This window comes from Acidobacteriota bacterium (assembly GCA_016713675.1).
Lineage (GTDB): Bacteria > Acidobacteriota > Blastocatellia > Pyrinomonadales > Pyrinomonadaceae > OLB17.
The window spans coordinates 980,414-1,036,926 of sequence record JADJOS010000001.1 but is presented as its reverse complement, the minus strand read 5'-3'; the positions used below and the strand labels follow the sequence as shown (position 1 = coordinate 1,036,926).

The following is a 56,513-nucleotide window of genomic DNA, read 5'->3' as shown; positions in this document are numbered from 1 at the left end:
CAGTTCCCGGAACATTGATCTTTTCACCATCTCGTACGATGCCGAGCACGGTCAGGTCGAGTCTTGTGTTGAGGTTGGCCTCGCTGAGCGTTTGTCCGACCAGCGGCGAGTCGGGCAGGACGATCAATTCGGAAACGTATTCGCGAATCTGATATTGCTCGGTGAACGATTCTTCGCCGCCGCGGCTCGGCAGCAGTTTCCGGCCGACGAGCAGCATGTAGACCATTCCGACCGCAAATGTGATGATGCCGACCGGTGCCAACTCGAACATCGAATACGGCTCCATCCCGTATCGAACGATTGCGCCGCTGACAGCAAGGTTGGTCGACGTTCCGATCAATGTGCAGCTGCCGCCAAGAATGGCTCCGAAAGCGAGCGGCATCAGCAGTTTTGACGGCGGGATCTTGGCCCTGGCGGCGAGACCCATCACGACGGGCAGGAACATTGCCGTCGTGGTCGTATTCTTTAAAACAGAAGCACCGAGAGCGGCGGCGAACATTATCAGTGCAGTTAGGACAAACTCGCTATCCCCGGCGATCTTATGCATCCGACGGCCGATAAGGTCGACCATTCCGGTCTTAATGAGGCCTCCGACGAGCAGGAAAAGGCCCGCGATCGTGATGATTATGTCATTGCCAAATCCGGCGACAGCGTCCTGCACGCTGAGTACGCGTGTCAGGACCAAGCCCATTACAAGCAAAATGCCGATCACATCTACCGGCAGCTTTTCGCTGGCAAAAAGCAATATCGCCGCTACAAGCAGCAAAAGTGTGATCACGATCTCAGGTGTCATCGTGCGCAAAGGATAGCAGGGAAAGGAGATAAGTGACAAGAGAAAAGACACCTGCAATAAAAAAGAACCGGGAATATTACTTTCTATTCCCGGCTCCGTTCTCCTGACACTCGTACAACGAATCCTTACTGAGCTCCGCCCTGAACAGGAATGTCGCCATTCACACCGAATGGATATCCGAAGAAGGTTGTGAAATCGGTACTGCTTCGCAACACGAAGAAGTTGCCATTCGAGGGCCGCCAGAGTGCGATGTCGCTCTTTCCGTCCTTATCGTAATCGCCAACCACAGGTTTGTCGCCGTTCTGGCCGAATTGTGCTCCGTATACAGAACTGTTCGAACTGCGTCTGAAATACCATTCGCCGTTCGAGGGACGAAAGATCGCGACGTCCGCACGCGAATCGCCATCGAAATCCCCGTCCAGCGGTATATCGCCCGGCAGGCCAAAGTTTTCTTGGGAAACCGTATTGGAACCGCTGTTTATGCGAAACCATGTGCCGCTACTTGGACGAAAGATGGCTGAGTCGGAAATACCGTCGCCATCAAAATCACCGCTGTGGAATTGAGATGCACGAGGTTCGCCGTAGATGAAATCATCCATTGCGACCACGTCGACACCACTCACACCGTCGTTATTGGTGGAGGAAAGTGCGGCGTTTCCGCTTTCTATGACCACGCGGGCTATGCGTTCGCCCGCATTGAACGAAATACCGACGAACGAAAGGCCATTGTCCAGAACCCCGGCGGAAGCAGCTGAAAGCTGTCTGCCGTCGGTTCCATAAACGCGGATCAGAGATCGGTTTCCACCCGTCGCCGAATCGACATCGGCAAAGATAACGCCAAAACCGCTGACGGTCGCCGGAGTGTTCGTTCCCGGGATCACAAAATTGACTTCCATAATATTCGTGTTGCGGACCGTGAACAGGCGTTGAGCGCTAAATGTCGTAAAGATCGACGAGTAGGTCGCGTTGATGTTGGCAAACCGGACGGGCACGCCCGAGGCGGTGGTTGCGCTGACGGCAAATTGATTGAGCGCGGCTCCGGTGGCATCCTCAATGGCGTTAAAAATTACGCCCCGAGGGCTGTTCACGTTAAAAAAATCTAACGGCAGATTGTTTGGTTCCGAAAAACTGTCGGGCACGCCGTCCCAGTTGATCTCTCGCCGGCCGGATGTGAACAATCCGCCAACGCCGTTGTTGGCACCGCCAAGATCGGCTCGAAACTGATCGACGATCGCTTGAAGAGCGGCCGTATTTGCACCGGTCCCTTGCCGCACGACGGGAGCTGCCCATGCCCCGCCCGTCATGACAAATAGCAAAAGACCACTAAGTATTGTTCTAAAAGATCGAAAGTTCATTTTTACTCCTCTAAATTTATTGCTCCGCATTTACGGTGCGATGAAAGTCCCCCAAAGATCTGTTTTAATAAATTCGACCGATCTCATCTAAGCCATGTGAGGCCGAGTCTAGGATGAGCTTCGTCCCTTTGTCGTGTCTTTGCTGCATTTCTGCTAACAGCGAAGGGACACAGATCGCCGTGCCGGTAGGTCCATGTTCGTGATGAACCCCAAATCGTGTAACAAAACCAAGAAATTCACCCAACTCAATATCGAAAAGCTCCGCAGCCAAGGACGCGGTTACGCAATCGACGTCCGAATTACACTTACTGCAGTTGACGATCGTCGTGTGTGCCCGCTTTCTTATGAGCTGCACTCTTTCGAATTCGATAACGATCTCCCGCTGCCGTTTTGTTGTCATAAGATCATGCATCTTCGTGTTAAAATCGCGGTTAGCCGGAATACTTTCCTGACCAATTTCAGTTTGCCGCAGCGGGCATGATCTATTCTTTAGGTTTTTATGAAAGATTTCTGAAGAATTTATGAAGAGGACAGATGGCGGATAACGCACGAGCAATTTACAGCTTTTCGAGGTTTCGCCTTGATGCCGCCGAACGCCTTTTTTTCGATGGCGAGGCGGCACTGCAGATGCCGCCGAAGCTGTTTGACACTCTTCAAATGCTGGTTGCGAATGCGGGCAAGGTGCTGAGCAAAGAGCGGATGCTCGAAGAGGTTTGGGAAGGCAGCTTTGTTGAGGAGAACAATCTCGCTCAGAATATCTCGCAGCTCCGTCGAATTTTGGGCGCTGAGATGATCGAGACCGTGCCGAAATTCGGCTATCGGTTCATTGGCGAGGTTTCGACCGACCAAAGGCTGACGTCCGAACCCGAAGTTGTCGAGACAGTGCGTGCCCGAGTTTACATTGATGACGGGACACACAGTTTCGAAAGAGGCGCGTCCCCAATTCATACTTCGTCGTCACCCCTTCTTATAAGGCAAACGCCCGAGACGCGGTATGTCCAAAACGGCGAAGTAAATATTGCGTACCAGGTTCTAGGCGACGGCCCAGTTGATATTGTTTTTGTCATGGGCTGGGTGTCGCATCTTGAGTATTTTTGGAAGCATCACCTCTTAGCATCGTTTCTCGAACGCCTCGCTTCATTCTCTCGGCTGATTCTGTTTGACAAACGCGGAACAGGCCTTTCGGATCGCGTTCCATTGAGCGAACTGCCGACGCTCGAACAGCGAATGGAAGATGTGCATGCTGTAATGGACGCAGTCGGTTCGCAGCGGGCTATCCTCGTTGGCGTCAGCGAAGGCGGGCCGATGTGTTCGCTTTTCGCCGCGACATATCCCGAGAGAACTGCGGGCCTCGTAATGATCGGCACTTATGCTAAACGCATCCGTGACGACGAATATCCGTGGGCTCCGACCGAAAAGCAGCGTGAGGCCTTTTTCGAGCTGATGCGAAATGAATGGGGCGGGCCCGTGGGTATCGACGAGCGTGCACCGTCGATGGCGAATGATCCCGAATTTCGCGAATGGTGGGCGACGTATCTACGAATGGGAGCGAGCCCGGGTGCCGCAGTTGCTTTGACAAAGATGAATGCCGAGATCGACGTTCGCGGCGTGCTGCCGTCGGTGCGCGTGCCGACGCTTGTTATTCACCGCTCAGGCGATATGTGTCTCAAGGTCGAAGAAGGGCGTTTTGTCGCGACACAAATTCCTGATGCAAAATACGTCGAACTTGGCGGCATAGATCACCTGCCGTTTGTCGGTGATCAGGCTGAGATACTCGACGAGATCGAACAGTTTGTCACTAGTGTCCGTTCGGCCGGCGAATACGACCGTGTCCTCGCAACCGTGATGAGCGTCTCATTTGCCGATCCGGATGCCGAGTCGTCAAGACGCGGCACGGATGGATGGGAGGAATTCATCGCTCGTTCAAAGGCGTTCGTTCGCCGTCAGCTGCCAATGTACAAGGGCCGTGAGGTCTCGGTCGGCGACGAAGAGACGCTGGCCGCTTTCGACGGCCCGGCGCGAGCCATCCGCTGTGCAGCGGCAATAAACCAGGCCGCGGAAGCACAGGGTATCGCACTCAAGATCGGCCTCCATACCGGCGAATGTGACGTACTTGGCGATTCGTACAGCGGCTTTGCCGTCGATCTCGCCCGACAGATCGCTGATCTCTCGGGGGACGGCAACATTCTTGTCTCGCGGACCGTAAAAGACCTCGTTGCCGGTTCCGGACTGGAGTTCCGCGAATTGGGCGTTCGTTCGTTCGACGGCATCGATGGCGATTGGCGACTTTTCGAAGTACTAATGGCGTAAACGCGAGTTTGAACGAGCGTGCCAAAACAACGATTTGGAGTAATATGAAAAACCTGAAGTTACTTGTCTTAATTCTTTTCGTCTTCCCGCTCTTCGTCCACGCACAAACTCTCGACGAAAAGCTTAAAGAGATAGACGATTACGCAAACACCGTGATCTCAACCTGGAAAGATTCCGGCGCCGGAATGTCCATTGCGATAGTTAAGGACGACAAGGTCGTGATGCAAAAGGGCTACGGTATTCGGGAATTCGGAAAGCCGGACAAGCCGGACGAGAACACGGTCTTCGCCATCGCATCGAATTCAAAGGCATTCACAACGGCGAGCCTTGCGATACTTGTTGATGAGAAAAAGCTCAATTGGGACGACAAGGTTTCGAAATATCTGCCTGACTTTCAAATGTACGATCCGTGGGTAACGAGCGAATTGACCATTCGCGACCTGGTGACGCACCGTGTCGGGCTCGACACGTTCAGCGGCGATCTGCTCTGGTACGAGACGACCTATTCGCCCGACGAGATTCTTCGTCGTTTGCGCTATCTCAAGCCCGTCTCGAGCTTTCGTACGCGTTATGGTTATCAGAATCTGATGTTCATCGCCGCCGGAAAAGTGGTCGAAAAGGCCTCGGGTACATCGTGGTGCGATTTTGTCACGACGCGTATCCTCAAACCGCTCGACATGAACCGCACTACTTGCAGCATCAAGAATCTCCCCGACAACGCTGCCTGGCCGCATAACGAATCAGGCGGCAGACTGCGCGCCTTGCCGCGCGGAAATGTCGATGGTTCGTATTCGGCTGCGGCTCTGAATTCGTCGGTTGTAGATCTATCAAAATGGGTTCGAACGCAGTTAGGCAAAGGCAAATTCGAGGGCAAACAGATCTTTAGCGAGCAGCAAAGCTGGCAGATGCACCAGCAATGGCTGGCACAGCAAGTCGGGCCGGCAGCGACGCCGGGAATCCAACCGCGACATTTTTCGGGTGTCGGAATGGGATGGTTCGTTTATGATTACTACGGCCGCAAGATCATCAACCACAGCGGCGGACTCGACGGTATGCTCTCGTACACCGTGCTGATCCCTGAGGAGAATGCGGGCTTTGTAGTGTTAACCAACAGTGAGTCGCCGGCGTTTGCGGTCATGATGAACAAGATACGTGATGTGCTGGTCGGTGCTCCGAAACGCGATTACATAGCAGAAGGCGTCAAGCGAATCGCCGACGGCAAGACACACGATGCGGAAGAAAAGGCAAAGGTTGACGCCGCCCGCGTTAAAGACACCAAACCGTCGCTCGCCATCGCTCAATATGCCGGAACCTACGGCGACAAACTTTATGGCGACGTGACGATCGCCGCGGAGAACGGCAGGCTCGTGATGCGTTTCGGCCCGTCGCCAAATTTCGTCGCTGACCTCGAACACTGGCACTATGACACCTTCGAGATCAAATGGCGCCCGTCCGTCTCGTACAATTTTCCGCGAGGCTTTGTAACATTCACTATCGACAAAAACGGGAAGACCGACCAGCTAAAGGTCGACCAGCCGAACAACGATTTTTGGTTTTATGAGCTTGATCTGAGGCGTCGCGACGGTATTGGATCAGGAAGGTGACCTTTTACTTTGGGGAAGGTCATTAAAAGAGACTCGACAAAATCGCGCTAAATGTGTCAGAATTCCTATTCAATTAATAAACTATTATTGAAGCAGCAGTATAAGGAGACTTGTAATTTAGATGTCAGAAGAAGCAGTACAGGCCGCTGAGGCACCCGTAGAAGAGGTTGCCGCAGCGACAACGGAAAAAACAGAAGCGGTTGCGGCAGCACCTGTCGTTGAAGAAACACCGGCAGAACCCGAAGACGTTTCTTATCAGGCTGTCGAAAAAGACGGCTCGGTAACGGCGATCTGGGAAATGCAGGGGCAAAAACACCTCCGCACCATCGACCCTCGTTCAAACGAAGGTAAACAGATCCTCGCCCTGTTCGAAACCGCCGCGTAAGATCGTTTCGCTTCGAATTTCGCGAACAGACACGAACACCGCTTCGCGCTGTTCGTGTTTTTTAGCGCCTTCCACGCAACTAGTAACTCCTAACTAACAACTACTAACTGAACCGATTGGATTCCTTCTTGTTAAGTTAATAGTTGTTAGTTCAAAGTTAGTAGCTTTGTGATCTGATGAGGCGGATTTGGGAGTTTGCACCTTTCAAATTCGTCGACCGCGACGATACCGAGGCCGGCGGATGTCAGATATATCGCATCGGCGAGATCCAATTCTTCAATTCCCGCTTCGACCTCGCTGCAATCGAGATTTTCGAGTATAAATTCCCGCGTAGTTCCTGCGAGGCAGCCGGTCGCAAGGCTCGGCGTATACAAAACTCCATCTTTTAGCCAAAACACATTCGCCATCGCTGCGGATGTGACCTCGGCGCGTTCGTTAATGCGAACTGCTTCGTGAAAACCGCGATTCTTTGCCTCCTCAGCAGCCATCAAATTCTCAAGATAATTACACGATTTGATGCCCGCGAGCGGCGAAAATGTGTTGAGACGATACGGCGACGCCGTAATTCTGAACTTCGACGGCAGCGGACGCCTCTCCCCAACCAATATCCACATCGTCGTGTTCTGTTCGGTTTCGGTGGGCCAAATATTTCCGGATCGCTGATCTACAAGCGTGATCCGAGCCCGGCCATCTGAAACGCCGCTCGAGGCAATTTCTTGCTTTAATGCCTCGAAAACTCTCGTCTCTGAGAATTCAGAAAGATCGATACCGACCTTTCCCGAATCTCGCCCAAGCCTAGTCCAATGCTTGTCCCAAAACAACGGTTCTTCGCGAGCGATGCGAATCGTGGTGAACACGCCCTTGCCGTAAAGTAAAATGTTGCTCGGTGGTGGTAATAACACTAGCTGAGGTTAAGGCTGACCGCTTCGTCGTTGTCTGACAAAGACGAACCAAACACAATTGATCTAATGAGTAAGAAAAGAAAGATGATCGTCGGCAAAAAGTGAGCGAATGCCGCAAAGACTACCCAACCGGCACCCATCTGCCACATCTTCTGAAAGTCAGTAGGCCGAGCGCCGCCGGATTCAGTCATCCGGCCTATGATCATGATCGAACTAACGATCAAGTTGAAACAGATCAGCGAAGAAAAGAGTATTTTTGCAAGAAACGACCTAAGGTCAACAGCTAGAATGGCCATTAGCGGAAAATAGATTCCAACGAACTCAACAAAAAGGAAAAGTAGGAACCAGATGAAGTTTCCGTGTCCGCCTCCCGTGATCATCATCGTCCACATACCATACACCACAGCGAAAAGCAGACCAATAGCTCCAGCGATAATCCTTTTTACGGTTAATGAAGGCATTTTTAGACTATGGTGCCATTTGGATACCTTCGTGATCTTCCCGTGAGATTCGTCCTTTTTTGTCGTGACAAAACTCGCTCACGAGTTCGGTAAATATCTCGCTCTTTTCTTCCTGCGGGACGTGGCCGCAGTCTTTTAGGATCACAAAGCGGGAATTTAGAATCTCTTTGTGGAGTTTGTAGCCGTTTTTGATCGGGATGACGGTGTCCGAGTCGCCCCAAATGATCAATGTCGGTTGGTTGATGAGATGAGCGTCCTGTTCGAGACGGTCGGCGCTCCAGTTGCGCGAAGTGGCGAGGACCGAGCGGTGGCCGTCAGCGGCACGAAGCGGCCGGCGGATCGATTCGATACGGTCGTTGGTGATCATCGCGTGATTGGCCTTAGCGAGCGTGCCTCGCATACGCATTCGCAGGAAAGCTTTGGAATCAAGCAGAAATGGAGTCAGGGTCTCGCCAACGCCGGGCAGGGATGCGAGTTTTAACAGCGGGTGATCTTTCGGTTCGTCATTACAGACGGCGTCGACGAGGACGAGTTTTTCGACCGACTCGGCATTATCAAGCGTAAGGTTCAACGCCACCGCACCGCCATAAGAACTGCCGACAATCGTTGCTTTGCCGATACCAAGGCGGTTCATAAACCGCGACACCATCCTTGCCTGCGACTGGATCGAGTAATCAAACCACGACGGCTTCTCAGAATATCCAAACCCGAGCAGATCGACCGCGATGACATGAAAACCCTCTCCAGCGAGCATCGGAGCCACAGTTTTCCATACGTAAACCGACGCCGTGTAGCCGTGGATCAGGACCATCGCCGGTTTTGCAGCGTCGCCAAATTCCTGATAATGTACGCGGGTTCCGTCGACATTTATAAAGTGCGAATGCTCGGAATGCATGACCTTGTCCGAGACATCGTCCCAGTTTACCGTCGCGTCGCGCGTCAGCAATTTGACCGCAACCGCCGCTCCGACCGCACCGCCAAACGCTAATGCCAGATTTCGTTTTTTCATATTCAAATCTCTGCCGACAGTTTATACCAAAACGACCTTTGGCTGTATAACATTTTCCGCCGCGTCAAAAAATCCGATCGCGATGAGTTGGCCCGCCGCATCGACCATCTGGATCGGCTGGTCGTTGTTGAATTCTGTATCGAATACTCGCGTCGAGAGCCCGTTTTGCGTTTTGTTGATTCGATCATCGGGAATCATGAATTTCGCGAGATGCGAAACGGCGTCGTTCATCGGTATCAGAGCCACAGCCGGATCTTCGAGACCGGCGAGTTCTTCGAGCGAAATGCTCTGAGGAAGCGAGAATTTTCCGGCTGCGGTCCGCCGAAGTTCGGCGAGATGTGCGCCCACGCCGAGCTTTCTTCCAATGTCTTCGGCGAGCGTGCGGATGTAGGTTCCCGCGCTACATCGAACGCGCATACAGATCGTGTCTGCTTCGCCAACTGATCCGCCCGCTACCGCAGGTGCTTCTGACATGGAGAGTTCGTGAATCGTGACCGCAACAGGTTTGCGTTCGACCGTCTCGCCCTTTCGGGCAAGCTCGTACAGCTTTTTGCCGTCTATCTTTTTTGCCGAATACATCGGCGGCGTTTGCACTATCTCGCCACTAAATCTCGGCAACACAGCTGCTATCTCTTCAACTCTTAGTTCTCCGCTTCTCCGCTTCTCCCCTTCTCCCTTTCTTTCCCCAGTCCGGTCGCCGGTTTCGGTCTCAAACCCGAACCTCACGACCGCCTCATAATCCTTCGTGTCCTTATCCAGAAACTGAGCAAGCCGTGTCGCCTGGCCGACAAGGATGACCATTACGCCGGTCGCAAACGGATCGAGCGTTCCGGTGTGACCGACTCGTTTTGTGTGCAAGATGCGTCGAACGCGCGACACTACATCATGCGAAGTGATGCCTGCCGGTTTGTCGATGATGAGAATGCCGTTCACACTATTGATTCTAGTTCAGCGGCAAGGCAATGCGCGACCTCGATTGCATTTCACGTACTAACCAACGGAAAATAGGTTCTTCATGCGACGACGATACACAAAGATCGAGGAAGGCGACCGAAAGGTCTCTGACGTTGAGCGTTCGCGTGAGCGGACGATGAATCGCGCAGTAAAGCTGCTTGCCGCCAAACCGCGTTCGGTCCGTGAGCTTCGGGAACGGTTGTTAGAAAAACTGTGGACCAACGAAGAGATCGTCGATTGCGTGATCGAAAAGCTCAAAGAGTATAAATACCTCGACGACGAACAATTTGCCCGCGACACAGCACTCTCAAAGCTTCGCCAAAAACCGCAAGGCAAACGCCGTTTGCAGCAGTCGATGTCGCAGAAAAAGCTCGATAAAGATGTTGTCCGGAGCGCGATCGTCGAAGCGTTTGAGAAAATGCCTGAGGAAGATCTGATAGATGTCGCGATCGCGAAACGTCTTCGTTTAAAGGGCAAACCGGGAACGCGCGAGGACACAAAGAAATTCTACGACCATCTGCTGCGGCAAGGATTCGGTTTTGATCTGATCAGCGAGAAAATGGCATCGATAGCGAAGCGAGGGAGCGAGGACGATGAGCAAGATCAATTATGACGGCCGTAAGTTCGGGGCGGTCCAAAATTCTGCAACCGGCGAGGTCGGAGCCGAGACGGTCTTTCATTACCAACAGTCCGGCAACATTGTCACAGCCGTTTACAATGGAGGCGACATCATCTCGGGCCATCTTATCGCGTTCTGCGATGCCGAAGGCGGACTCGAAATGCGGTATCACCATATCAATCGGAGCAGTGAACTGATGACGGGGATCTGCAATTCGACGCCCGAGATCCTTACCGACGGCCGCATTCGTTTGCATGAAAAATGGCAATGGACGAGCGGCGATATGTCGTACGGCGAATCGATCCTTGAAGAAATTCCCAACCCGAACCAGCCTCGCTGAGATACTACTCCTCAAAAAAACTACGATTTCTTTGAATCCGAAAAATCACTGTTCGCGAAAACCTCACCAAAGGGACATAAAAGCCTTTTGATAAAAATTTACAAGAACAAGGGAGATATTCGGTTATGAAATCATTTTTTGCATTAGTTGTTTTAGCGTTAGGAGTTAGTTTTGGTGCGTCTGCTGCTTCGGCTCAAGACAAGACGATCGTCGGCATCGCTGCCGGTTCGTCTGCCCACACCACATTAGTTGCCGCAGTTTCGGCTGCAGGTTTGGTCGATACGCTCAATGGAACGGGACCGTTCACTGTCTTTGCTCCGGTAAACGGTGCCTTTGACAAGCTTCCGGCCGGAACGGTAGCTACGCTTCTCAAACCTGAGAACAAGGCAATGCTTACCAAGATCCTTACTTATCACGTTGTCGCGGGCAACCTAGATTCAAAGGCAGTCGCAAAAGCGATCAAGAAAGGCAACGGAACGGCCGTACTTACAACCGTCTCGGGCGGAAAGCTTTCGGCAATGATGGAAGGCACAAACGTCGTCTTGATGGACGAAAAAGGCGGCAAGTCGATCATCACCGCAGTTGACCTGAAAGGTTCGAACGGCGTGATCCACGTCATCGATACAATTGTAATGCCGAACTAACTGCTGCAAGCTTCGTTTGATGATCTGAGGCAAAAATTTCAAGTATCGGTCGGATGCAAGTTTCTGGAGGGGTACTTGTTGAAAGCCGGTAGGGTAAAGTCCTCAGATCATCAGACGATCTAAACAATTCAATTCCAAGCCACTGGGCCGCGTCGGCCGATAGAAGTTTCTTAGAAATAATTTATATACTTAATGCACCGATGCTCTCTGCAAGGTGCATTTTTTTTTGGAGACGGCAATGACACTCAAGCTCGTTTTACCTTTACTCGCATTGATCGCAATTTCTTCTGCGGCTTTCGTTACCGCACCTGTTCAGCCCGCGATCGCATCATCTATCCGCACAATCCCGACGCCGACCAAAAAGTCAGCGGTCAAGACGATCGCGGAGATCACGTTCGTTGAGGGGGAATTTGATGGCGTTGTCATTGCTCGAAGCGAGGCCGAATGGAAAAAGCTGCTTTCGCCGAACGCATACTATGTTCTTCGAAAGGAAGGCACAGAACGAGCCTATACCGGAGCCCTGACCGACAATAAGAAAAAGGGTACGTATTACTGTGCGGCTTGCGGGCTCGCCCTTTTCAGTTCCGCCGCAAAGTATGATTCGGAGACCGGATGGCCCAGCTTTTTCGAGCCGATCTTCAAAAAGAACGTCACCGAAAAGGCGGACAATCTGCTTTCCGAAGAACGCATCGAAGTCGAATGTGCACGGTGCGGCTCACACCTCGGGCATGTATTTGACGATGGCCCGGAACCGACAGGTTTGCGTTACTGCATGAATTCGGTGGCCTTAAAGTTCAAGGAATCGAAATAATCGTTTTTATTGACTAAACGCGAGTGCGAAAGAGCGTGCTAAGTTGGCGATCTGCCAAGGCACGCCGGTTCGCACTTGCGTTTCCTACGTTTCGCGTCGCTGTGTTAGATTTACTGTTATGACAGGAAACGAGATCAGAGCGAGATTTCTTGAGTATTTTGAGCGCTGCGGACACAAGATCGTCCATTCATCGCCGCTGCTGCCGGCTGATGACCCGACGCTGTTATTTACCAACGCGGGCATGAATCAATTTAAGGATGTATTTCTCGGCAACGAGAAACGCGAATATACGCAGGCGGTCTCCTCTCAGAAATGCATCCGTGCCGGCGGTAAGCACAATGATCTGGACGAGGTCGGCAAAACGGCGAGGCATCACACGTTTTTCGAAATGCTCGGCAATTTTTCGTTCGGAGACTACTTTAAGAAAGAGGCGATCGAGTATGCCTGGGATTTTCTCGTTAACGAGCTCAAGCTCGACGAATCGCGGCTGTGGTTCTCTGTCTTCGAGGGCGATGATGAGGTTGGGTCTGATGACGAAGCCCGTTCGTTGTGGGAAGCGGCTGGGGCGAAACCCGAACGTATCCTAGGCTATGGCCGAAAAGATAATTTTTGGCAGATGGGCGATACGGGGCCGTGCGGGCCTTGCTCCGAGATCCATTACTACATGGGCGACGATCCGGACGATCCGGCAAAAAATCACCCAAAATGGGTCAACGGCGAAGGCGATACGACCATGGAGATATGGAACCTCGTTTTCATGCAGTACAACCGCACGCAGAACGAAGACGGCACATTTACAATGACGCCGCTGCCCGCTCCGTCGGTCGACACCGGTATGGGCCTCGAGCGGATCACCGCTGTGATGCAGCGTGTTAAGACCAATTACGATACCGACCTGATCAGGCCGATCGTTGAGTTTGCGGCTTCTCTGTCAGAAGCACCTGCCGACGCGCATGGTTGAAGCTTGGAGAATGACTTGATCAAGTTACTACTCATCGAAAACCAGCCTCTCACGCGCCTCGGCATTAATTCGGTCATCGGCGGCGAAGCTGATATCGAGATCGTCGGTGAGACCGACGCTGCGGCCGACGGTTTTCGCCGGTTTCGTGAATTGTCTCCGGACGTGACGATATTAGGGCTGCGTTTTCCTGATTCGTGCTCGATCGATGACCTTGATGATTATTTTGCCGAGCGGCCGAAAGCGAAGATCATTGTCCTCGCTGAACACGCCGGTGATGGAGAAATTTCACGTGCACTTAAGAAAGGTGCCGCAGGATATATCTGCAAAGACGTGTCGCCGGGCGAACTGCTTACTGCCATTCGAACCGTCGCCGCGGGTAAAAAGTATATTCCGGACGATATTGCACAGATACTCAGCGAACACATCGGCCAGGAAGAACTCACAGACGCCGAAACAAACGTCCTCCGGATGGTCGTCGGCGGTATGTCGAACAAAGAGATCGCCTTTGCACTCGACAAGTCCGAGAATACGATAAAAACCCACGTTCAAAATATCTTTGGCAAGATCGGTGTTTCCGACCGGACGTCGGCAGCCACCACGGCAATAAAACGCGGTTTGGTAAGAGTAGATCTATGATATTTACAGAAGAGATCATTGAATACGCAGAACGGTTTACTTCCGACGAGAGCCCTGTCCTGAGTTCACTGCGCGAACATTGCTATGCCAATTTCGAAGACAAGGCGATGCTGTCGGGATTTGTCCAAGGTCGTTTGTTGGCGATGTTCACACACATGATCAAGCCGCAGGTCGTACTCGAGATAGGTACCTATCTTGGCTACTCGGCACTGTGTTTTGCCGAAGGCCTAGCCGACGGCGGTAAGGTAATTACATTAGATATACAGGAAGACACCAACGCCGTCGCGCGCTCGTTCGTCGAAAAGAGTGAGTTTCACGACCGCATCGAGTTTCACCTTGGTTTTGCGACCGACATCATACCGACGCTCGAAGAGACGTTCGATCTTGTATTCATCGACGCCGACAAACCGAACTATTCGCATTATTACGATCTCGTTTTCGACAAAGTGAGGTCCGGCGGCTTCATAATTGCTGACAACGTCCTCTGGAGCGGCCATGTCCTCGAAGACGAAAAGGACGAGAACACTCAGGCCCTGCACGAATATAATCAAAAGATCCTTGCGGACGACCGCGTCGAAAATATTCTCTTGCCGATCCGCGATGGATTGATGGTGTCGAGAAAAAGGTAACAATATTGGCATCTGCACAGTGTCGCCGTTCACCTAAAAGTATTAGGTTTTCGTAACCACAATTGCCGATGTATTGCACCTGAGTTGGGTGTAGACTTTCCTTATGTAACGACGCGGATCGCGTCAACACAAGGAGAACTTATGAAAGCGAAAATGTCTGCTGTTACCAAAAAGGTTGAAAAGATCGTCGCCCCGCCGCCTAAACATTGGGTTGGTGACGGATTTGACGTACACGGATTCTTTCCCCACGGGCCTCTGACCGGAGCGAGGATGAGCCCTTTCTTCTTGCTCGATTACAATGCTCTGACTAACTTTCCGCCGCGTGAAGAACCGTTTGGCGTCGGGCCCCATCCGCATCGTGGGTTTGAGACGGTGACGATCGCATACAAAGGTAAGGTTGCGCATCACGACAGCCGCGGCAACGGCGGCGTGATCGGCGAAGGCGACGTTCAGTGGATGACGGCCGGCAGCGGGCTGCTCCACAAGGAATATCACGAACAGGAATACAACCGTCAGGGCGGACCATTCCAAATGGTACAGCTTTGGGTCAATCTGCCTGCAAAGGACAAGATGACCGAGCCGAAATATCAGGCGATCACTAACGCCGAGATGGGACGTGTCGCACTCGAGAGCGGCGGCGAGGTCGAGATAATTGCGGGTGAGTTCGCTGGTGTAAAAGGACCGGCGACGACGTTTTCACCGGTGCATCTTTACAACCTAAAGATAAAAAAAGGTGAAAGAGTCGAACTTGATCATCCCGATGGATACACGACAGCGATACTGGCTATCCAAGGCTCGGCAAAGTTCAATGGAACCGAAACGTTGCCGACCAACCATCTTGCCCTATTCGAACGCGACGGTGAGCACATTACCGTCGACGCGATCGAAGACAGCGTTCTGCTGGTCATGAGCGGCGAACCTTTGAACGAACCGATCGCCCAATACGGACCATTCCTAATGAACACCAAAGAGGAGATCGCCCAGGCGATGCGTGATTATCAGATGGGGAAATTCGGCCAATTGGATTGAGGATCAGGGCCGCTTCAGCGGCCCCCTTTTCGTTACCGGGCCGCACGAATAATGTCGGCAAAAACTCCGGCCGCCGTCACGTCTGCTCCGGCTCCGGCTCCCTTTATTACAAGCGGCTGTTCGCTGTACCGATTTGTATAAAAGAGAACGGCATTGTCCTTGCCCGACAGGTTGGCAAAGTTGTGGTCGGGACCGATCGATTGCAGTCCGACAGCAGCCTTGCCGTCATTGAACGATGCGATATATTTGAGCTTCAGGCCTTGAGCGTGAGCATTGTCGAGCAGGTTGCGGAAATGAGGCTCTTGTCTTTCCATCTCGGCATAAAAATCATCGACATCTCCGGCCATGCATGATTCGGGCAAGAATGCTGTGTTCGCGATGTCCACCATTTCGATGCGATGTCCGGCCTCGCGGGCGAGGATCAGGATCTTTCGGGCGACATCAGTTCCGCTCAGGTCGAGCCGCGGATCCGGTTCGGTGTAACCTTCGTTCTGAGCTTGCCGGACGACCTCGGCAAATTTGCATGTGCCGTCGTAGTTGTTGAAAACAAAATTGAGTGTGCCCGAGAGCACGGCTTCGATACGGTTCACACGGTCGCCGCTTCTTAATAGATCGTTAAGTGTATTGATGACCGGCAACCCGGCACCGACATTTGTTTCGAAGAAAAAGTTTGTGCCGAATTCCCGTGCCGTGCCTTTCAAACTTGAGTATTTCTCGTATTCCGACGAAGCGGCGACCTTGTTGCAGGCGATGACTGAAATACTTTTCGCCAGAAGTTTGCCATAGACGCCAACAACATCCGAACTCGCGGTGACATCGACGAACACTGAATTACGCAGGTTCTGTTCAATGATCGAATCTGCAAAGTCCGTGATTTTCATCGCCGGAGCAGCGGCGAGGCTGTCTTTATATTCGGAGAGGTCAATGCCTTCTTCGGCAAGCAAGGCTTGTCTGCTATTCGCTATTCCAACGACTCGAACGTTCAATCTCAGTTCGTCCGAAAGGTGTTGATGCTGTGCACGGAGTTGATCTATCAAACGGCTGCCGACCGTTCCGACGCCGGCAATGAAAATGTTGATCTGCTTATTGCCATCCGAGAAAAACTCTTCGTGCAGTGTGTTGACGGCCTTTCGCACATCTTTTGATGAGATGATAGCCGAGATGTTACGTTCGCTGGAGCCCTGAGCAATGGCGTGAATATTGATGCCATTGTTGCCCAACGTAGTGAACATTTTGCCGCTGACGCCGGTGTGTTCCTTCATGTTATCGCCGACGAGTGCGAGTATCGAAAAGCCGTTTTCGACGCCCAGCGGTTCTATTCGGCCGACGGCTATCTCGTATTCAAATTCCCGATCAACGGCTTGTTTCGCTTCACTCGCAAATTTGTCTTCTATCGCAACGCAGATCGAGTGTTCGGAAGAACTCTGAGTTATAAGAATGACGTTGATCGAAGCACGCGAAAGCGCGTCGAACAAACGCTTTGAAAAGCCGGGAATCCCGACCATTCCGCTTCCCTCGAGGCTGAGGACAGTGATCTTGTCGATGCTTGTGATGCCGCGGATCATCCCTGATTTTGCGGCAGATTCCGATTCGATCAGAGTGCCGTGATCATCGGGTTCGAATGTATTCTTGACAAGGATCGGAATGCCCTTGGCCATTACCGGCTGGATCGTCGGCGGATAGATGACCTTGGCACCAAAGTGCGACAACTCCATCGCTTCGCGATATGTAATGTGTGAAATTTGTCTCACGTTTCGAACAAACCGCGGATCTGCGGTCATCATTCCCGAAACATCGGTCCAGATCTCCAGTACGTCCGCGTCGATCGCGGCTGCGATGATCGCCGCCGTATAGTCAGAGCCTCCGCGTCCGAGAGTGGTTGTATATCCGGCTGAGTCCGACGAAATAAAGCCCGGAAAAATGTGAAGGCCGATGGACGATTGATCAAGGTGTCCTTTGATGCGCTTGTTGGTTTCAGCGAAATCGACTGTCGCAAATCCGTGGCCCGAATCAGTGCGGATCAGTAAACGGCTGTCTGTCCATTCGTTATCTATGCCGTCAACGGCGAGTTTGGCGGCAACAATTTTCGACGCGACGATCTCGCCAAAACTGAGGATACGATCAAGCGTCTTGGGCGAGAGTTCGCGGATCAGTCGGACACCTTCACAAAGGTCTTCGAGTTCCTTAACAGTTGTCTCTATGAAATCTGCGATAGAGAAACGGTCACCGTCGCTAAAAAGCTCGCGTATCGCGGCAACATGCCTTTCGCCAATGTTGCTAAGGATCTCGATATATCCGTCATGGCCTCGTTCGGCGGATCGGCCGACTTCGATCAGTGAGTCGGTTGTACCCTGCATCGCCGAAAGCACGACCGCGCACGGACCGTCAGCTCGCGTACGTCGGATTATATTGACTACTTGTTCTATTGTTTCGGAGCTGCCCACGGACGACCCGCCGAATTTAAGGACCTTCATATTTTGGACAAAAGAATATCTTTCACTTGAGAGTAATCGTTGTCGATCTCGATGCTTTGCTTTTCTCTCAACATCAGGCTAACGACCGATGCCGGTACATCACCTTGGGTGCCAATTATTTGATCTACCGAATCGAATTTTACTGGATGAGCAGTTTCAAGGAAAATGCCCCGCAAGTCGCGATGTCGATTCAGATAGTCCGCAAGAGCGCGATAGCCGACTGCTCCGTGCGGATCAAGAATGTAATTACATTGTGCGAAAACGTCACGCATCGTCGAGCTAGTTATTTCGTCAGTGATACTAACGGATTCTAGTCCCTCGCTTAGATCAACAAATTTGTTGTCGAATATCTCAAGAATCCGAACAAAATTGCTTGGCGACCCGACGTCCATCGCATTTGACAACGTGGCGACCGATCGACGTGGTTCATAATGTTCGGTGCGCAAATATCTCGGAACGACATCATTTGCATTGCACGCAGCAATGAACTTATTGACAGGCAATCCAGATATCTGAGCCAAAATGCCCGATGCGAGATTACCGAAGTTTCCGCTGGGCACCGAGATCACCGGCGGTTCGCCGCTCCATTGTTTTAGAGCGTAAAAATAATAGAACTGCTGAGGCAGCCAGCGGGCAACGTTGATCGAATTGGCCGAGGTGAGGTTAACCTTCGATTGGATATCTCCATCCGAAAGTGCCTGTTTTGCGAGTGCTTGACAATCGTCGAAGTTACCTCGTAGTTCCAATGTAGTTACATTTCCGCCAAGTGTCGTAAGCTGCAATTCCTGAACTTTGCTTACCTTGCCTTTTGGATACAAGATCACGACTTCGATTCCCTCGACACCGTGAAATCCAGCCGCGACCGCCCCGCCCGTATCACCTGAAGTTGCGACCACGACGACGGTCTTTTCCTTATTGTCCTTTGAAAAATACCGCAGACATCGGCTCATGAACCTCGCCCCGATATCCTTGAATGCGAGCGTCGGTCCATGAAACAATTCGAGCGTCGAGATGCGATCGGTGATCTCCACAAGCGGAAAGGCGAAATCTACTGTTTCCCTGCAGATATCGAAAAGCTTTTCGTCAGGTATCTCTCCACCGACAAACGGTCGAATTACCTCGAACGCGATCTGCTCGTTGGATCGATCATACATTCCGGAGACAAAGTCCGGCGCGAGTTTAGGGATCTCCGATGGAAAATACAGACCTTTGTCGCTCGGCTGTCCAGCGAGTACGGCCTCGCAAAATGAGGCATGAGCCGAGGTTCGGTTTGTGCTAAAGTAGTGCATCTATTGATGAAGATCTCAAGCACTAAATGATATACGGCTTGGACAATTTCACGAAATATGGACGAAGTAAGGGTGTTATCGCCCGCAACAGTATCAAACGTCGTATGCGGTTTTGATTGTCTCGGTTTTGCGTTGAGCGAGCCGTATGACGAGATGACCGTGCGAATGATCGACACCTGCGAGGTGCGGATCGTGCATCACGATGAATTTGGACTTTCGACCGTGGCCGAAAGAAATGTGGCGGGCGTTGCGTTGCTGGCATTTATTGATGCGGCCGAGATCGAACACGGATTTGAAGTCGAAATAACCAAGAGTATCAAGCCGGGAAGTGGTATCGGATCTAGTGCTGCCAGCGCGTGCGGGGCCGTTGTGGCTGCAAACAGGCTTATCGGTGATCGATTCACCAATCTCGAACTGGTCGAGATCGCCATGGCCGGCGAGATGCTGGCGTCGGGTTCGCGGCATGCTGACAATCTGGCCCCTTGTATCTTCGGCGGTTTTACCCTGGTGCGATCGACCGAACCGTTAGACATTGTCGAGCTCGAATTTCCACCTCTTTTTGCAACGGTCATACATCCTCAGATCGAGATAAGGACCAGCGAAGCCCGTGCGATCTTGCCGAAGCAGGTGCCGCTAAAGGAAGCGGTCCGTAACTGGAGCAATCTTGGCTCGCTCGTTGCAGCACTTGCGAAGGGTGATCTCGGACTCATCTCACGCTCGATGGTCGATACGATCATCGAACCCGTTCGCAGCTCGCTGATTCCGAAATTCGACGAGGTCAAATCCACAAGTCTCGCCGCCGGAGCACTCGGCGGAGGTATATCGGGTTCCGGGCCATCAATGTTCATGATCAGCGAAACAGCAAAAACAGCCGAAGCCGTGGCAGCGGCAATGAGATCCGTGTACGCCGCAACAGGTCTTGATTTCAACATCTATGTGTCGCAGATACATCCTGAAGGTGTTCGGTTTATCTAAGTTGTGACAACAATTTATTTTCATTCCGGCGAAAACTGTTAAGATATTTAAAAGATGTTGACGAGAGAATTAGAAGAAACTTTAAGCTTTGCGGTTGATGAGGCGGTACGTCATCGGCACGAGTTTGTCACGCTTGAGCATTTGCTGTTTGCTCTCCTCGAGGACGCAGCGGCACGTGAGATCTTGTTCAATTGCGGGGCTGAGATCGATGAGATCGGACGTGCATTGCAGGAATATTTTGAAAAGACGCTCGAGAAAATGCCGGAGGGTGTCAAATCGATGCCTGAGCTGACCTCTACGTTTCAATCGACGATCTCGTATGCGGTACTGCAGGCTGAGGGCAGCGGCCAACCGGCCGTTGACGGCGGAAACATTTTGGCGTCAATGTATCAGGCTGAGCAATCCTATGCCGTATATTTGCTATTGCAGCAGGGCGTTTCGCGGCTCGACATTTTGAATTACATTTCGCACGGAATCTCAAAGGTCGATTTCGGCGAGCATCTACCGGACGGAATTGAAGACGACGACGAATTTGACGGTGGGCCAATGGGCGGCGGGCAATCACGCAAAAAACCGCTTGAGAGCTTTACGGTCGAACTCGTCGCCAAGGCCGCGGCCGGTCAGATCGACCCGATCGTCGGACGCTCGGCCGAGATCGAGCGGACCATTCAGGTGCTATGCCGACGAAAGAAAAACAATCCGTTGTATGTTGGCGAGCCCGGCGTTGGTAAGACCGCGTTGGCCGAGGGCCTCGCGCTCAAGATCAGCAACGGCGAAGTGCCCGAGGTGCTGCAAGGTGCCAAGATCTTTGCTCTCGACATGGGTGCGGTGCTTGCCGGAACGCGGTATCGCGGCGATTTTGAGCAGCGGTTCAAAGCGATCATCAACGAACTGAAAGAGCACGAAAACGCCATTCTTTTCATCGACGAGATCCATACGATCGTCGGTGCCGGAGCCGTTTCCGGCGGTTCGATGGACGCCTCGAATATATTGAAACCAGCTCTTGCCGACGGCGCGTTGCGATGTATCGGTTCGACGACCCATGCCGAATATAAAGCCGCTTTTGACCGCGACCGGGCACTCGCACGCCGCTTTCAAAAGATAGAGATCAATGAGCCAACAGTTGAGGAAACCTACGAGATCCTAAAGGGCCTAAAGCGTTTTTACGAACAATATCACGGCGTGAAGTACAGTAACGAGTCGCTCCACACGGCATCCGAACTTGCCGGTAAATACATCAACGACCGTTTCTTGCCTGACAAGGCGATCGACGTCATCGACGAGGTCGGGGCATCCGTAAAATTGCTGCCTGCCAGCCGCAGGCCCAAGAAGGTCAGTGTGCAGATGGTCGAAAATACCATCGCCCGTATGGCAAAGATTCCGCCGAAAACCGTTGTCGCAGACGAGAAACAGAGGCTCAAGACGCTTCGGGACGATATTAAGAAGGCGATCTTTGGCCAGGACGAAGCGATCGATGCGATCGTCGACGCGATCCAGATCTCGCGCGCCGGGCTTGGTGCACAAACCAAACCTGTCGGATCGTTCCTGTTCTCAGGGCCGACGGGCGTCGGAAAGACCGAGGTTTCAAAACAGCTTGCCGAAATTCTCGGTGTCGAGTTCCTGCGTTTCGATATGAGCGAATATGCCGAGCCTCATACGGTCTCGCGTCTGATAGGTGCTCCTCCGGGATATGTCGGGTTCGATCAAGGCGGATTGCTGACCGAGGCGATCATGCGGACGCCGCATGCCGTGTTGGTTCTCGACGAGATCGAAAAGGCTCATCCGAACCTTTTCAATCTGCTGCTCCAGGTGATGGATTCTGCGACGTTGACCGACAACAACGGCAAAAAGGCCGACTTTCGAAATGTCATACTGATAATGACAACGAACGCCGGTGCCCGCGAACTGTCATCCGGCGGCATGGGATTCCGCAATTCCGCCGATACCAAAGGCAACGCCAAAGGCGTGATCGAGCGAACGTTCACTCCGGAGTTTCGGAATCGTCTCGACGCATGGGTACCCTTCAAACCGCTTGATCTGGAGGTCATTAAGCTGATCGTCGATAAATTTATCAACGAACTTAACGGCCAGCTTGCCGAAAAACGAGTGCTGGTCAAGCTCACCGAACAGGCACGCGAATGGCTAGCCAAAAACGGCTTTGATGCCCGCTACGGTGCCCGGCCGATGTCACGACTCATTCACGAAATGATCAAACAGCCGCTCGCAAACGAAATACTCTTTGGCAAGCTTACCGATGGCGGCAGTGCCTTGGTCGATGAGAAAGAAGGCGACCTGGTCTTAGCCATTTAGCGTTTGAGAAAATAGTGAAAAAGAGCCCGCCGGCTGTCCGACGGGCTCTTGTTATGCTCGATCGAGCTATTTCTTTGCAGCGATCTTTGCGGTAAAGCTGCCTTTCACGTTCTTATCGCCGTCCGTTACGTCAATAGTGCCGCTGATCGAGTCGGCCGTGACCGACTTTACTTCGACCTGGCCGGTGATCTTGGATTGGCTAGATTGTGCGTCAAAACTTGTGTTCACCTCTTTACCGTCAGCAAATGTCGAAACGATCAACGAATCGACTTTCATGAATTTGCTGCCGGCGTCCGCCTTATAGATCCCCGGTTTTAAGTCTGTCTGGCGATCAGTACCTTCTTCACCAACCAAATGAAGGGCCACTCGTACCTGATCTGCCGCAGTCAACGGCTTTCGCATCGTTATCGGGCTAGTGGGATCCATTTCGTAATTAGCCAAATAGACGTCAAACGAAGTAGCCGTGGTGATCTTCCCGTTAATATCAGTGAAGGTCTTTACCGATCGGTAGGTTCCGTCGGTTTTGACCACGAGACTTGTATCTTTGCCTCCGACCTTGATATCCACTTTGGCTCCGCCTCCGGCACCGCCTCCGCAGGCAAGGCTAAACATAGCCAGCACTGCCGACATCATAAATCGCTTCATAATATTCATCCTCCTAAGATATTTTTTCAGCAATAGTAACTCAATTCGCCATGTTTTCCGAATCGAATGTACGGTTCACCCGACCTCAAAACGGTTGACCGGTCGCAGGTCGTTCAATCGGATCATCCGCTTTGTGATTGAAATGGCGACGTCGTGTGTGTTAAACTTTGTTTATAATACTCTAGCGGCGCACAGTATTGAGGCCAGATTGGCAAAAAGGAGATCTTATAATGAGAGACATTCCATTTCGAAAGGTTTTCGCCGCCGCTTTATTGCTCGTTACCTGGTATATCTCCACGGGATCGGCGCAGGAAACGAGAACGAAGATGCCGGAACTCAGCGTCGCCGGATTGACGCTCGGTGACCGCGATTCAGGTAAGAAGTTTCTCGGCATTTATCAGCCGCGAACCGACGAAGGCGGGCTGCCGAAGTACTATTTTTACAACGGCCGCGGAACTACCGTGATGAAGGTGACCGCAGCCTCGGTCGAAGATCCGTATTTCGTTACTGAGATCGAGGTTTTTGGTGTCGGCGAATCTTATCAGGAGCGGCACTTCTTTCTAAAGGACATTGGCCATTTCGTAACCGAATCGGGAATATTCATCGGATTCCGGCAAACCGGCAAAGGCCTTGCGTTGGCATTGATCGTCGGTGTTCCGAACGTCGGCCGCAGCAACATGATCGGACCGAAAGATGTGATCAAACGTAAGGGCGAACCCGATGGCCAATCCGTAAATGATAAAGAAACGATATTCAACTACGGCGGCCAATCGGTGAAGATCGGAGATGTTGACTATAAATATTCTGCGTATTACCGATTTTATAAACGCGAATTGAAGCGATTTATCTTTAGGATAGAGCCGCAGACCAAGCCGGAAATTGCCAAGTAAAAATAGTATGTAGACGCGTAGTCGAGGCTCGCTCTTATTTCTTTTTGGTCCTGAGCGTCACAAGGATCGCGTCACTCACCTTTCGTTCACCTTCTTTGTCAGACGGTTTATTTACGACCTTTCCATCCACAAACATCGTCGTCGAGCCGCCGCCGTCAAGATTCATCGCGTCGGTCGCGCCGAGACTAAGTAGATATTCCGCGAGGTCCGGCAAACCGATCCCGCCGCTCGCCTCGCTCCGGCCATCAACCGTAATCATCAAAAACTTGCCATCCTTGAGCTTCGCCACCGCCGTGCGCGGATGCCGCGTCTCGACAAACGATTTGGAAGTCTTTTCCTGCTCCCATGTGATGTCTACACGGCCATTTTTGATTAGCCGCGGAACGCCGGCGACGGCATCTTGAACAAAGCTGATTGGCAACGGTACCGGCTCGCCTTCAACGGGAGTCGGACCTGAAGCGAGGACCACTCGCTGGTTTCTTTTCAATTTCAACAGCTCGGCTCGATATTTTCCTGATGCCGACAGCACAAAGCCATTTTCTGGTATGTTCGAGTTGCCCACTAGATTCCCAATTTCAACAACTTTGTCCTTAACGAATTTGACCTCCAAACCCACGCCGCTTGTAAGAGTGGTTCGATGAAATTCAGGCGTGAAAAGCACCAGGTCTTCTGCATTCCGTTCGCGATTGGCACCTAGAATCGAAATTCTCTCGTTTTTGCCGAATATCAGAAATCCGCGATACTCAAATCGATAGAATGCTGCCTCAGTCGTTTCCGGCCCATTGTAAAGTACCAGAGCAGTTCGACCAGCTGTAGGCTCACTGAGCAATTTGCTCCGACTCATTAATAGCCCCGCCGCGTCACCCGCCCAAATACTCGTATCCAACCTAAAAAACCCCGCATTTATCGCCGCAAACGCGCCGTGGCGTGTGGCGATGGATGAGGTTTTTTCGGTGCCGATTGCGGCATCCATGGCGTGGTGGACGTCGAGGCAAACCTTGGTGAGGTCGAGGCGGAGGAGGTTCATATTAACCGACTTACCGCTGATCTCTTTGGTCACCTCGGCGTACTCGACGCCGGGTTTGAGGGTTTTGAAATCCTGGGCGGGGATTTTAACCACATAGAAACATAGGGAACATAGGAAAACCAAAAACGCACATCGGACGAATGTTAAATAAGTGTCAATAAACGGTTTGTGCAGCATATCTATGTGGCCTATGTATCTATGTGGTCAATAATTCCTATAATACGGTATCTATGAGGATCAACGAAAGAGTTATTCAGCTAAACGACAGGCCTGTGAACACCGATGCTCGGTACGTTTTGTATTGGATGCAGATGTATAAGCGTGTGGACAATAACCATGCTCTGATCTACGCGATCCGGCGGGCGAATGAGCTGAAATTGCCGCTGGTCGTGTATGAGGGCCTGAAATATTACTACCCGTGGGCGTCAGATCGTCTGCATATGTTCATTTTAGAGGGCGTTGAGGAAAAACGGCTTGAGTTTGAACGGCTTGGGATCCGTTATGTCTTTTATTTGCAGAAAGAAGCCGATTCGCCAAAGAACACGGTCGCCGCTCTCGCTAAGGATGCCGCGTTGATCGTCACCGACGATTTCCCGTGCTTTGTCATTCCCGAACACAACCGCCGCATCGCCGAACGTGCTGAGATCCCGGTCTTCGCCGTCGATTCGAACGGCATCATCCCGATGTCGAAATTCGACAAAGAAGAATACGCCGCATATACGATCAGGCCGAAGATCAACAAATTGCTCGACCGATACCTAAAACCGATGCCTTACGAAACGATCGATACTCCGAGCTTTGGCCTTGAGGTCGATTGTCCTGAGACGGTCGTGACTACCGACAACATCATGTCGCTCGTCGCGGCATGCGGCATCGACCACAGCGTCTCTCCAAGCGAGGTTTATCACGGCGGGACGATAGAGGGGCGGAAACGTTTGAAGAAATTTGTCGAAGAGATATTACCCGATTACGACAAGGCCCGGAGCAAACCCGACCGCGACGGTTCTTCACGGCTGTCATCGTATCTGCATTTTGGCTATTTGTCGCCGCTTGAGATCGCACTCGCGGTTCGTGATGCGGACGCACCGCAAGAATCGATCGATGCGTATTTGGAAGAGCTGATCGTCCGACGTGAGCTGTCGTTTAACATGACGCGGTTTAACGACAAATATGATTCGCTCGATGCACTGCCGGCCTGGGTGCAGAAGACCATGCGAGAACACGCAGACGACGAACGAACGCATCTCTATTCACTGGAACAATTAGAAAACGGCAAGACGCACGACGAACTGTGGAACGCCGCCCAGCGTGAGATGGTCGCGACCGGCGAGATGCATAATTACGTACGGATGCTGTGGGGCAAAAACGTCATTGCGTGGTCGCCTTCGTATGAAGTGGCCTTCGAAACGCTCGTCCATCTCAACAACAAATACTGCCTCGACGGCCGCAACCCCAATTCCTACTGCGGCATTCTCTGGTGCTTTGGCAAACACGACCGCGCGTGGTTCGAACGGCCGGTCTTCGGCCTGATCCGTTACATGGCAAGCGGCAGCACGGGGAAGAAATTCGATTCGAAAAAATATATTGAGTGGACAAAAACGCTTTAAGAATTTTTGCCGCAGATCAACGCGGATATCGCAGATCAGAACCGATTTTTTAGCTTCTTTATCCGTGTCATCTGCGTAAATCTGCGACAAAATCTCCTACTCATACTTGAGCGGCAACCAGTTTCCATTCCAATCGAAAGCCTCGATGGCGGAGAAACGCTTTTTGTAGTCGTAGAATGACGAGCCTTCGTAGGCGTAGCCGTGATAGTAGAGATCGAAATCGAGATCGCCCGCGTATTCCATGACCTTTAACATCGTGAAAATGCCGAGGCTTCGGCTTGTTTCTTCGGGATCGAAACAGCCATAGATCGCCGAGACCGATCGTTCGGCAAGGTCGAAAAAGCTGATTGCAACAAGTCTTTCGTCGTCGCGAACAGTAATTTGTAACAGCTCGGTCGGCGAACTCTCGGCGTCGCGGGCGATGAAATCGTAGATCGTATTCGGGATGCCGGTTTTGAAACGGCGCTTGTGCCGCTCGAAGAGTTCGTGGACCTCAGTCGTGATGTTAGCGGGGCCGATCGACACTTCAAGGCCAGCGTTGCGGCGAAGAACGCGGCGTTGGCTTTTTGACATCGTAAAGTCGGCAAGCCTGATCCTCAAAGGAATGACACGCCGGGTCTCGTCCTCATATATCCCGAAATTGTAACGAAAAAAGTGCGAGCCAAAATGCCGCCAGGCGTCCGCGAGCAAATGGTCATACTGTTCGGGAGTTACGTCGGTCGCATCAAATTCTTCGTTTATGAATTGCAGCCGGTCGAATATCATGGTCGTGTGAAATGAAAATTCGTTTTACAAAATCTACGCTTCCTGAGAAAGTCTGCATCCGCTGCAATCGGCCATTTTCCTGGCGAAAACGCTGGGAGAAGGTCTGGGACGAGGTTAAGTATTGCTCCGAAAGATGCCGCAAGACCAAGCCTGATCAGTGCCCTGAATACCAATCATAATCGTATTCCGCCCAAAAATCCCTTGGACGTTCGCTGGTAAATTCGATACGGCCGATCCGTTTGATCTGCTTGATGCCGTATTTTGTTGTACTGGCAATACGCAGAGGAGCTCCATGTTCAGGACTTAACGGGGCACCGTTCATTTCGTACGCCAGCAGGGTCTGCGGATGAAGAATGCTGGGCGTGTCCCAACCGACGTAGTAGAGATCGTCGGGCGTCGTCAAAGCGACATAGGACGGCAACGCCGCTACGCCGCCTGGGTAGTACTTTTCCGCAAAATCCGAAAACCGTACGCCGGCCCAACACACGATGGTGCTCCAGCCTTCAATGCATTTGAATTCGGTGACCATTTCGGTCCGCGGCATGTCTTTGATGTCATCGAGCGTTAGTGTCAGGTCATCAGTTCGACCGGCGAGGCCGCCGACATTCAATTTCCAACCCGCGAGATCGACCGCGTCGGCCATACCTTCGAAACCGTTTTGCCGGGCAGGTACGGTAACACGGTCGGGCGGAAATTCGGGAGCAAGCCGTTTGGGGCTGTATAAGATCTGGCTGATGCGTTCGTTGAAGGAAAAAGCGCGATTGTAAAGGTTCTTTTTGGTTTCGTCACTTATCGAAAGCCAGCCGAAAATGCCCGCCAGCGATGAAATTCCCCCAGCCAAAAAGCTCCGCCGCGAACGCAACGACATTTGTCGTTTTGCGTCTTCGACGGACATCGGCTCGCTGAGGTAACGGCGCTCGTTCAATGCTGACGCGGTATTGTCTGGATCGTCAGGATACGAATCGACGGTGCGGCCCGTACGTTTCTCAAACTCGCGTACCTTTTCGAGCAGTATCTCGCGTTTGTCTTCGTCGCTCATGCTGCGGCCTCCTCGATAGTATCAGTCGTTTCTGGTTCAACTGCATCGACGATGTCATAACCCGTGATCATCGAACGAAAATTACTCCAGCCGGCTAAGGCGACTTGGATCACATGAATGGTGAAGAAGAGAACAAACAGTATCGTAAGCCAAAAATGCACCCAACGCGCCCACTCGTAGCCGCCGAATAACGCCGTAAGCCACGCGAGTTGAAGCGGTTTGTAGATCGCCAGGCCCGAGAAAAGCGAACCTGCTCCCATTACGATCACGGTCGTGTAGGCGATGCGTTGGGCATCGTTGTATTTGCCCTGCGGAGGCTTTTGCTTGACGATGTGAACGTCATGCAATGCGACAAGCGGAGCACGTTTTAGCGATGCCGGAACCGGACAGATCGCTCGCCATTCTCCAGACACAATGGTGTAAATTACATATACCACACCATTTACGGCGAACAGCCACATAAAAAAGAAATGCACCTGGAGGCCTTCGGCGAGGCGTTGCGGAATGCCGAGATATTCGTAGAACCACAACGGGAAAAACTTGAAAAGCTCATAGCCGAACAAGCGAACTCCATACACCGGATTCGCCCAGTAGATAAGCAAGCCGCTCCAGATCATCGCCGCGAGTAGCGGGAAATTGACCCAGTGCAGCCAACGGACAGCGAGCGGGTGTTTTCGTTCGAGCTGCTTTGCCATAAACAGATATTCGTCAAAATTATGCTCTTAGTTTCCAGGTATGTAAACGAACCGCCGATATTGAGATCCGGACGGTCGCTACTCGATCTTGAATCCGGAAGAATCGGCTCGCCGAATTTGATAACGGGGCCAAGTATCGATCCTGATCTGATACATTTAAATTATGAAACTCAAATTTATCTTTGCGCTATTTTCGTTGGCAATTGCGGTGACGGTGTTTTCGTCTTGCCGTTCGGCGGTATTGGAACCGACCAGTGAAAAGGTCGTTGAGCCTACTCCAAAACCGGCAGTTCCCGCGTCCTCAGTGTCTTCGGATGACGTGTTTGACGGCAAAGAGATCGTAAAGACTGAGGAAGAGTGGAAAAAGCAGCTTTCGCCCGATGCCTATTACGTCCTGCGTGAGGAAGGCACCGAGCGAGCCTTTACCGGCGAGTACGACAAAAATAAGGAAGAGGGCGATTATTATTGTGCCGCGTGCCGTCTCAAGCTGTTTTCGTCGAAATCAAAGTTCGATTCCGGAACCGGTTGGCCTAGTTTCTATGAGCCGATCAACAAGAAGAACGTGGTGGAAAAGACCGATCGCAGTTTCGGCAGCGTCCGAACCGAGGTCGAATGTGCGCGGTGCGGTTCGCATCTCGGTCACGTGTTCAATGACGGCCCACAGCCGACAGGCCTCAGGTATTGTATGAATTCGATCTCGTTGAAGTTTGAGACGAGATGACGGAACGCAGGCAGCCTGAGTGCGTTGACTGCTCTAATACGAAAGGAAGCAGGCTGGCAGCCTGCGTTCCGACAGTCCTACCAGTTCACCGATCCCTCTTTCGACGTGTCGATCTGTGTCAGTTCGACGCCTTCGTTGTAGAAGAAGATGTTCATGTTGTCGAACAAGAACTGGTGCGAATCGGGGTTCGACACGTCGAGGCCGAAGTGGTTAATGAGCTGTTTTTGCTTTTCCTGCCACTCTTTCCAGCAGTCCTTACACATCTCGCTGCCGATCTTTTGACCAAGCTCGGTCGGAATCGGCGCAAAACCGATCGGTTCGTTTTTCAGCCCGCAACGCCCACACTTAAATTTATCTCCAAATAATCCCATAGGAAAATGTTACCACAGAGAGCACGAAAGGGAATTTACCACAGAGTCACGGAGGACACGGAGGCTAAAAATTGATGGTGAACTGCGGCATTCCCTTTTGCTAAAACCTCTTTCTTACTCTGTGACCTCAGTGTCTCTGAGGTGAATTTTCTTATCAATATCCGTTCGCGAGTATGATCGCTGCGAGAACATCATCGTCGGACGGCTTGAACAAGCTGACCGCTTGTACCTTATGATAGGCGATCTTGCCTTCGCCGTCGATGACGACCACGCCGCGGGCCGAGCGGCCGGGCAGCCAGGACTTCATATCGTACATTTCCGAGACTTTTCGATCCGCGTCAGATAGCAGACGCAGCGGTAGTCGATTCATTTCGGCAAAGCCTTTATGAGAGTCGACCGTATCAGTCGAGATCCCAACAACCTCAGCTCCGGTCGCCTGATACTCCGACCAATGGTCCCGTACCGAACAAAGCTGCGCCGTACAAACCGGCGTATTATCGCCCGGATAGAAAAGCAGAACGACCGTCTGTCCAATGTAATTACTTAGTGACCACGAATCGCCGTTGCCATCAGTTAGTGTGAAATCTGGTGCCAAGTCCCCGATCTTCATAGTTTAGCTCCCTATACTTACTGTCCGAACCTTTCCAATTTCAGTATCGAAATCCACATCTAAATCGAGATCGATCAGAGTGTTTGTATCAATATGATAACGAAATCTTAAAAAACCATCTTTCGGATCGTGTTTCGAGTCACACGGTCCTAGTAGTTCTACTACTTCGTCTGGTGACTTGCTATTCAGCAAACCGATCCGCTTGAGGTCGTATACCATTCGTCCACGGTCTCGTTGACCACCAGCTTTCCACTTCGCCGAATCGAAGCTCTCGTTATTAATTACAAAGCCGCACGAAATGGAGCTGATGAGTATCAACGATGAAATGATTGATTTAATCATTGAAAATCCCTTATATCCCTAAACGGTTTTTCCGCATCGGTGAAATCCGGGCGATAGTAGTGCGACGCCGATTCATATTCCTGCATAAAGCCTTCTTCGATGCCAAGGTCGTTTAGCACCGAGACCGCCTCGAACCATTCGCCTTCGGAGATGCGGCGGGATAGGAGGATGTAGCGATCGTCAGTCGCGGCTTTGTTGGTGGCGTAGTATTGGGCCATGAGCGAGATTGCTGTTTTGGGGCTAAGCTCATCGCGGATCCAACGGAGGTTGTCCTCGATTCCGGCGATGTCGTTTGGGAGGACGAGAAGGCGGATCATCAGGCCCTGCCTTAAAAGGCCGTCGTCGCCGAACACGAGGGAGTCGCCCATTTGGCGGTGCATTTCTTTGATCGCGGCACGGGCGTGTTCTTTGTAATCGCGGACCTTGGAATATTGGAAACCGGCGTCCGAATTAGCGTATTTGAGATCGGGAAGATAGATATCGACTATGCCGTCGAGCAATTTCAGAACCTCGACCGAGTCGTATGCGTTTGTGTTATAAACGATCGGCAGGCGTAAGCCCTTTTCCGCAGCGATCAAAATCGCTCTAGCCATTTGCGGTGCGAAATGCGTAGGCGAGACGAAGCCGATATTGTGGCAGCCTCGGTCTTGCAGTTCGAGCATCATTTCGGCGAGGCGTTCGTGCGTGATCTCGTTCTTTTTCTGCTCTTTGTGGGTTTGCGAGATCTGGTAATTTTGGCAATAAACACACCGAAGATTACAGTTGCCGAAAAAATATTTCCGGCCCCATTTGTGCCGCTGAGGCAGGGCTCTTCGCCGAAATGTGCGGTGTAACTCGAGATTATCGGTTGGCGACCCGAGTAGCAGGCGGCGATCTCATCATTCAAACGGTCGTTGCCGCAGTCTTTCGGGCAAACGGTGCATGAACGCAGCAAGTTCTCAAGAGCTTCGACTCGTCCTACAAGCCTATTCTCCGCCAAAAGTTTTAGGTATCTTGCGTCCATTCTTGATCCTGGCGAGGCCCATGCCCTTGACCTTGCCGTGAGGAGTGTATTTGATGGCGACTTCGCGAGGAGCGACTTCGCGGGCGAGTTCCCAAGTGAAATCCATCTCAGCATTGACCGTCGCCGTCGCCATTCGCGTCTCGCGGATCATAAGAATTGTGCCAACAAAGAGGAACATAATACCGACGATACCGATCGGGATCGGCAGCCAGCGGACATAGTTAAATATTGCCGCAGCCGCGATCGTAACGCTGCAAAGCACAAACATGCCCAAGCCGTAATAGAACATTTCCATCGCCCGCTGGAGTATTCGGGCACGGCTCGTCACCTTGTCGAGCAGATCGACCATTACCTCGACGCGTTTATCATAGAGCGGCACGTCGTCCTTGTCTTCGAGATAGATCAACTCGCTGAGGCGTTCCTCAAGCTGGCGAACACGGTCGATCACACGTCCGAGCCGAGTCGATGTCGAAAGCACAAGCGAACCCGTCGCCGAGATCAACAACGCCGGCGTGACCATCGCAGTTAGAAATTCGATGGTCGAATTGAGAGCGTCCGGATTTATGAGCTCATTTGCCAGCATATCCTCCGAATTCTACTCTATTTGTGTCCAAAACAGAATGTCGCCAAGATGGCCCGCGGCAGTTCATATATTCAAGATCCCGTATTTTTGACTACCCACCGATCCGGTTTTGACATATAATCTGCGCCACCCGTTATGTTCATCGCGGATCAACAGATCGGCCCATATACACTTATTCGCCGCATTGGAAGAGGCGGTTTCGGCGAAGTGTGGCTCGCTGAGCGGCGTTCGCAGTTTTTCTCGAAAAAGCTTGCGATCAAGCTGCCGCTAGATGAGCAGGTCGATCTGAAAACGATCAGTCAGGAAGCAGTACTCTGGGAACAAGCCAGCGGCCATCCAAACGTGCTGCCGATCATTGACGCCGACGTTTACGACGGCCAGATAGTCATCGCCAGCGAATATGCCGAAGGAGGTTCTTTAGCAGACAAACTGAAGCTTGAGGGGGCACTGCCGCCGGTCGAGGCAGTTCAGTTAACGATCGGTATCTTAAAGGGGCTTGAGTTTCTGCATGGACGAAAGATCATTCACCGCGATGTCAAGCCTGAAAACGTTCTGCTTCAGGGCGAAACTCCAAGGCTGGCGGATTTTGGCATATCGCGTGCAATGCAATCTTCATCAAACAGCGCGTTGGTGGCCGGAACTGACGCCTATATGTCGCCGGAATCGTTCAAGGGAGAGCGCAGCGCTCAAACCGATATCTGGTCGGTAGGAGTCGTACTCTTTGAATTACTCAACGGCGGGCTCCCTTTTCCGCAAGAACATCCGTCTGAGCGGATGTACGCGATCTTGAGTGATGAGCCGAGGCCTCTAACGGTCGAAGCGCCGCGCAGGTTAAAGGCTATTCTCGAAAGATCATTAGCAAAATCCCCGGACGTTAGATACAGGTCGGCTCGTGAAATGCGTGATGATCTCCGGTGGGCGTTAGGTGAATTTTCGCAGGCATCAACGGTCATAGGGCCGTCCGTTGTTGATCTCTCGCCTGATCAGCCATCACCCGCAACATCACCGAGCGGGAAACAGATCGAACCACCGAGGCCGACAGCTCTGGTCATGCCGCCCGCCTCGGGACCAAGTGACGGGCCCGGCTTATTCGGGCAGTATGCGGATCAGTCGATCGATCAGAAACCTAATTGGCCGTCTTTTGTCACCGTCGCCGGCGTGATGGTTGCCGTTCTTGCGTTGAGCGTTCTGGGGGCAATGGCACTCGTGAGTTTGAGAATAATCAGATTTTCCGATCCGCCATCCGATCTGACTGAGAATTACATGCCTTCGCCAACACCAATTCCGTCGTCGACGCCAACTCCGACCCCAACTCCAACGCCGACCGCGAGCGTTACACCTATACCGCCGGCCGATCGCGAAGGCCGTTACACCGGTTCTTACGGTTCTGCTGAAATTTCGGCAGCCGATGAAAAAGGATTTACGTTCAGGTTGAATACGGGGAACGGAGCAGGGGGAATAGGTGAGCTTGATGGGAAGGCTTTTTGGATCGAGCCGACGACTGCCGTTCATACCAACATACCTGATCAGGAGCACTACGACGACCCGGAAAGTATCTGGTATAAGAAGAAATGCAAGGTAACGTTTAAGTTTTCCGGTACGCAGCTGAAGACAATAGACGGTGGCGGCCCGTGCCTTTACTACCATGGAGCCGGGTCTACTCTCAACGGGACATTCGTACTAAACAGATCGAAAGCAAATAGTGCGCATTAGCGTCATCGAACATCAACAGATTCCGCGTTGGTAGTCGTGTTTGCTTGAATCGCGCCGGTCACCCGCTTGACTTCGCGGCCCATACGGCCGGTGGCCATGTACCACATCATCTTGAAATCACTTATAAATGACCACAGCGGAAATCGGAAACTGGCCGGTCGATTTTTCTCAACGACAAAATGTGCAAACCATGCGAACGCATAACCGACGATGAAAAATGCAGGAAAGAAATACCACTGACCGCGTACGATGAAAAATACCAATAAGGCGATACCCAACGACGTACCGATGAAATGCAGGGCTCGAGTCAGCGGCAGACTGTGTTCAGAGACGTAGAAGTCCCAAAATTCGGTGTAGTTTGTCGGATTCGTAGTCATAAACGGCCTCCGAAGCCGAAGAATAATACGTTATGCTGCTTGTTTCAATTCGATGGGGGGCGTCTCGGCGGCGAGTTTTATATTTTTTGCCCAGCCGAGACGTTCGAATATGCGGATCGCGATCCAGTTCATATCAAATTGATACCACTCCGTGCCGTGCCGTGCCGAGGTCGGCCACATGTGATGGTTATTGTGCCAGCCTTCGCCAAAGGTAAGAATGGCAACGAACCAATTGTTTGTCGAAAGGTCGCCGGTGTCATGTGGGCGTTTCCCGTAGATGTGCGAGAGTGAATTGACGAACCACGTCGTGTGCCAGCCAAATACAACTCGTGCCGCTACTCCCCAAACGACCATCGTCCAACCGCCGATCGCAAACAGAATAAACGCAGAAATGATGATCGGAAGGTAAAAATACTTTGAGATCAGCACCTGTCCCTTGTCTTTCAAGAGATCCGGAACGTAACGCTTCATCGTTGCCGAGTCATGGTCCTGAGCGGTTCCCCACAAGACCCAACCGATCTGCGGCCACCAAAAACCACTGCGGGCCGAATGCGGATCTTTCTCGGTATCAACGAATTTGTGGTGCATCCGGTGCGTTGCGACCCATTTGTCGGGCGGATCCTGCATCGACATCGTCCCAAAGATCGTAAGCAGATATTCGAGCCACTTCGGTGCCGTAAACCCGCGATGCGTCAACAATCGATGCCATCCGAGCCCAACTCCGAGGCTGCCGACGATCCAGTTGCCGATCAAAAGAGCCGCCAGATTTGACCAGCTAAAAGTAAAGATAACCGGAACTGCCGCAAGGTGAAAAAATGTTACGATCGCGACATTTTTCCAATTGAAACCGGTTCGCTTGCTTTCGAATTCGAGGACGTTTTGCATTAAAGATATAAAGGCGCAGCTAAATTAAGACAATATTAGAGTAACAGTTCAGGAGCGAGCGGTTTGTAATAGTTGGGTAAGAATTGCGGTGCCGAAGCTATTTCATAATAAAAAGCTGCTTGATCGGCTTTCCCGCCTGCGGATTCTGTTCGCTGTAATCCAAGGTCAGAAACCGGCAAAGCGTTGCGGCGGCTTGGTTCTGATAGATGGTGTCGGAATTTTTCCATTCGCCGCGAAGCTCTGAGTCAGGACTTACAAAAGCCATCCAGATATGCTGAGCCTCGGGCACCTCTTCGCCGTGATCGAACCAATCTTTTGTTGAGTTTCCGCGACCGTGATCGGTCGTAATGATGATCGATGTCTTGTCGCGATAGGCCGGATCGTTTTGGACGAATTCCCAAAGCTCTTTTAAGAAGTCATCCGTCAATTTCAAGGCATCGAGCACGCGTTCGTAGTTTTTGTCGTGTGCCCAATCGTCTGTTTCGCCAAGGCCAAGATGCACGGCTCTAGGGCGAAACTCCTTCATGTGAGCGAGGGCGAGTTTGAATGTGTAATAGTCGTGCCGAACGCTCGGCCACGGGCTGAGCGTTTGGAATTGCGTCCGGCTAAGGTCGGCTATTTCTTTATTTTTTGACTCGTACTCCTCGTATCCGGCGTTGACCATAAACGATCCGGGTTTGTTGGTTGCTATCCGATTGAAAACCTCCCACGAAGAGAAATCTACGACCTCGTTGGCGTCGAGTTTCAGCTTCTTCTGCAGAAAATCGAGAACCGACGGATACGGATTTTGACCGAAGCCATTGCTATTAATCACGTCGTCATGGGCTTGGCCGGTGAGTATCTCCGAATATCCGGGATATGAGAACCAAAGTTTGTTGGTCGTCTGGATCGAGCTTTTGAGTTCGCGATTGCCGGCGATCGAGCCATGCGACGCCATCAGTGTGCCCCAGAAAAACGGCATCAACCTTTCCCGCCGAAGTTTCGGCGTTGTCGCCCAAAATCGTTTGTAGGCCATCGTCTTTTCAGCATTCTTGTCGGCCGAGATAAAGATCTCCTTGTCGAGGCCGCCAAATATCTCCTGATTCCGCGCGCCGTCAAGCGTTATCAAGATGACATTCTGAGTTTTGCTTTGTGCCCAGATGTCGAAGGTGCTGATGACAATTAGCAACAAACTGACTGGCAGTAGGATCGATCTCTTCATATACCGAAATTGTAGCTCGCTCATGTTGTCAAAAGCTTACGGCGAAGTAATTTTGTTTACCAGAGCGGAATTTTCAGCACAGAAAACACCGCTTTCGGCAATTTGTTTTAGCTTTTTGTTGCGGGTGGTGACCAATTTGCGTAGGTGCCGCTCAAGAACCAACTTGTCCACGATCTTGCCCAAAAATCCCAATGGCGATCTCCAGATGATGGTGTCGCGCAATAATGTACCGCTGCGGACGCGGATAAATTCGTGGATGTGTTTGAAAGATTTGAAACGGCCCTCGATCATTTCGTCGACAAAGAGTCGCGGCCGTTCAAATTCGGTGACCTCGACCGTCAGTCGCTGCCGCATACCAAAATGCGACCCTTCGAACGTAACCGTTTGTCCGACACCGATCATAGCGACGCTCACGCCCGCAACTGCCTCTTCATGTGTTTGAGAAATTGTTTCGGTATGGAGCCGAACATCCCGCATCAGGTCGAAACAAACCTCTGCAGGCGCGTGGATCTGTGTCTCGATGAATATCTCGGGCATTGATCAGAAATTTACTCTAACTAACTCCGCCACACCGACGCCGATCAGAGCAGCAACTATCTCAAGGACGATCGCGACAATTGTACAAACCGGCACGGCAACGGAAGCCGCAAACAGAAGCGAGAACTCCTTTTTGACGAGTGCACCGGCGAAAAAATAGGCCGCAATACCGGCTAAAACCGAAACGATCAGCCCGAGAGCCACGAATACTCCGAGGCCCCACGCCGCATCGCCCTCGCTATAGCCGTTCATCGCAATTATCATGAACGCTAAAACAACGACCCCGACGGCGATGCTGAGCAACAGCGTGAGCAAGAGTGCTGCGAGCTTTGCGGCCATCTATTTTCCGATCTGCACCCAACTACCGTTCGACGGGCTTATTCGGTAGAGTTTTCCGTCATGTTCGATCGAATAGAGCGAACCGCCTGTGTTGAAGAACCACTTGGTTCTGCCGAATTCAGATTTCCCGATCTGTCGCCACGTGCCGCTGTTTACATCGGTCTCAAAAAGGGCTCCATTAGATTCGACCGTATAGAGTTTGTTCGCCAGTAGGGTGCCTCGAAGGGTATTGATCCAATCTCCTGATTTGCCGATCTGACGCCACGCTCCGTTACCGGCATTGATAGCGTATAGGCTGCCGTCTTGCTCGATCGTGATGAGTGAATCGTTTGAGCCAAACAGAAATTTCGTCCTGACGAATTCTGCTTTTCCGACCTGCGCCCACGCTCCGCTCATCGGATTTGTGCCGTAGAGTGCGCCGCTCGATTCGATGGTGAAAAGCCGCGTGCCCGAAAATGCAGCCGCGATCGAGTTTTTCCATTCACCGGCCTTGCCGACTCTCACCCAAGAACCATTTGACGGATCGACACGGTACAAGCTGCCATCCGCCTCGAGCGTGAAGAGGTTTTGCGGCCCGGCGACCATCATCTTTGTATTCCCAAACTCAGCCTTTCCGATCTGAACCCAACTTCCGCTGCTCAGGTCGGTTCGGTACAATGCCCCACCTTTTTCAATACTGTAAAGGCTGCCGTCGAGGGCTGCCAACGCTATCGTATTCGACCAGTTGGCCGCGTTTACGGGCCGATTAGCCGTACCGGCCAAGACAAAGATCGCGACAAAAAATAGACTCCAAAACACCTTCGTAGGTACTCGCATCTGTCTGCTCCTTAAATTGTAGTTAAGTTGATACAACGCCAATATCGTGGCGGGAAGATAATATCACAATGGCTCATGGGTTTTCTTCTCGTATGAATCGTAAATACTGAAGGAAATAGAAGTGCAAATTCCGCTCAACACAATGAGAAAAAGCGTCGAGTAAAGAATCCACAAGGCCAACTGATCGCCCTCAGACTGATTTTCTGTGCGGCCCAGAAGAATGTTCATTGCCTCCCAGAGCATGAATGCGGCCGTGAATAAAATAGAACCCACCATTGAAATAGGAAACCAAACAGACACTTTCGTCGATAGCGTTTTCGCAGATTTCCAAGTAACTAGTGCAGCCGCAAGGTACGCAAAGACGGATACTGCAAATATCTGCCAATAGCTAACCATCTCATCGATCGTCGTCGTAATGAAAACCGGGTGATATGAGATAAAGGCGAGGAGCAAGAAAGAAAAAATTGGGCAGAAACTCGCTACTGAGCCGACGAAGTTCGTTGAGCGCAGATCGTATCCAGAGAAATGTGCACCTTCATTCATATATCAATCAGCAAATGCGACGCTTAGTTGCTTGAGCGGCATCGATTTTTTTTGATCCAGGAAATCAACGTTTTCGCGGTCGATGTAGTTGTAGAGAATGTCACGCTGCTGAGGGCGGTAGCCGGCTTCGCGGATCTGGTATCTTAGGTCGCGTTCGTTGGCTTCGTTTTCGGCACCGGCGGCGGAGACTACGTTTTCTTCGATCATGATCGAGCCCATGTCGTCGGCACCGAAGCGGAGGGCGGTTTGGCCGAGCTTGAGGCCTTGGGTGAGCCAAGATGCCTGAATGTGCTGGATGTTATCCAAAAATAATCGCGATACGGCGAGCATTTTGAGGTAGTCGATGCCGGTTGGTTCTTCGGTAATTTTGCGGCCTAGTGCGGTGTTCTCGCGTTGAAATGTCCACGGGATAAACGCCGTGAACTCGCCGTAATTCGGGTCGACGGCTTTGTTCGCGAGGGCCTCGTCCTGTACCTGACGGATTCGCTCAAGATGTCGCACGCGGTGCTCTATCTTATCTCCGATGCCGAACATCATCGTGCCGGTCGAGATGAGCCCGACCTTGTGAACAGCACGCATCACGTCGAGCCACTCCTGGGTCGTGCATTTGGTCGAAACGCGTCGGCGAACCTCGTCATCCAAAATTTCGCCGCCGCCGCCGGGCATTGAGTTGAGACCTGCGGCTTTCAGACGTCGAAGGATCGTTTCATAATCCAGCTTGGAGATCAGCGAGATGTTGTGGATCTCGGGCGGCGAGAAACAGTGCAATTGAAAATTGGGATATTTTGCGTGCAGCGTAGAGAGCAGGTCTTCGTACCACTCGATACTAAAATCCGGATGCAAACCGCCCTGCATCAGGACACCCGTTCCGCCGAGTGCTATGGTCTCGTCGATGCGAGCGCAAATTTCGTCTATCGAGTGCACGTAGGTATCAGGTTTGCCCGGTCGGCGGTAGAATGCGCAGAATGTGCAGACGACGTTGCAGACGTTCGTGTAATTGATATTGCGATCGATGATGTAGGTGACGACATCGCCCGGATTTTTGCGTTGGCGTATTTCATCCGCGGCAAGTCCGATGCGGACAAAATCACGTGATTCGAGTAGTGCGGTTGCATCATCGGCAGTCAAACGCTCGCCGCTGAGGGCCTTGTCTAATATAGGTTGGATCATGGTTGCCACTTAATTCTCATTCTAACAAAGCTCGGTCGGAATTCACTACAGAGACACAGAGGTCACAGAGAAATCGAAGAAGGCAAGGAAGGTTTCCCGGATGTTCTCTATGTTTCTCCGTGTTCTCTGTGGTGAAATAGTCGCAATGGCGAAAAGTGTGAAATTTGAAACGACCCTTACGAAATCGCCCATCGATTCGGGCTGGCATTTTCTAATCGTCTCGAAAGAGATCGAGAAGAAATTCGGTTTCGAAGGGAAATCAAAACGTGTTGTTTGTGCTATCAATGGCGGCGAAGCCTTTCAGTGTGCGTTATTGCCGTCGGGCGAAATATTCTACATTATCGTCAACAAACAAAAGCGTGACGCATTGGGAATCGTTGCGGGCGATACGGTTAGCGTTGAGCTCGTAAAAGACGAGAGCAAATACGGGCTTCCCATGCCCGAGGAGTTTCGCGAGGTTTTAAAACAGGATGCTGAAGGCGACAAGCTTTTTCATTCACTGACGGCCGGCAAACAGCGTTCGATCCTCTATTTTATTGGCAAGCCCAAGGACATTGACCTGCGGATACATTATTCTCTGATCGTCATTGAACATATTAAGGAACATGGCAAGGTGATCGACAAGGTCTTGTATGACGAGCTGAAACGGCCAGTGCTCTGAGTTGAGAACGAATGACCAAGGAACTGAAAATTCTTCAGGCCGAATACAACGAGCTATGTCAGCGGGTCAGGCCGTATGATGGACAGTATACGATCTTAACCGAACGCGAGGATGTGGGCGTTGCTCACGTCGAATTCACGGGCGGCGAATATCACTACATTGTTACCGAACGCGGCCTCGATCTTGAACGAAGATCGACTGCCGACCGATGCGAAATACTGTATTGGATGATCTACAGTCTCACGTTTTGGATGGGCGTGGAGTTTGAGTTCAAAAATCGCATCGAGGGGCCTGATTCGCGGCGAATGATATTTGCCCACTGGCTCGAACAGATGAAAAAGGCCGATCAGGCGATGGCTGATCGGCTCGAGATTGATATTGCCGAGATATTGGCGAAAAATCCTTTTATTGATCAGGACTCTTCGGGCTGAATCTTTTCGGTCTTTCTATTAACAAAATACGCAACCGCACCAAAAACGCCGGCCATCACCACAAACACAACTCCGATCACCGGATCATTTGGCAAAGCATTTCCCTTAAAGCCAATACTCAAACCGAACAAATAATTTAGAAATGTACCGAGTGCTGCGAGTGCAAATGCCACGACGCCGAGATTGACCGCAATGACAAGAAAGTTTTTCATAACCTAAACGCTCCAAATAGTTTATTGATACAACGTCAATTGAACGTAAGGATTCGGCAGTTCTTGCAGCAAGTTCGATTAGAGAAACTTCAGCGGGCTATTTCGATCGATCAAACCGTGTTTTTCAGCAAGGCTGAAATACAGCTCCATGCCCAGCTTCATCTTGTCATCGATCGAGTACAAGATATTGCTTGAGAGGTAATCCTGCATTTCGCCGGTGCCGAGATGGATCTCGGATTCGTAATTGGCGACGATCTCGTTAATGTGGGCCAGGCCTTCGTCTCGGGCGGCGGCGAAGTCGATACCGACGCTATCGCGTCGCGTCATCCACATTGCGAAAACAAATCCGAGACCGGTGTGTTGATGCCACAGATCTGCAAGGTCAAACTTTCGTATTTCGGTCGTTGGTCTTAGGTTTTGGGTTCGCGAATCCGCGATCCGCGATCCGCGATCCGCAATTTTTAACGCCGGATCGCCGATCAACAACGCTGCATCAGTATCCGCAAGCATCGATCCAATGTTCGGCTGAGCATCTTTCCATTCGGGTTCAAAGCCCAGAAACTCGCGAAAGAGGATCTTGGTCAACGCGACCGATGTCCGTGACGACACATCGAGTGACACGCTGCGAACATCAGCGAGGTCCATTCCCTTTGTTACGAGACAAACGCTGCGGACGCGCGTCCGGGCTCCGACGCAGACGTCCGGGATGAGGCGAACGCCATCGAGCATCTGATAAGCGATCACCGGAACCAAAGCCGCATCGACGCGGTCCTGAGCCAGTAATTCGGCTGAACGTGCCGGTGCGGTGTCCATTATGACCTCGACGTTTCCTCGATTCCTGCCGTACAGGAACGACCACACAAGCGGTGCGGTGTTCGAATAGCTCGAAGCTGATATGCGCGGTGTCTGCATATATTATCCGCCGAACACGTCCGCGTAATCAGCGTTTTCCTTGAGTTTCCTGAGAGCGAACGAACAGGTCGCGAAGATCTTCAGACCTTTGCCGCGAGCGTAACTGACGGCCTCGGCGAGCAATTTGTCGCCGATCTTTTGCCCGCGAAGGCTTTCATCGACTTCGGTATGGTCAATGATAAATCCGCTTTCGCCCGCGGCCACGTACGTCATTTCGGCCACACGTTTACCGTCCGTCTTGATCAGAAATGCACCTCGGCCGCCTTTTTCTATATGTTTGATCTCCATATCAGTTCAAGCCTAAGTATAAACCTCCGTCGATTGCAAATCTTGTGTGCGATAGGTCAATAGATTATTCTTTCAGAATATGCGACCTATTATTTTTATTGCCCTGTTGTTTATTGTCTCTGCAATTCCCATATCAGCCCAAAAAACGCTTGTGATCTACGATCCGACCATTGAGCTGCTCGACGAATTGCCGATGTTGCCGGACGCAGAGCAGGCCGTTTTTGAGCAAAGTGTACTGCCGAAACTAAAGGCAAAGTATCAGAGCGATGGCTGCGCGGTCGACCCGGAACTAGCGGGCGAAGTGAGCGGAAAGTTCACTAAAAAGGGAGCTGTTCAAAAGGCGGCGTTTTACCAGGTTTGCCAGACCGGAAATGGTCTTGGCACAGTTGCGATCGTTATTTTTGAGAACGATAAGCTGGTCGGAATCTGGGGCGATCAGAGCGGTTGGACGCTGCAGATCAATTCCATTCGGGACTTGAATGCGAACGGCCTGGACGAATTTTCGCTCTCGTTTGGCGGCGGGATGCATCAGGGCCAAGGCGGCATTGGCGTTGACGTTATGGAATTTTCGAACGGCAAACCGCGATCTATTGGCTGGTTTCAAGCTGAAAAGATCATGGACACCGAGACAGAATCCGCCTGGAAGGTAACAGTTCGAACCGGAAAGGCGCCTGTTTTCTACCGCCAAAAATTTGTCGCAAATCGCAGCGGAAAGTTGGTAAGGAGTGGTGCAAACTCGGTCTTCAAGCCAAGAAAGGTCGAGAGTAATTTTGAGGGGATCAAGTAGTGAGCATATACGACATCACTGTCACGATCGATGCCGGAACGCCGATCTATAAGGGCGATCCCGGTGTTGATATTGCGTCGTTCAAGGCGATCGAACGCGGCGATTCGGCTAATGTTTCGCAGATCTCGATCGGCGTTCACACGGCGACGCACATTGACGCGCCGAACCATTTTATCGACGGTGCAAAACGCATCCACGAGATCGATCCGGCCAAACTCGTCGGCCCATGCCGAGTCATCGCCGTACCCGAAGATGTGACCGCGATCGAGCCCGAACATGTCGGAAATATCGATGGGGTCGAACGTATAATTTTCAAAACGCAGAATTCCGCATTTTGGTCTGAGCCGGAACGCGGATTTCGGACCGATTTTTCGTATATAACACCCGCAACAGCCAAGCGGCTTGCCGATAACGGGATCGTCCTCGTTGGTATCGACTACCTCTCGATCGAAAAGAGCGGTTCGCCCGGCCATCCGGTGCATATCGCTTTGCTCGAAAAGGAGATAGTCATTCTCGAAGGCGTAGATCTCCGCGAAGTCCCGGCCGGCGATTACGAACTTATCTGTGCACCGCTAAAATACGACGGAGCAACCGGCGACGGCTCGCCTGCGAGAACTTTCCTAAGGCGAAATGAGTAGGAAGTTTTGCCACGAATAACACGAATGACACAAATTTTATGCTTTGACTTTGTTCGTGCTATTTGTGTCATTCGTGGCTGAATCTTAAAAATGAACGTAAACGACAAAACTTATCGCGAAACGGTTTACGCCATTGTTCGTCAAATTCCCGTCGGGATGGTTATGACGTACGGCCAGATCGCGATAGTTTTGGGCGAGGGTTACACAGCCCGGACTGTCGGTTATGTGATGCACGGGGCGGACGAAGGCGTGCCGTGGCAGCGCGTGATCAATTCGCAGGGCAAATGCTCGACCGGCCGGCTGACCATTCCGCTAAATCTTCAGCAGGAACTGCTCGAGGCTGAGGGCGTTGTTTTCAGCGACAAAGGAAAGTGCGACCTGCGGAAATTTCAATGGTGGCCGGAAGGCTTCGAGTCGGACGAAAGCGATCAGATCAGCTTGTTCACGGCGGCTTAACCGCAGGGACGCGGAGGTATTTCAAACAGGATGCACAGGATGTTCAGGATGATTTCGCCAAGCTACTCAAAATGAAAAAAGTATCTTGTTCATCCTGTCCATCCTGTTAATTTTAGTTCTCTGCGTCTTCACGCCTCTGCGGTGAAAATATCCTATCGTCCCCATTTCAGCTTGTCTCGCAATACATCAAAATAGTTTCGATTCGCCGGCTGGACTAGGTTGAACGTGGTTTCGCTTTTGCGGATCACGACGCGGTCGTCGGCTTGCATGCGGTGGCCTGTCTGGCCGTCGAAGGTGAGAAACACGCCTTCGTTCGCATCTTGCAGATGCAGTTCGATCTCGGCAGTGTCAGGCACGACGATCGGCCGATTTGTCAGTGTGAACGGGCAGATCGGCGTTATCACTACTGCATTCATCGACGGATAAATGATCGGACCGCCTGCGGAGAGGTTGTACGCGGTCGAACCGGTCGGCGTCGAGATGATCAGTCCGTCGGCACGAAACGTGTTTACAAACAGCCCGTTCAGCTTAACGTCGATCTCGATGATCCGCGCCAGTGCCGCTTTGTTTATGACAACGTCGTTGAGTACGCGGCCATCGGCGATGCGTTCGCTATCGCGCCAATGTTCGGCATTGAGCATTTCCCGGCGGTCGACTTCATATTCACCGGCGATGATCGACTCGAGAGCGTTAAACATCTCTTCGATTCGAAAATCGGTCAAATAGCCAAGACTGCCGTAATTGACGCCCATCACGCGGGCATCGGCGTTTCCGACCATTCGTGCGGCCGAGATCATTGTGCCGTCGCCGCCGAGGACGACGATCAGGTCGGCGTCGGAGATAACGGTCGGTTCGCGACGTGCGTCGCTTGCCGAGATCGGGTCGCCGATCTGTTTGATACCGTGATCTGCGAGCCAGCCGCCGAGTTCGACTGCGGTTGCCATTGCCTCGGCGTGGTTCGGTTTGACGACGATTGCGACCGATCTGATCTTTTTGGTTTCCATCTCAAGCCTAGTCTGCAAACTAATAATCCGCGAATTGTATCGAAACATCAAGCAATTTGAGCCGTAAACGCGCCTATTTATCGGCGCGCTGCGTGGTTTTACATTGGATTTTGGCGCCTTTTTTGCTAATATTGGCGTTTGTCCATAAAGACAATTATATTTTAGGCCCAGAGGTTTGCAGGTATTACTCGATGCTAAAGTTCTTTAACCGTCTCGAAAAAACGCGTAATTTTTTCATTCTCATTTTTGCCGTCATTATGGTCGTTAGTCTTGTTTTTTGGAACAGGAGTTCGACGAATACCACGACGGGGTCCAATCTCGCCCGCAGCACCGAAACGGTAGCCAGCGTGTCAGGTGAAAAGATCACCGTCGGCGAGCTTGTCCAGCAAAAGGAAAGCTATAGCCGTTTTTCACAAGGCCGCAGCTTTCCGGCAAAAATGATGCTTGATGGCCTGATCGGCAGCCGCATCTCGCGGGTCGAGGCCGAGCGATTGGGCCTGACCGCGAGCGATGCCGAAGTTGCGGCCGCGATCCGTGAGCAGAATAAGAGCGAAGACGGCAAGCCATTTGATCAGGAACGCTACGAATTGAACGTTCGCGAACAGTTTGGCAGCATCGCCGCGTACGAACAGCGTATTCGCGACGATGTCAGCAGCAGAAAGCTTGATGCTTTCATTACCTCCGGCGTAACCGTTTCGGAAGAAGATGTTCTGAGCGATTTTCAGCGAAAAAATACGAAATTTGACCTCTCGTACGTTGCCGTCAGCAGTAATGAACTTTCCAAGACGATAGTTCCGACCGATGCCGAACTTCGTGAATATTTTGACAAGAACAAGGCCAGCTACTACATCGGCGTCCCGCAGAAGAAGATCAAATATCTCTTTGTAAACACCGTGAAGATCGGTGAAAAGCTCCAGATCTCGGACGCTGACCTGCGAGCCGAATATGACAAACTGCCCGCGGACAAACGAACAGCCGGTACACTTGGCCAGGAGATCGTATTGCGTATTCCGAAACCGGAATTTGATTCGCAAGTACAGGGCAAGGCCGCTCAGATCGTTGAACAACTGCGGACCAAGAATGGCGGGGTGATAACGGAAGCGGAATTTGCGAATGCGGCCAAGGGACAATCAGAGAATCCTGCTACTGCACCCCTCGGCGGCAAACTCCGCGGCCCTGTCCGCGAAGATCCCAGCAAGCCCGAAGATCCGTATCAGCGATTGTTCAAGATGAAACCGGGCGAGATCACTGAGCCGATCCTATATCAAAATCGTTATTTCATCCTTCGCCGCGGCGAGGATGTGCCGAAGCCTTTTGAGGACGCAAAGAAGGAGCTCGACGTCAGTCTTCGCAATCGCCGTGCTTATGCTGCCGCTGCTGAGCTTGCCCAGAAGGTGGCTGATTCGCTCAAGCAGACCAAAGATATTCAAAAGACCGCCGCCGAATTTGCTCCCTTGGCAAATATGAAGCCGGCCGAGATGATCAAAGAAACAGGGTACGTCAAACCGGGCGATAACATTCCGGATATCGGTACTTCGCCGCAATTCGAAGAAGGTGTCGCCCCGCTCGAAGCTGTAAACGATGTCGGCGAGAAAACACCGATCCAGAATGGATTTGCGATCCCAATGCTCGCTGATCGTAAAGAACCGCGTGATGCTGAGTTTGACGAGGTCAAAGCCCAGATCATCGATGTGGTCAAACTCGATAAGGCTCGTGTTCAGGTCGAGGAGATCGCCAAACAGATCGCTGCCGGAACGGCAAGCGCCGATGCGCTTGCTGCGGCCGCCACTGCCAAGGGCATGAAAGCTAAAGATCAGAAGGCGTTCGTCCTCGGCACTCCGCTCGGAGAAGGCTCATCAGCCTCGACCAGTGAAGCTCTCGAAGACGCGATCTACGGAATGAAAGCCGGCGATGTAACAAAAACGCCGATCAAGCTTGGCGACAATTGGGTGATTGTCGGTGTCACGAAACGTGAGGATGCCAACACCGCCGATTTTGCGAAACAGCGAAGCAGCCTGTTCGAGCAAATGCTCTCGCGTAAACGTGCGGCCGTCTTCAGCGACTATCTCGCAGCGACCAAAAAGCGTTTTGAGGATGCCGGCTACATCAAGATCTACAAAGAAGCTCTTGACAAGGTCGATGCACCCGAACCGGGAGCACCAGGAGCACCGGGGAGCGAACTTAACTTTTAGTTAGTTTTGCTTTTGGCAATTAATCAAAGCCGACCGGTTCATTTTGGGCCGGTCATTTTTTTGTTTGCGGAGCTTGATCTTACGGCTTTAGCTTGAGGCGAGCGGTCGTTCTAGGTGATCTTCGCCGAAAGGGCTTTGGCCTTTTCGAGATCGAACCGCCGTTGTTTGTGTTCAGGTGATTCGGCGACGAGTTTTTCCAGGATCGCGATCGCACGGTTGATATTCACCGCGGGTTTCACACGATGTTCCGCCAAACGCGAAAGGCATAATGCCAAGTCGTGGCGAAATTCACTGTTATTGCCGTCTTTTTGATTGACCTGTTCCGATTCGAAAAGTGCCTGTTCGTAGGCTGCGACGGCGAGTGCCTTTTTGCCCAATTTTCCCAACGCATCGCCGAGAGACGTTCGAGTAAAAGCGATCTGTCTTAAGGTAGATATGTTTTGCTGATCTGCCTGTTTTACGATCTCATAATCTTTGATCGCCGTCTTAAACGCGGAGACAGCCGACTCCAGTGCAGCAGTCGGGTTTCCTTCGCGTTCAGCTTTCCGCGTCAATGCCCGGCCTAGCTCGAGATAACAATCCGCGATCGAATTTAGTTCTCCAAGGTTCTTTCGGTCGGCGTTGGCGACTGCCTGCTGCATTTCCAAAGACCGCCTAATATGGAAGAGTCCCTTGTCCGGGTCAATGTGGCTGATTGCGACACCGAGCCAGAGGTGCGGAATTATGATCGCGTTATCAACACCCGGCTTCGCCGGGTCCAGATCGATCGATCGCTTGGTCAGCGAAAATGCCTCTTCAAAATATCTAATGGCTTCGTCGGTCGAGCCCATTTCCAGCTTTACATAGCCGATGTATGACGAGATTATGCTGAGCGACAATAAATTTGTGTCGACATTTGGGTTTTCATCGTTGATCTTTTGATAGATAATTCGGGCTCTTTCGTAATTTTCCAGAGCACCGGTCAAGGAGCCGCTTCGCAGTATCGATTGGCCGAGCATTGCATAGCTTCGCGCGAGGGTGTTTCGGAGTTTGACGTCGCCGGGCGATGATTCTAGTGCGGTTTCCCCCTGCGATGCCGCTTTTCGGTACTCTTCTCGTGCTTCTGCAACCTTTCCGCTCATCGATAGAATATTCGCAACATCGATGCGGCTCTGAATGGCATCGAGAATGCGCGATCTATTGGTCGGGTCTAGTGCCAGCAACTTGTCGCGGATCTCAAGCGCCTTTCGCTGGCTTAGTAGAGCCTCGGATGTTTTTCCGAGATTGGGATTAAAGAGCTCCGACTGAAGATTGCCGATCTTCTGATATGCAGCAGCCAATTCGCCTTGCAATTCTTCATCACCTTCGGCCTCGGTTGAAAGCTTATCGAGATATTCGAGGCCTCTGTGAACCAACAATTCGCGGGCTTCGATCGGACTCTCGGCGAACTTCTCATTTATCTCAAAAATGAACGAATTCGCGAGTGCCCGGACCTCATTGAAGCGACGTTCGGCTCGTTCTCGTTCGACATTTGCTCGTCGAGCCTGATAGGTTGTCGTGAAAATTCCCGCGACAAGTATCATAAATGCAAGGGCAATAGATCCCACCACCAGCGGATTTCGTCGAGCAAATTTCTCTGCCCGATACCGAAGCGAATCCTGCCGTGCAAAGACCGGCAGCCCCTTCAAATGACGGCGAATATCTTCGGAAAACTGTTCGACTGACGAATAACGCCTGGCGGGATCCTTGTTTAGAGCCTTGAGAATTATATTGTCGATATCGCCGCGAAGCCTTGACCTCGGATACACGGCGTCTGTCTCAACATCGTGCGGAATTTCCAATGTGTCGGCTGCCGATGGCCGAACAGGGACCGTTTCACTTGCCGTCTGCACTATTTGTCCAAAGTTCTTTCCTTCAAACCTGAACGGCCGAACGCCGGTCAGCAGTTGGTATAGGACAACACCGAGCGAATACACATCGGTCGCCGTGGTCAGGTTTTCCCCGCGTATCTGTTCGGGTGACGCGAATTCGGGCGTGAATGCCAAGTGCTGTGTGACCGTTTGCCCGTCACAATCATCTTTGAGAAGTTTCGCAATGCCAAAATCGAGCAGTTTTGGAATTCCTTCATTATTTACCAAAATATTTGACGGCTTGAGATCGCGATGAATGATAAGGTTCTGATGTGCAAACGAAACACCTGCACAGACCATACGAAACAAATCAAGCCGGCCCTCGAGATCCAGTTTGCGGGTGCGGGCAAAATCGGTGATCGTATCGCCTTCGACATATTCCAATACGAAATATGGAGTTCCGTTTTCGGTAGTTCCGCCGTCGATCAAATGTGCGATGTTCGGATGGTCAAGAGTGGCCAGGATCTGCCGTTCCGCGTAAAAACGCTTGAGGATCGACTCCGAGCCGATGCCGCTTTTGATCAGCTTGAGTGCGACTTTTTGCTTGAATTCACCGTCTGCTCTAATAGCAAGATAGACCGAGCCCATTCCGCCGGCACCGAGTTCGGACACGATCTCGTATCGGCCGATATTCGCGCCGATCATTGAGCCTGCGACAGAACCATCAGTGATGATCGTTAAGGCCGAACTGTCCAGTCCGGTTGATTCGACATTCTCAAATTCAAGAAAGGCCTCGACTTCGCGAAGCATCTCCTCATCGTCACACACATCTTTGAGGAATTCACTTCGCCCCACCACCGGAATAGCCAGTGATCGTTCGAGTATTGGTTTGATCTTCTGCCAGCGTTCTGGGGTCATTACGACGTCGATCGAATTTGAGAACAGGCCGTTTAATTTAGAATCTTGTGGAGATAGAGTTTGGCAGTCGACCATTCACGTTTTACAGTCGCAGGCGAAATGCCCATTACCTCGCCTATCTCCTCAATGGTCAATCCCGCAAAGAACTTAAGCTCGACCACGCGTGCCTGATCCTTATCGAGCGACTCGAGGCTTGTTAATGCTTCGTCGACAGCGATGACGTTCAGCGTATTCGAATTCGTGTATCCGATCGAATCGGAAAGTTCGATCTGTGTCAGGCCCTCGCCGCCGCGTTTATGGCGATGTTTGGCACGGGCGTATTCGATCAGGATCTCGCGCATCAATCGGGCCGAAACACCAAAGAAATGAGCGCGATTTTGCCAGTCGATCTCGTTTTGGCCGATCAGCCGCAAATATGCCTCGTGAACAAGCGCCGTAGGCTGAAGAGTATGATTAGAGCGTTCGCGGCTGAGATAGCTGTTCGCCAATCGGCGTAGTTCATCGTAAACAAGCGGCAGCAGTTCGTCGAGAGTTTCATCGCCGCCCGTCCTCAATTCACGCAGAATCAGTGTGATCGGCTTTTCAATCATATCTTTCCAGTCGCCTAAGAATAGTCTTAATCGGCTTATTTTCCTAACGATTTTCTGCTTTGAAAAATAAAGTTTGAGCCGGTTTTCTTATTCTTGTCGCACTAGATACCGAACGTAGTATCGGCATTACTTGAAATTGGAGAAAGGCCGCCGATACCGTCGAATGAACGGAGACCGGTTTGATCTACGATATTTCGACATCGGCGATATTTACTACTGCGATATTGTGTTTCTATCTGTCTTCCGTTAGCGTCGAAATCGCCGAGCGACCGGCTGCGGCGTCCAAGCGATTCTTGTTTATATTGCCGTCTCGAGTCATGGTTGCGACGGCCACTGTGAATGACTTTGAATTCGCGGCTTTCGAGTGAAGCTGTCGATCGAAATTTCAAAGCGAAATTTCCCGCCATCAACGACTCGCTAAGGCAAAGCAGCAACCGGGATATAAGAATTTTGGTTGCTTTTTTTTTAATTCGGTGGCAGAATTTCGAAAATTTCCCAATTCGTATCTTTTTCGGTGGCCCGGACGTCACCGCTTTTGAATATTGCTTAGCAAAAAGGAGATTGCATATGAAGAGATCGTCTGTTTTGATTTTTGGCTTAGCGTTTTTGGCCATTTGTATCTTTCCAACCATCACGTTGCGGGCACAAGATCGTTCTGTGTTCGAAGATCTTCTAAAGAGAACGACCCGGACCGCGGGCATCAAAGCGGTACCGGAATCGATCGAAATAGCCAGGGCAACCGGCGCTAACTTTCAACGCCGTGAGCTGTTCGCACCAACGGCGAGATTGATCAGTAGAAATGACGATCTTTATACCGCCGTGTCGAGAGGCGTACTCCTTGACCTCGACAAAAAGGCTATCAGAAACATTATCGCCGAAGCACCCAAATATATGACGCTGTCGATCCCGGACGGTAACGGCGGTTTTATCGACCTCGACCTCGAGCAAGCTGACATCTTTGCGCCCGGTTTCAAGGTCTCGACGTCGGCACCCACTGGCCAATCTTATGAGAATAGCCTCGGTAACCACTATCGCGGCATGATCAAGGGCGAACCGCTTTCGCTGGTCGCGATCAGCATTTTCCCGAACGAAGTGATGGGCAGCATCCGCTCGAAAGCACTCGGAAATTCATCGCTAGGTAGGTTGACGGGAAATAATCGAAGCGATACCCATATATTCTTTGATACAAATGATCTGAAAACGCGCCCCGAAAATTTCTGCAATGTTCGAAGCACCGGAAACGAATCTGCTTCTATTCCTGTTTTGCAGGAGCAATCTGCCGACGCAGTTGCTGCGAGAGTTACACGCATTTATGTCGAGGCAAATTTTGACGTTTTTCAAAATAAGGGCTCGGTTCCTAACACTATCGCTTACGTTGCCGGATTTTTTAATCAATCGGCGGCTCTTTTTGCGAACGATGGTATTTTCGTTTCTCTTTCGGAGACGTTTGTCTGGAATACCGTTAGTCCCTACGGGGCGACGAACGATGCCGGTGTTCATTTGAATGCATTCACGATGAATCGCCCGACTTATAATGGAAATCTAGCGCACTTGATCACTTTGATCGGTTATGGCGGGATCGCCAATTTGGATTCCATTTGTCCTAACGGCTATGCCGTGAGCGGCATAGAGCCTACATTCAACAATGTGCCGACCTTTTCCTGGACCGTCGAGGTCTTTACGCACGAGACCGGGCATAATCTTGGCTCAGACCACACGCAAGCCTGCGTTTGGAACGGCAATAATACGGCGATCGACGGTTGCGTCGCGGTTGAACCGGGACCAGGCGGAACCTGCGCGACCCCGCCGGCCTCCTCCCGGAGGCGGAACGATAATGAGCTACTGTCACCTCAATGCCGTTGGGATTGATTTTCTGCTCGGATTCGGACCGCAGCCCAAAGCACTCATCCTTGGCAAGATCGCCGGGGCGGCATGCCTGACCAGCACCGGCCGTGCTCCGTATGATTTTGACGGCGACAACAAGACGGATGTCGGCATCTATCGCCCGGCAGCCGGTGAGTGGTGGTATTTGCGTTCTTCCAATGGAACGAACTCGGCCCTTCAATTTGGAAATGCAACCGATAAGATCGTACCTTCTGATTACACCGGCGACGGAAAGACGGACATTGCGATCTGGCGTCCGGCAACCGGCCAATGGTTCATTTTGCGCAGCGAAGACCTCTCGTTCTTCGCGTTTCCATTCGGTGCAAACGGCGATGTTCCGGTTCCGGCCGATTTTGATGGTGACGGGAAATCGGATCCTTCGGTCTTCAGGCCGACTACACAAACCTGGTTCATCAACCGTTCTACCGGCGGCACAACGATAACCGGATTTGGAGCCGCGGGTGACGTGCCTGTCGTGGGCAACTACGATGGTGACACGAAGGCAGACATCGCCATTTTCCGGCCTAACGCAGTGGGCGGTGCTCAGTGGTGGATACAGCGAAGCTCGAACAATACGGTGTTGGCAATGGTATTTGGTGCCTCAACGGACAAAGCGGTCCAGGGCGATTATACCGGCGACGGCAAGACCGACGTCGCGATATGGCGGCCATCCAACGGCAACTGGTTCATCCTGCGGAGCGAAGACTTCTCGTTCTTTGCATTCCCATTCGGAGCGAACGGCGACTTACCGGTTCCTGGCGACTATGATGGCGACGGTAAATTCGACGCAGGTGTCTTTCGCCCGGCAAGCGCGACCTGGTTCGTCCAACGCTCGACTGCCGGAACGCTGATCCAGTCATTCGGCACCACCGGCGACCAGCCGGTCCCGAACGTATTCGTTCCCTAAGGGACGCTTTTGATCGAATGATCAGGGCAGGTGAGGTAGCTTTACCTCACTTGCCCTTTTTGGTCTTCAGTTTCTTTATTCTATCTACTTACCACCAACCGATCAATTTCCACCAGGCGAGGCCTATCGTCGACCAGATGATGATATTGAGAACAGACGCGACGAGGCCGATCGTCCACCATTGGCCTTGTTTGACGTAGCCCGTGCCGAAATAGACCGGTGCCGGCGTAGTTCCGTAATGCGTGAGTCCTGCACTCAAATTAGCAAAATAGGTCAGCAAGAGCACTGTCAGCCCAGCCGGTGCCCCGACCGCGATGGTAACGGTCAAAAATGGTATGAACATCGCCGTCACATGTGCCGTTATGCTCGCAAAACCGTAATGTGCGTAAAAATAGACCAGCGCCAAGACGGCCAACGCCATCGGCCACGACCAACCATCCGTGACACCGGCGATCGACTCGGCGAAGAGCTTTGTGATCGTCGTCTTGCCGAGCTCACTGGCCATCATTACGAGGCCGCCATACCAGATAAATACTTCCCAGGCATGCGTTTCGTCTATTATGTCGCTCCAGTCGAGTACTTGTGTTATCAGTAAAAAGGCGATCCCGAAAAGAGCTATGACCGTCGCGTCGATGCCGTGAAAACGCGATGTGATCCAGAGAGCCACGACCACGACAAATACGGCCAATAAGATCAATTCGCTTTTTGAAAGCGGCCCGAGCTTTGTTAACTCGTCACGGGCGAACGAGACCGCGTTCGGCGTTTCCTTGATCTCCGGCGGAAAGTAGCGGTAGATCATCAATGGTATAACGGTGAGCGAAACGATCGCCGGAACGATCGCCGAAATGAACCAGATCGAATAGTTCATGTCTATGCCGGCGTGTTCCATCGCAAATCTCGCGATGATCAGGTTCGATGCCTGCCCCGTCAAAAATGTCGCGCAAAGGATGACCTCGCATTGATACAAGAGGTTCATCAAAAACGTGCCGAGCTTTCCCGCTGTGCCGTCATCGGGCCGCGAATCGTACGTCTCCGGAGACACTCCTCGCGATCGGCAATATGATCCCGCCGGATCTCGCTCCGGTCGACGGAACGAACGAGGCGAGAACAAAATCTGTTATCACCAGCGAATAACCGAGTCCGAGCGTTTTGCGGCCGATCAGACGGACAAGCATCAATGCGATCCGGTGCCCCAGTCCGGTCTTGATCATCGCCCTCGAGATAAAGAATGCAGCGAGTACGAGCCAGACATATTTGTCGGCGTAGCCGCTCAGGCTGGTTTCGATCTTCAGAGCGCCAAAGATAGCCGTCGCGATAACGCCGATCAGCACCATTGCGCTTCCGGTCATCGGCTGGAGGATCGAACCGACGATCGTCGCGACAAATATCGCGAGCAAGGTCCAGGCTTCGCGCGAAACGCCATCCGGCGGCGGCAGTATTCCAATGCCAAAACCGCATGCTATAACCGCAAGCCATCGAACAAGCTTGCCCTTTGAACGAATTTTGTTGTCGGTGCTCTCGGTCATCGGTGATCGGAAGTTCAGTTTCGAGATCGACACTTTAGCAGAAAAATCGTCTCACTGCGCATCAGGCCATCCATTGTCACGTCGTTTCGCAAACGCAGTGATATTGTTATATTCAATGTATGTGCGGAATTGCCGGGATCGTCGGCCTTAAAGACAAAAGCGAGGCGGCGGCCAAAATTCATCGGATGACCGATCTTGTCAGTCATCGGGGGCCTGACGCCGAAGGTTTTTTTGTCGATGATGGTATCGCATTGGGGCATCGGCGGCTTTCGATCATTGACCTTTCCGAAGAGGCTAATCATCCGCTTTTTGACGCTTCCGGCCGCTACGCGATCATCCTCAACGGCGAGATCTACAATTTTCGCGACGTCAAAGCGACGCTCCCTGAATACGAATTTCACACCGCCGGCGATACCGAGATCGTTCTCGCAGCCTTTCTAAAACATGGCCCCGAGTGTCTCTCGATGCTCAATGGAATGTTCGCCATCGTAATTTGGGACAACGTCGACAAGACACTTTTCGTGGCTCGCGACCGGCTCGGTGTCAAGCCTCTCTATTACTCGATGACGTCCAGCGGAGTGTTCGTGTTTTCTTCGGAAATTCGCTCGATACTTGGCTCGGGGCTCGTTGATAAGACCATAAATAGTTTCGGACTTTTCGAATATCTGATGTATCAATCGGTCTATGCTCCGCAGACGATCATCGAGGGGATACATCAACTCGGTGCCGGTGAATATGCGTGCATCAAAGACGGCAAGATAACGTCAGCGCCGTTTTGGCAGATCGAAAAAACGTCCGCCGATGTCGCCGGTGATATCGAAACTGTCCGAAAGGACGTTCGCGAACTGCTTCTGCGGTCGGTCGAACGCCGAATGATCAGCGATGTGCCGCTCGGAGCGTTTCTGTCTG

61 protein-coding genes (2 of these 61 running past the window's edge) are annotated in these 56,513 nt (G+C 51.8%); 27 read left to right on the top strand and 34 right to left on the bottom strand.

Annotated features, from left to right (window positions below):
* The 3 genes from IPK01_04675 to IPK01_04665 all read right to left on the bottom strand — a co-directional run.
* On the bottom strand, positions 1-793 hold the beginning of the coding sequence (locus tag IPK01_04675) for an SLC13 family permease (GenBank protein MBK7932788.1). It extends 998 nt beyond the left edge of the window; the window shows 793 of its 1,791 coding nt (coding positions 1-793); its start codon is at positions 791-793; its stop codon lies off the left edge, out of view.
* 125 nt (positions 794-918) lie between these two features.
* A complete protein-coding gene (locus tag IPK01_04670; protein MBK7932787.1) occupies positions 919-2,148 on the bottom strand; it encodes a VCBS repeat-containing protein in 1,230 nt (409 codons plus the stop codon).
* 64 nt (positions 2,149-2,212) lie between these two features.
* On the bottom strand, positions 2,213-2,548 hold the full coding sequence (locus IPK01_04665; protein ID MBK7932786.1) for a hypothetical protein: 336 nt from the start codon (positions 2,546-2,548) through the stop codon (positions 2,213-2,215).
* Positions 2,549-2,682: 134 nt separating this feature from the next.
* Here IPK01_04665 and IPK01_04660 point away from each other — a divergent pair, with 134 nt between their 5' ends.
* The 3 genes from IPK01_04660 (at position 2,683) to IPK01_04650 (ending at position 6,447) form a co-directional block, all read left to right on the top strand.
* Positions 2,683-4,458: an alpha/beta fold hydrolase gene (locus IPK01_04660; GenBank protein ID MBK7932785.1), complete on the top strand. Its 1,776-nt coding sequence runs from the start codon at positions 2,683-2,685 to the stop codon at positions 4,456-4,458.
* A gap of 44 nt (positions 4,459-4,502) precedes the next feature.
* The gene (locus tag IPK01_04655; GenBank protein MBK7932784.1) at positions 4,503-6,062 is read left to right on the top strand and encodes a serine hydrolase; all 1,560 of its coding nucleotides are present in this window, start codon (positions 4,503-4,505) and stop codon (positions 6,060-6,062) included.
* A 121-nt stretch (positions 6,063-6,183) separates the two neighbouring features.
* Positions 6,184-6,447: a hypothetical protein gene (locus IPK01_04650; GenBank protein MBK7932783.1), complete on the top strand. Its 264-nt coding sequence runs from the start codon at positions 6,184-6,186 to the stop codon at positions 6,445-6,447.
* 146 nt (positions 6,448-6,593) lie between these two features.
* On the opposite strand, the gene IPK01_04645 is transcribed toward IPK01_04650, so the two are convergent.
* From IPK01_04645 to truB, 4 genes are all read right to left on the bottom strand, one after another.
* Positions 6,594-7,349, bottom strand: a complete 756-nt coding sequence (locus IPK01_04645; GenBank protein ID MBK7932782.1) for an aminotransferase class IV — start codon at positions 7,347-7,349, stop codon at positions 6,594-6,596.
* Positions 7,349-7,732 (bottom strand): hypothetical protein, encoded by a 384-nt coding sequence (locus tag IPK01_04640; protein ID MBK7932781.1) that lies wholly within the window; start codon positions 7,730-7,732, stop codon positions 7,349-7,351. Before IPK01_04640 ends, IPK01_04645 begins: the two co-directional genes overlap by 1 nt.
* Before the next feature lie 85 nt (positions 7,733-7,817).
* On the bottom strand, positions 7,818-8,819 hold the full coding sequence (locus IPK01_04635) for an alpha/beta hydrolase (protein MBK7932780.1): 1,002 nt from the start codon (positions 8,817-8,819) through the stop codon (positions 7,818-7,820).
* A 21-nt stretch (positions 8,820-8,840) separates the two neighbouring features.
* Positions 8,841-9,752, bottom strand: coding sequence for a tRNA pseudouridine(55) synthase TruB (gene truB / locus IPK01_04630; GenBank protein ID MBK7932779.1), 912 nt, complete (start codon positions 9,750-9,752; stop codon positions 8,841-8,843).
* Between the two features lie 82 nt (positions 9,753-9,834).
* On the opposite strand from truB, the gene IPK01_04625 reads away from it, so the two are divergent.
* From IPK01_04625 to IPK01_04590, 8 genes are all read left to right on the top strand, one after another.
* Positions 9,835-10,386 carry a RecX family transcriptional regulator gene (locus tag IPK01_04625; protein ID MBK7932778.1) on the top strand — a complete coding sequence of 184 codons (552 nt, stop codon included), beginning with the start codon at positions 9,835-9,837 and terminating at the stop codon, positions 10,384-10,386.
* Positions 10,367-10,732, top strand: coding sequence for a n-acetylglutamate synthase (locus IPK01_04620; protein ID MBK7932777.1), 366 nt, complete (start codon positions 10,367-10,369; stop codon positions 10,730-10,732). The genes IPK01_04625 and IPK01_04620 overlap by 20 nt, the downstream gene beginning before the upstream one ends.
* A 125-nt stretch (positions 10,733-10,857) precedes the next feature.
* Entirely contained in the window at positions 10,858-11,376 is a 519-nt protein-coding gene (locus IPK01_04615) for a fasciclin domain-containing protein (GenBank protein MBK7932776.1), read from the top strand.
* Positions 11,377-11,614: 238 nt separating this feature from the next.
* Positions 11,615-12,187 carry a peptide-methionine (R)-S-oxide reductase MsrB gene (gene msrB / locus IPK01_04610; protein ID MBK7932775.1) on the top strand — a complete coding sequence of 191 codons (573 nt, stop codon included), beginning with the start codon at positions 11,615-11,617 and terminating at the stop codon, positions 12,185-12,187.
* A gap of 118 nt (positions 12,188-12,305) precedes the next feature.
* Entirely contained in the window at positions 12,306-13,148 is an 843-nt protein-coding gene (locus IPK01_04605) for a hypothetical protein (protein ID MBK7932774.1), read from the top strand.
* A 15-nt stretch (positions 13,149-13,163) separates the two neighbouring features.
* The gene (locus tag IPK01_04600; GenBank protein MBK7932773.1) at positions 13,164-13,784 is read left to right on the top strand and encodes a response regulator transcription factor; all 621 of its coding nucleotides are present in this window, start codon (positions 13,164-13,166) and stop codon (positions 13,782-13,784) included.
* Positions 13,781-14,413, top strand: a complete 633-nt coding sequence (locus tag IPK01_04595) for a class I SAM-dependent methyltransferase (GenBank protein MBK7932772.1) — start codon at positions 13,781-13,783, stop codon at positions 14,411-14,413. The genes IPK01_04600 and IPK01_04595 overlap by 4 nt, the downstream gene beginning before the upstream one ends.
* Positions 14,414-14,566: 153 nt before the next feature.
* Complete coding sequence (locus IPK01_04590; protein MBK7932771.1) at positions 14,567-15,442, top strand: pirin family protein; 876 nt, start codon at positions 14,567-14,569, stop codon at positions 15,440-15,442.
* Between the two features lie 32 nt (positions 15,443-15,474).
* Here IPK01_04590 and thrA read toward each other — a convergent pair whose 3' ends face one another.
* Together thrA and thrC are read right to left on the bottom strand one after the other, a co-directional pair.
* Positions 15,475-17,916, bottom strand: coding sequence for a bifunctional aspartate kinase/homoserine dehydrogenase I (gene thrA / locus IPK01_04585; protein MBK7932770.1), 2,442 nt, complete (start codon positions 17,914-17,916; stop codon positions 15,475-15,477).
* Positions 17,913-19,205 carry a threonine synthase gene (thrC, locus tag IPK01_04580; GenBank protein MBK7932769.1) on the bottom strand — a complete coding sequence of 431 codons (1,293 nt, stop codon included), beginning with the start codon at positions 19,203-19,205 and terminating at the stop codon, positions 17,913-17,915. Before thrC ends, thrA begins: the two co-directional genes overlap by 4 nt.
* 57 nt (positions 19,206-19,262) lie before the next feature.
* Between thrC and IPK01_04575 the strand changes: the two genes are divergently transcribed.
* Together IPK01_04575 and clpA are read left to right on the top strand one after the other, a co-directional pair.
* Positions 19,263-20,180: a homoserine kinase gene (locus tag IPK01_04575; GenBank protein ID MBK7932768.1), complete on the top strand. Its 918-nt coding sequence runs from the start codon at positions 19,263-19,265 to the stop codon at positions 20,178-20,180.
* Positions 20,181-20,234: 54 nt separating this feature from the next.
* Positions 20,235-22,490: an ATP-dependent Clp protease ATP-binding subunit ClpA gene (clpA, locus tag IPK01_04570; protein MBK7932767.1), complete on the top strand. Its 2,256-nt coding sequence runs from the start codon at positions 20,235-20,237 to the stop codon at positions 22,488-22,490.
* A gap of 66 nt (positions 22,491-22,556) precedes the next feature.
* Here clpA and IPK01_04565 read toward each other — a convergent pair whose 3' ends face one another.
* Positions 22,557-23,135: a hypothetical protein gene (locus IPK01_04565; protein ID MBK7932766.1), complete on the bottom strand. Its 579-nt coding sequence runs from the start codon at positions 23,133-23,135 to the stop codon at positions 22,557-22,559.
* A 230-nt stretch (positions 23,136-23,365) separates the two neighbouring features.
* Here IPK01_04565 and IPK01_04560 point away from each other — a divergent pair, with 230 nt between their 5' ends.
* Positions 23,366-24,025, top strand: a complete 660-nt coding sequence (locus tag IPK01_04560) for a hypothetical protein (protein MBK7932765.1) — start codon at positions 23,366-23,368, stop codon at positions 24,023-24,025.
* A gap of 34 nt (positions 24,026-24,059) precedes the next feature.
* Here the strand turns inward: IPK01_04560 and IPK01_04555 are convergent, their stop codons facing one another.
* Positions 24,060-25,145, bottom strand: coding sequence for a phosphodiester glycosidase family protein (locus IPK01_04555; GenBank protein ID MBK7932764.1), 1,086 nt, complete (start codon positions 25,143-25,145; stop codon positions 24,060-24,062).
* A 137-nt stretch (positions 25,146-25,282) separates the two neighbouring features.
* On the opposite strand from IPK01_04555, the gene IPK01_04550 reads away from it, so the two are divergent.
* Positions 25,283-26,659, top strand: a complete 1,377-nt coding sequence (locus IPK01_04550) for a deoxyribodipyrimidine photo-lyase (GenBank protein ID MBK7932763.1) — start codon at positions 25,283-25,285, stop codon at positions 26,657-26,659.
* Positions 26,660-26,755: 96 nt separating this feature from the next.
* Here the strand turns inward: IPK01_04550 and IPK01_04545 are convergent, their stop codons facing one another.
* A complete protein-coding gene (locus tag IPK01_04545; GenBank protein ID MBK7932762.1) occupies positions 26,756-27,424 on the bottom strand; it encodes a GNAT family N-acetyltransferase in 669 nt (222 codons plus the stop codon).
* 11 nt (positions 27,425-27,435) lie between these two features.
* Here IPK01_04545 and IPK01_04540 point away from each other — a divergent pair, with 11 nt between their 5' ends.
* Positions 27,436-27,603, top strand: coding sequence for a DUF2256 domain-containing protein (locus tag IPK01_04540; protein ID MBK7932761.1), 168 nt, complete (start codon positions 27,436-27,438; stop codon positions 27,601-27,603).
* On the opposite strand, the gene IPK01_04535 is transcribed toward IPK01_04540, so the two are convergent.
* Both IPK01_04535 and IPK01_04530 read right to left on the bottom strand, forming a co-directional pair.
* On the bottom strand, positions 27,579-28,319 hold the full coding sequence (locus IPK01_04535; protein MBK7932760.1) for a molybdopterin-dependent oxidoreductase: 741 nt from the start codon (positions 28,317-28,319) through the stop codon (positions 27,579-27,581). The two genes, IPK01_04540 and IPK01_04535, sit on opposite strands and share 25 nt — an antisense overlap.
* A 140-nt stretch (positions 28,320-28,459) precedes the next feature.
* A complete protein-coding gene (locus tag IPK01_04530; GenBank protein ID MBK7932759.1) occupies positions 28,460-29,158 on the bottom strand; it encodes a cytochrome b/b6 domain-containing protein in 699 nt (232 codons plus the stop codon).
* A gap of 163 nt (positions 29,159-29,321) precedes the next feature.
* Between IPK01_04530 and msrB (IPK01_04525) the strand changes: the two genes are divergently transcribed.
* A complete protein-coding gene (gene msrB / locus IPK01_04525; GenBank protein ID MBK7932758.1) occupies positions 29,322-29,879 on the top strand; it encodes a peptide-methionine (R)-S-oxide reductase MsrB in 558 nt (185 codons plus the stop codon).
* A gap of 77 nt (positions 29,880-29,956) precedes the next feature.
* On the opposite strand, the gene IPK01_04520 is transcribed toward msrB (IPK01_04525), so the two are convergent.
* From IPK01_04520 to IPK01_04505, 4 genes are all read right to left on the bottom strand, one after another.
* A complete protein-coding gene (locus tag IPK01_04520) occupies positions 29,957-30,250 on the bottom strand; it encodes a Fe(2+)-trafficking protein (GenBank protein MBK7932757.1) in 294 nt (97 codons plus the stop codon).
* A gap of 154 nt (positions 30,251-30,404) precedes the next feature.
* Positions 30,405-30,860 (bottom strand): peroxiredoxin, encoded by a 456-nt coding sequence (locus tag IPK01_04515; protein MBK7932756.1) that lies wholly within the window; start codon positions 30,858-30,860, stop codon positions 30,405-30,407.
* Positions 30,861-31,198: 338 nt separating this feature from the next.
* Positions 31,199-32,068 (bottom strand): radical SAM protein, encoded by an 870-nt coding sequence (locus tag IPK01_04510; protein MBK7932755.1) that lies wholly within the window; start codon positions 32,066-32,068, stop codon positions 31,199-31,201.
* Positions 32,069-32,167: 99 nt separating this feature from the next.
* Positions 32,168-32,788 carry a DUF2721 domain-containing protein gene (locus IPK01_04505; GenBank protein MBK7932754.1) on the bottom strand — a complete coding sequence of 207 codons (621 nt, stop codon included), beginning with the start codon at positions 32,786-32,788 and terminating at the stop codon, positions 32,168-32,170.
* Positions 32,789-32,923: 135 nt separating this feature from the next.
* Here IPK01_04505 and IPK01_04500 point away from each other — a divergent pair, with 135 nt between their 5' ends.
* Positions 32,924-34,501 carry a serine/threonine protein kinase gene (locus tag IPK01_04500; protein ID MBK7932753.1) on the top strand — a complete coding sequence of 526 codons (1,578 nt, stop codon included), beginning with the start codon at positions 32,924-32,926 and terminating at the stop codon, positions 34,499-34,501.
* Between the two features lie 2 nt (positions 34,502-34,503).
* Here IPK01_04500 and IPK01_04495 read toward each other — a convergent pair whose 3' ends face one another.
* From IPK01_04495 to mqnC, 8 genes are all read right to left on the bottom strand, one after another.
* A complete protein-coding gene (locus IPK01_04495; protein MBK7932752.1) occupies positions 34,504-34,878 on the bottom strand; it encodes a DUF962 domain-containing protein in 375 nt (124 codons plus the stop codon).
* Positions 34,879-34,908: 30 nt separating this feature from the next.
* Positions 34,909-35,763: a fatty acid desaturase gene (locus tag IPK01_04490; protein MBK7932751.1), complete on the bottom strand. Its 855-nt coding sequence runs from the start codon at positions 35,761-35,763 to the stop codon at positions 34,909-34,911.
* A gap of 97 nt (positions 35,764-35,860) precedes the next feature.
* The gene (locus tag IPK01_04485) at positions 35,861-36,964 is read right to left on the bottom strand and encodes an alkaline phosphatase family protein (protein ID MBK7932750.1); all 1,104 of its coding nucleotides are present in this window, start codon (positions 36,962-36,964) and stop codon (positions 35,861-35,863) included.
* Positions 36,965-37,000: 36 nt separating this feature from the next.
* The gene (locus tag IPK01_04480) at positions 37,001-37,501 is read right to left on the bottom strand and encodes an SRPBCC family protein (GenBank protein MBK7932749.1); all 501 of its coding nucleotides are present in this window, start codon (positions 37,499-37,501) and stop codon (positions 37,001-37,003) included.
* A 3-nt stretch (positions 37,502-37,504) separates the two neighbouring features.
* The gene (locus IPK01_04475) at positions 37,505-37,840 is read right to left on the bottom strand and encodes a hypothetical protein (protein ID MBK7932748.1); all 336 of its coding nucleotides are present in this window, start codon (positions 37,838-37,840) and stop codon (positions 37,505-37,507) included.
* Entirely contained in the window at positions 37,841-38,656 is an 816-nt protein-coding gene (locus IPK01_04470; GenBank protein MBK7932747.1) for a hypothetical protein, read from the bottom strand.
* A gap of 63 nt (positions 38,657-38,719) precedes the next feature.
* On the bottom strand, positions 38,720-39,199 hold the full coding sequence (locus IPK01_04465) for a hypothetical protein (GenBank protein MBK7932746.1): 480 nt from the start codon (positions 39,197-39,199) through the stop codon (positions 38,720-38,722).
* Positions 39,200-39,202: 3 nt separating this feature from the next.
* Positions 39,203-40,369, bottom strand: coding sequence for a dehypoxanthine futalosine cyclase (mqnC, locus tag IPK01_04460; protein MBK7932745.1), 1,167 nt, complete (start codon positions 40,367-40,369; stop codon positions 39,203-39,205).
* Positions 40,370-40,526: 157 nt separating this feature from the next.
* Between mqnC and IPK01_04455 the strand changes: the two genes are divergently transcribed.
* Together IPK01_04455 and IPK01_04450 are read left to right on the top strand one after the other, a co-directional pair.
* Positions 40,527-41,030 (top strand): DUF1905 domain-containing protein, encoded by a 504-nt coding sequence (locus IPK01_04455; GenBank protein MBK7932744.1) that lies wholly within the window; start codon positions 40,527-40,529, stop codon positions 41,028-41,030.
* An 11-nt stretch (positions 41,031-41,041) separates the two neighbouring features.
* Positions 41,042-41,461 (top strand): hypothetical protein, encoded by a 420-nt coding sequence (locus IPK01_04450; protein ID MBK7932743.1) that lies wholly within the window; start codon positions 41,042-41,044, stop codon positions 41,459-41,461.
* Here IPK01_04450 and IPK01_04445 read toward each other — a convergent pair.
* From IPK01_04445 to IPK01_04435, 3 genes are all read right to left on the bottom strand, one after another.
* The gene (locus IPK01_04445; protein ID MBK7932742.1) at positions 41,443-41,673 is read right to left on the bottom strand and encodes a hypothetical protein; all 231 of its coding nucleotides are present in this window, start codon (positions 41,671-41,673) and stop codon (positions 41,443-41,445) included. The two genes, IPK01_04450 and IPK01_04445, sit on opposite strands and share 19 nt — an antisense overlap.
* 78 nt (positions 41,674-41,751) lie before the next feature.
* On the bottom strand, positions 41,752-42,585 hold the full coding sequence (locus IPK01_04440) for a menaquinone biosynthesis protein (GenBank protein ID MBK7932741.1): 834 nt from the start codon (positions 42,583-42,585) through the stop codon (positions 41,752-41,754).
* A gap of 3 nt (positions 42,586-42,588) precedes the next feature.
* Positions 42,589-42,873: an N-acetyltransferase gene (locus tag IPK01_04435; protein ID MBK7932740.1), complete on the bottom strand. Its 285-nt coding sequence runs from the start codon at positions 42,871-42,873 to the stop codon at positions 42,589-42,591.
* 79 nt (positions 42,874-42,952) lie between these two features.
* Between IPK01_04435 and IPK01_04430 the strand changes: the two genes are divergently transcribed.
* The 3 genes from IPK01_04430 to IPK01_04420 all read left to right on the top strand — a co-directional run bounded on the left by IPK01_04430 (position 42,953) and on the right by IPK01_04420 (position 44,754).
* Entirely contained in the window at positions 42,953-43,660 is a 708-nt protein-coding gene (locus IPK01_04430) for a hypothetical protein (GenBank protein ID MBK7932739.1), read from the top strand.
* On the top strand, positions 43,660-44,298 hold the full coding sequence (locus IPK01_04425) for a cyclase family protein (protein ID MBK7932738.1): 639 nt from the start codon (positions 43,660-43,662) through the stop codon (positions 44,296-44,298). The genes IPK01_04430 and IPK01_04425 overlap by 1 nt, the downstream gene beginning before the upstream one ends.
* A 90-nt stretch (positions 44,299-44,388) precedes the next feature.
* The gene (locus tag IPK01_04420; GenBank protein ID MBK7932737.1) at positions 44,389-44,754 is read left to right on the top strand and encodes an MGMT family protein; all 366 of its coding nucleotides are present in this window, start codon (positions 44,389-44,391) and stop codon (positions 44,752-44,754) included.
* 152 nt (positions 44,755-44,906) lie between these two features.
* Here the strand turns inward: IPK01_04420 and IPK01_04415 are convergent, their stop codons facing one another.
* Positions 44,907-45,743, bottom strand: a complete 837-nt coding sequence (locus tag IPK01_04415; protein MBK7932736.1) for an NAD(+)/NADH kinase — start codon at positions 45,741-45,743, stop codon at positions 44,907-44,909.
* Positions 45,744-45,949: 206 nt separating this feature from the next.
* Between IPK01_04415 and IPK01_04410 the strand changes: the two genes are divergently transcribed.
* Positions 45,950-47,950, top strand: coding sequence for a peptidyl-prolyl cis-trans isomerase (locus IPK01_04410; GenBank protein MBK7932735.1), 2,001 nt, complete (start codon positions 45,950-45,952; stop codon positions 47,948-47,950).
* A gap of 110 nt (positions 47,951-48,060) precedes the next feature.
* On the opposite strand, the gene IPK01_04405 is transcribed toward IPK01_04410, so the two are convergent.
* Positions 48,061-50,697 (bottom strand): protein kinase, encoded by a 2,637-nt coding sequence (locus IPK01_04405; protein ID MBK7932734.1) that lies wholly within the window; start codon positions 50,695-50,697, stop codon positions 48,061-48,063.
* 32 nt (positions 50,698-50,729) lie between these two features.
* Positions 50,730-51,287, bottom strand: a complete 558-nt coding sequence (locus IPK01_04400) for a sigma-70 family RNA polymerase sigma factor (GenBank protein MBK7932733.1) — start codon at positions 51,285-51,287, stop codon at positions 50,730-50,732.
* 657 nt (positions 51,288-51,944) lie between these two features.
* On the opposite strand from IPK01_04400, the gene IPK01_04395 reads away from it, so the two are divergent.
* Entirely contained in the window at positions 51,945-53,156 is a 1,212-nt protein-coding gene (locus IPK01_04395) for a hypothetical protein (GenBank protein ID MBK7932732.1), read from the top strand.
* Positions 53,122-54,078, top strand: coding sequence for a VCBS repeat-containing protein (locus IPK01_04390; protein ID MBK7932731.1), 957 nt, complete (start codon positions 53,122-53,124; stop codon positions 54,076-54,078). The genes IPK01_04395 and IPK01_04390 overlap by 35 nt, the downstream gene beginning before the upstream one ends.
* An 88-nt stretch (positions 54,079-54,166) precedes the next feature.
* Here the strand turns inward: IPK01_04390 and IPK01_04385 are convergent, their stop codons facing one another.
* Together IPK01_04385 and IPK01_04380 are read right to left on the bottom strand one after the other, a co-directional pair.
* Entirely contained in the window at positions 54,167-55,120 is a 954-nt protein-coding gene (locus IPK01_04385; GenBank protein ID MBK7932730.1) for a DASS family sodium-coupled anion symporter, read from the bottom strand.
* Entirely contained in the window at positions 55,086-55,604 is a 519-nt protein-coding gene (locus IPK01_04380; GenBank protein MBK7932729.1) for an anion permease, read from the bottom strand. Before IPK01_04380 ends, IPK01_04385 begins: the two co-directional genes overlap by 35 nt.
* A 119-nt stretch (positions 55,605-55,723) precedes the next feature.
* Here IPK01_04380 and asnB point away from each other — a divergent pair, with 119 nt between their 5' ends.
* Positions 55,724-56,513 carry the start of an asparagine synthase (glutamine-hydrolyzing) gene (gene asnB / locus IPK01_04375; GenBank protein ID MBK7932728.1) on the top strand. The gene runs 1,058 nt beyond the window's last position, so 790 of the gene's 1,848 nt are visible here — the first part of the coding sequence; it begins with the start codon at positions 55,724-55,726; its stop codon lies beyond the right edge, outside the window.

Excerpts from the sequence above, each read along its gene's own strand:
- IPK01_04670 (MBK7932787.1), bottom strand. The coding sequence starts at position 2,148 with ATGAACTTTCGATCTTTTAGAACAATACTTAGTGGTCTTTTGCTATTT.
- IPK01_04665 (MBK7932786.1), bottom strand. The coding sequence starts at position 2,548 with ATGACAACAAAACGGCAGCGGGAGATCGTTATCGAATTCGAAAGAGTG.
- IPK01_04660 (MBK7932785.1), top strand. The coding sequence starts at position 2,683 with ATGGCGGATAACGCACGAGCAATTTACAGCTTTTCGAGGTTTCGCCTT.
- IPK01_04655 (MBK7932784.1), top strand. The coding sequence starts at position 4,503 with ATGAAAAACCTGAAGTTACTTGTCTTAATTCTTTTCGTCTTCCCGCTC.
- IPK01_04650 (MBK7932783.1), top strand. The coding sequence starts at position 6,184 with ATGTCAGAAGAAGCAGTACAGGCCGCTGAGGCACCCGTAGAAGAGGTT.
- IPK01_04640 (MBK7932781.1), bottom strand. The coding sequence starts at position 7,732 with ATGATGATCACGGGAGGCGGACACGGAAACTTCATCTGGTTCCTACTT.
- IPK01_04635 (MBK7932780.1), bottom strand. The coding sequence starts at position 8,819 with ATGAAAAAACGAAATCTGGCATTAGCGTTTGGCGGTGCGGTCGGAGCG.
- IPK01_04625 (MBK7932778.1), top strand. The coding sequence starts at position 9,835 with ATGCGACGACGATACACAAAGATCGAGGAAGGCGACCGAAAGGTCTCT.
- IPK01_04620 (MBK7932777.1), top strand. The coding sequence starts at position 10,367 with ATGAGCAAGATCAATTATGACGGCCGTAAGTTCGGGGCGGTCCAAAAT.
- IPK01_04615 (MBK7932776.1), top strand. The coding sequence starts at position 10,858 with ATGAAATCATTTTTTGCATTAGTTGTTTTAGCGTTAGGAGTTAGTTTT.
- msrB (MBK7932775.1), top strand. The coding sequence starts at position 11,615 with ATGACACTCAAGCTCGTTTTACCTTTACTCGCATTGATCGCAATTTCT.
- IPK01_04605 (MBK7932774.1), top strand. The coding sequence starts at position 12,306 with ATGACAGGAAACGAGATCAGAGCGAGATTTCTTGAGTATTTTGAGCGC.
- IPK01_04595 (MBK7932772.1), top strand. The coding sequence starts at position 13,781 with ATGATATTTACAGAAGAGATCATTGAATACGCAGAACGGTTTACTTCC.
- IPK01_04590 (MBK7932771.1), top strand. The coding sequence starts at position 14,567 with ATGTCTGCTGTTACCAAAAAGGTTGAAAAGATCGTCGCCCCGCCGCCT.
- thrA (MBK7932770.1), bottom strand. The coding sequence starts at position 17,916 with ATGAAGGTCCTTAAATTCGGCGGGTCGTCCGTGGGCAGCTCCGAAACA.
- thrC (MBK7932769.1), bottom strand. The coding sequence starts at position 19,205 with ATGCACTACTTTAGCACAAACCGAACCTCGGCTCATGCCTCATTTTGC.
- IPK01_04575 (MBK7932768.1), top strand. The coding sequence starts at position 19,263 with ATGGACGAAGTAAGGGTGTTATCGCCCGCAACAGTATCAAACGTCGTA.
- clpA (MBK7932767.1), top strand. The coding sequence starts at position 20,235 with ATGTTGACGAGAGAATTAGAAGAAACTTTAAGCTTTGCGGTTGATGAG.
- IPK01_04565 (MBK7932766.1), bottom strand. The coding sequence starts at position 23,135 with ATGAAGCGATTTATGATGTCGGCAGTGCTGGCTATGTTTAGCCTTGCC.
- IPK01_04560 (MBK7932765.1), top strand. The coding sequence starts at position 23,366 with ATGAGAGACATTCCATTTCGAAAGGTTTTCGCCGCCGCTTTATTGCTC.
- IPK01_04550 (MBK7932763.1), top strand. The coding sequence starts at position 25,283 with ATGAGGATCAACGAAAGAGTTATTCAGCTAAACGACAGGCCTGTGAAC.
- IPK01_04545 (MBK7932762.1), bottom strand. The coding sequence starts at position 27,424 with ATGATATTCGACCGGCTGCAATTCATAAACGAAGAATTTGATGCGACC.
- IPK01_04540 (MBK7932761.1), top strand. The coding sequence starts at position 27,436 with ATGAAAATTCGTTTTACAAAATCTACGCTTCCTGAGAAAGTCTGCATC.
- IPK01_04535 (MBK7932760.1), bottom strand. The coding sequence starts at position 28,319 with ATGTCCGTCGAAGACGCAAAACGACAAATGTCGTTGCGTTCGCGGCGG.
- IPK01_04530 (MBK7932759.1), bottom strand. The coding sequence starts at position 29,158 with ATGGCAAAGCAGCTCGAACGAAAACACCCGCTCGCTGTCCGTTGGCTG.
- msrB (MBK7932758.1), top strand. The coding sequence starts at position 29,322 with ATGAAACTCAAATTTATCTTTGCGCTATTTTCGTTGGCAATTGCGGTG.
- IPK01_04520 (MBK7932757.1), bottom strand. The coding sequence starts at position 30,250 with ATGGGATTATTTGGAGATAAATTTAAGTGTGGGCGTTGCGGGCTGAAA.
- IPK01_04515 (MBK7932756.1), bottom strand. The coding sequence starts at position 30,860 with ATGAAGATCGGGGACTTGGCACCAGATTTCACACTAACTGATGGCAAC.
- IPK01_04505 (MBK7932754.1), bottom strand. The coding sequence starts at position 32,788 with ATGCTGGCAAATGAGCTCATAAATCCGGACGCTCTCAATTCGACCATC.
- IPK01_04500 (MBK7932753.1), top strand. The coding sequence starts at position 32,924 with ATGTTCATCGCGGATCAACAGATCGGCCCATATACACTTATTCGCCGC.
- IPK01_04495 (MBK7932752.1), bottom strand. The coding sequence starts at position 34,878 with ATGACTACGAATCCGACAAACTACACCGAATTTTGGGACTTCTACGTC.
- IPK01_04490 (MBK7932751.1), bottom strand. The coding sequence starts at position 35,763 with ATGCAAAACGTCCTCGAATTCGAAAGCAAGCGAACCGGTTTCAATTGG.
- IPK01_04485 (MBK7932750.1), bottom strand. The coding sequence starts at position 36,964 with ATGAAGAGATCGATCCTACTGCCAGTCAGTTTGTTGCTAATTGTCATC.
- IPK01_04480 (MBK7932749.1), bottom strand. The coding sequence starts at position 37,501 with ATGCCCGAGATATTCATCGAGACACAGATCCACGCGCCTGCAGAGGTT.
- IPK01_04475 (MBK7932748.1), bottom strand. The coding sequence starts at position 37,840 with ATGGCCGCAAAGCTCGCAGCACTCTTGCTCACGCTGTTGCTCAGCATC.
- IPK01_04470 (MBK7932747.1), bottom strand. The coding sequence starts at position 38,656 with ATGCGAGTACCTACGAAGGTGTTTTGGAGTCTATTTTTTGTCGCGATC.
- IPK01_04465 (MBK7932746.1), bottom strand. The coding sequence starts at position 39,199 with ATGAATGAAGGTGCACATTTCTCTGGATACGATCTGCGCTCAACGAAC.
- mqnC (MBK7932745.1), bottom strand. The coding sequence starts at position 40,369 with ATGATCCAACCTATATTAGACAAGGCCCTCAGCGGCGAGCGTTTGACT.
- IPK01_04450 (MBK7932743.1), top strand. The coding sequence starts at position 41,042 with ATGACCAAGGAACTGAAAATTCTTCAGGCCGAATACAACGAGCTATGT.
- IPK01_04445 (MBK7932742.1), bottom strand. The coding sequence starts at position 41,673 with ATGAAAAACTTTCTTGTCATTGCGGTCAATCTCGGCGTCGTGGCATTT.
- IPK01_04440 (MBK7932741.1), bottom strand. The coding sequence starts at position 42,585 with ATGCAGACACCGCGCATATCAGCTTCGAGCTATTCGAACACCGCACCG.
- IPK01_04435 (MBK7932740.1), bottom strand. The coding sequence starts at position 42,873 with ATGGAGATCAAACATATAGAAAAAGGCGGCCGAGGTGCATTTCTGATC.
- IPK01_04430 (MBK7932739.1), top strand. The coding sequence starts at position 42,953 with ATGCGACCTATTATTTTTATTGCCCTGTTGTTTATTGTCTCTGCAATT.
- IPK01_04420 (MBK7932737.1), top strand. The coding sequence starts at position 44,389 with ATGAACGTAAACGACAAAACTTATCGCGAAACGGTTTACGCCATTGTT.
- IPK01_04410 (MBK7932735.1), top strand. The coding sequence starts at position 45,950 with ATGCTAAAGTTCTTTAACCGTCTCGAAAAAACGCGTAATTTTTTCATT.
- IPK01_04405 (MBK7932734.1), bottom strand. The coding sequence starts at position 50,697 with ATGACCCCAGAACGCTGGCAGAAGATCAAACCAATACTCGAACGATCA.
- IPK01_04400 (MBK7932733.1), bottom strand. The coding sequence starts at position 51,287 with ATGATTGAAAAGCCGATCACACTGATTCTGCGTGAATTGAGGACGGGC.
- IPK01_04390 (MBK7932731.1), top strand. The coding sequence starts at position 53,122 with ATGAGCTACTGTCACCTCAATGCCGTTGGGATTGATTTTCTGCTCGGA.
- IPK01_04380 (MBK7932729.1), bottom strand. The coding sequence starts at position 55,604 with ATGACCGAGAGCACCGACAACAAAATTCGTTCAAAGGGCAAGCTTGTT.